The sequence below is a fragment of the Actinopolymorpha pittospori genome, from assembly GCF_014873875.1.
GTDB lineage: Bacteria > Actinomycetota > Actinomycetes > Propionibacteriales > Actinopolymorphaceae > Actinopolymorpha > Actinopolymorpha pittospori.
Map to the genome: position 1 here is coordinate 9,379,063 of NZ_JADBEM010000001.1, position 56,109 is coordinate 9,435,171.

A 56,109-nucleotide genomic window follows, 5' to 3' on the forward strand; every position below is an offset into this window, starting at 1 on the left:
AGCCTGGCGCCATGGAGGTGCCGGGCCCGTAGAACGCGCCGTAGCGCAGCACGATCCCTTCGGTCCAGGCGGCGCCCAGCACGGCCTTCTCCAAGTGCTCGATCGCGGCGATCATCAGGGCCATCTGGCCGACCGGTGAGCGATCCAGGGGGTCTTGTTCGTTCTTGACCGGCCCGCCGGTCCGCGTGTAGGTGAACGCGCCGTTGCTCTGGGCGACGAACCGTCGTACTCCTGTGGCGCGTGCGGCCGTGAGCAGGTTGTCGGTGCCCTCGATCCGCAGCCGGTTGGTGGCGGCGAAGCTGCGTTCGAAATGGCGGGTGTCGATGTGCCCGATGGCGGTCAGCTGGTTAACGATCACCTCCGGGGCCGCTTGGCGCACGGCCGCCTCGACCTGGGCGTGATCCAGCGCATCGGCGATGACCGGTACCGCGCCCAGCTGTGATGCCCTGGCCTTGTTAGATTCGCTGCGGATCATCGCGAACACCTCGTGTCCCGCATCGACCAGACGCGGCACCAGTTCCTTGCCCATCGCTCCGGTCGCTCCTGCCACCAGCACTCTCATCGTCGGCTCCCTTGCTGTCCGGTTCGGAGTTGTCACTTGAACCGGATGGCCTGCCGATTCCTGACAGGAGCCAATGGTGATACACGTCACATCATGAGCAGGGGCTCCCCATGGTTGGCCGCCGCCCATTGCTCGGTCGCGCGTTCGAGCTTGTCGGGGTTTGCCTGGGTACGGCAGGCAGTGATGCCCTCGGCGGTGACCTCCAGGCACATGATGGCGACGACCCGGCCTTCCACGACGGCCACAACGGCGGGTTCGCCATTGGCGGCCCAGGCGTATATCTCGGGCGAGCCGCCGACGATGGCGCGCTTGGCCTCGGCGGGCTTGAACATGGCCCACACGAACTTCGCGACCGCGACGGCTCCCTCGAACGCCTTGGTGCGTGCCGGAACCTTCCCTCCGCCGTCGCCGATGGAGATGGCGTCCTTGGTGAGCAGTCGTACGAGCTCATCGGTCTGGCCACTGGTGGCGGCCGCGAGGAACTCCTCGACGATCCGCTGGGCGGCGGCCTGGTCGATTTCGCTGCGGGCTTTGCCGTACGCGACATGCTTCTTGGCACGGTGAAAGATCTGCTGGCTGGCGGCCTCGGTGATGTCGAGGATCTCGGCGATCTCCCGGTGCGGGTAGTCGAAGGCCTCCCGCAGCACGTACACGGCCCGTTCGTTGGGGGACAGGCGCTCCATGAGCGTGAGGACCGCGTACGAGACCGATTCGCGCTGCTCAGCGGTGCCGGCCGGGCCGAGCATCGGGTCCCCCGCGAGCAGCGGCTCAGGGAGCCATCGGCCCACGTAGGTCTCGCGGCGTGCCCGCGCGGAGGTGAGCTGGTTGAGGCACAGGTTGGTGAGTACCTTCGTCAGCCAAGCCTCGGGGACCTCGACGCGGTCGACGTCGGCGGCCTGCCAGCGCAAGAACGTCTCCTGCACGACGTCCTCTGCCTCGTCCGCGGAGCCGAGGAAACGGTAGGCGATGGCCTCCAGACGAGGCCTCGATAGCTCGAATCGGTCGACGTCATCCACCGTCAAAGGCATGATCTGATCATATTCCCGCCGTGTGCCCGTGGAGTTCCTGAGCGACGACCAAGGTCGCGACGTACGGTCGGCCTCGGCGACCGCGTGGGCGTGCGCGCCCCATATTTGGCGGGACTGTCATCGTTCGCCGGTCCGCCGGCCGCGTGGCCGCGTGGGTTGTTCGGGCTGCCCTGCCTCGACATGGGCCTGTGCCTCATGTAACTCCTCGCGTGCGGCGGCGAGGTCGGCGAGGACCTGCTGACGCTCGGCTCGGGCTGCGGCGATGTCCTGGCGCTGTTCCTCGACGCGGGCCCGTAGGTCGGCTCGGCCTTCCTCGAGTCCGCTGATTCTGGCGTCGTAGGACTCTCGCAAGAGGTCGCGTTCGCGTTGGGCATCCTCACGTACCCGCTGCAGGTCGGCCCGAATGTCGGTCACCTCCTGGTGGGCGCGGCTTACCTCTCTGTCGGCTGAAGCCTTCGCCGCCGTGGCTTCACGGAGGGCCTCGTCTCTTTTCAGCCAGAGCGGCGGCCATGCGCTGCTGCGCCTCCTCAGTCTCGACCCGGGCTGCGGCGACCTGCGCCGCGGCGTCGGTGCGGAGCCGGGAGATCTGCTGCTCGGCGTCGGCGAGCGAGGCGGCGCTACGCTGCTCGGCCTGCTCCACCTGCGCGGCGGCTTCCTACCCCCACCCGTGCGATCTCGGCGTCGGCATCGGTGCGGACCTGGCTGACCTGCCGTTCGGCCTCGGCCCGGGCAACGCTGATCCTCTCGTCCCGATCTCGCTGCGCAGCGGACTTGGCCAGCTCCGCGCTCTCGGCGCGTTCGTCGGCGGCCGCCGCGTGCTGCTCAGCTTCTTCCTGGGTGCGTCGGGCCGCTTCGGCGGCTTCCCACGCCGCTTCGCTCTCCTCGATCGCCTCCCTCGCCGCGGCCTCGGCGGTGGCCGCGCGGGCCTCGGCCCGGCGCTGGGCAGCCTCGGCGTCAGCGAGCCGGGCGCGCACCCGTTCCGGGTCAACCTGAGCCAGATCGCCGCGGACCCGGCGGATCAACGCGGGCAACCGCCGGCCGACATCCTCCAGCGAGGCAAGCGGGTCGTCGTCCTGCCCAGCCGCGGCTTCGGCGGCCGCAGTCTCCATGCTCCGCCCCTCCGGCCCGGTCCAGTACCCGAAGAACGCCCGCTTGTCGAAGGCGAAGTGCATCGCGTCGCGCGACGCGAACACCTCACCCAGAAGCTGGCCGAACGCGACGCGCTGCTCGCCACCGAACTGGAGGGTTTCGACCTGCCCCGGGTCACCATGCTGGAGACGGAGTACCTCCGCGCGGTCACCCAGGCCGAACTCGACTGGATCGACCAGGTCCTCGCCGGCTTACACGAGGGCAGCATCACCTGGAGCCGAGAGGAACTCCAGGCCGCCGCTGCCCAACTGAGCGAACACAGCGGGTCGGAATAGGCAGCCGCGTCCAGGCGGCTCCAGGCAGCCCCGGGCGGTAGGGCGCCGTATTCGCCGGCTCACAACCGGCGTACCAGAAAGTCCTTGAAAGAAATCCGGGAGGCGGTGTCGGATCGGGGGCAGTGGTGTTCGTTGCAGGGGTGAGCGGCCGCCCACGAGGGACGTCGCCACACCGACCTACCGCACTCGAGGAGAACGACATGACCGCGACCTACACCTTCGACGTCTTTTCCAGCCTCGACGGCTACGGCGCCGCCAGCGCCAACTGGACCGGCTACTGGGGTAAGCAGGGCCCCGAGTTGCTCGACCACCGCCTTGCCTTGTACGGCGCGGAGCAGCGGATGGTCTTCGGCGGCAACACCTATCGGGCGTTCGCGCGGATGCTGGCCTCGAGCACCGAGGAGTCCGAAGCGCGTGACCCATGGGTCACGCGGATGAGGAGCCTTCCTACAACGGTGGTGTCGACGACACTCGAAGGCCCCCTCGACTGGCCGGACGCGACCCTCGAGAGCGGTGACGCCGTCGAGGTCGTCGCTCGGCTCAAGAAGGAGTCGGAGGTGCCGTTGCGCTCGCACGGCAGCCTGTCGCTGAACCGGGCGCTGATGGCCGCCGGCCTGGTCGACCTCGTGCAGGTGACGCTCTTCCCTGCCATCACCGGCCAGACCGGCGTGAACCCGATCTTCCACGGGGCGGCCGACTTCGACCTGGAACTGGTGGAGCACCGGACGCTGGACGGTCACATCCAGGAGCTCACCTACCGACCCACCCTCCACTGACCCGTACGGATTCGAGGAGGATCCGTCCTGCCTCCATCCGTCCAGGCGCTGTCCCGCTAGGGCTGGGGCGTCCGCTCTCGTGATCTGACCCAGGCGGCGAAGCCCTCGATCGCGTCGACGACCGCCTCGAAGCGGAACGAGTGGTAGAGGTCGAAGGCGTGGTTGCCGCCGCGCAACTCTGCGTAGACAACCGGGTTGGCCGAGGTACGGCGTAGCTGGTCGGCGAAGTGCCGGGCGTCCGCCACGGGCACCAGCGGGTCCAGGTCGCCGTGCGCCACGAGGAACGGCGGTCCGCGGTGATGTGGGCCAGCGGCGAGGACTCGGGCCCCTGGCCGAAGTACGGGCCGTACCAGCCGTTCAGGTAGATGGCACCGGTCACGGAGGTGTCGGCGTTCTCGAAGCCCGGCTGGAAGGCGGGGTCGTTCTGGGTGAGCGCGGCCAGCCCCGCCATGTGCCCGCCCGCCGAACTGCCCGCGACCCACAGCGTCGTCGGATCGGCGCCGTACTCGTGGGCGTGCTCGCGCACCCAGGCGATGACCTTCTTGAGGTCGATCAGGTGGTCTGGATGCTGGGCCCCGGGCCGTAGCCGGTAGTTGGCGCTGATGCACACCCAGCCCTGACTGGCCAGCCGGTAGAGCAGCGGCAACGACTGGCTGTTCTTGTGGCCCCCGGAGTAGTGGCCGCCATGCAGGTGGATCATGACGGGCGCGCCTTGCGGACGCGAGCGGTAATGGTAAAGGTCGAGCAGGTTGCGGCGGCCCGCGTCACCGTAGGCGAGGTTGGCAACGCGCCGGACATCTGGGCGGCGCTTGAGGATGGGCAGGAACAGGATGCGGGCCAGCGGGAGGCGGCGCCCCAGTCGTTCAGCGAGGTCGGCGTCGATGGCGGCCCGCCACCCGGCGCCCAGCCCTTCGGCCATCGCATGCTCGATCCTCGCCCGGTCCCCCAGCGCGCGGTGGGCGATGACAGCGAGCCCGGGCGTGGTCACGGCGGCCAGTCCGACGATCGCCCAAGCGCCCACCGAGTCGATGTCGCCTTCGGTGAACGCCAGTGCCGTCGGGAGCAGCAGCAGCCAGAAGAAGGCCGCGAAGGGCAGTTCGTTGGCGGCCAGGCCGAAGTAGTAGCTCGGGCGGCCGAGCGGACGTGAGAACGGCACCGGCCGCAGCGCGAACAGCACGCCGATCGCGGCCAATCCCACGCTGATCAGATAGCCGACGGGCACGAAACCTCCAAGGACGAACAAGGTCCGACCGAAGATCGCAACCACGTGCGTGCCGACGACAGGCCCTCCCCGCAGAACTGCGGGGAGGGCCCCCAACCCTAAGGTAAACGACACGTGTCGTGTACATGCTCGTGTCCAGGGGCATGGCACCGAACGCAGCGCGCCGCAGCGAGAGCAGCCGAAAGGCGATTCTCGCCGCCACCGCGGAACTCTGCGGCGAGAACGGTTACGCGCGGCTGACCATCGAGGCCATCGCCGCCCGTGCCGGGGTGAGCAAGAAGACCATCTACCGGTGGTGGCCGTCCAAGGGCGCGGTCGTCCTGGAGCTCCTCGACCAGACCGCGACCATCGCCATCGAACCGCCCGACAGCGGGGATCTGGCCACCGACCTGCGCACCCTGTTGACCGAGGTCATCGGCATGCTCACCCCGCCGGAGACCTCGCCCGGCATCGGACTGATCGCCGAGGCACTGCATGACCCCGACCTCGCCCGTGAGCTGCGTGAACGCCTCATCCGACCGCGCATCGCCACGTTCAAGCAACGGCTCCGCCGAGCCCAGGACGCCGGCCAGCTATCCCCGGACGCCGACCTCGACGTCGCGCTCGACCTGTTGTACGGCCCGCTCTATCACCGCATGGTCTTTCATCTCGGCATGCCCGACCCCAGCTACCTCGACTCCCTCATCGCCCACACCCTGCGCGCACTCACCCCACCGCGTCACTGACAGCCGGCGCCGCACAGGCCTGGGCAGTTGAGCACACGAGCACCTCGCCTGCGTTGCGTTGGTGTCGTCGGTTGCTACCTTCGTCATGGCTGCAGCAGTCACGGTCATCTGGCAGACCAGACAGCTGGCTCTGACGCTCAGGAGACTGGTCCCTTCAGTAATTCTGACCACGGGCTCGGATGGGCAGTTGAGACGAATCTCAGAATCTCGAAAAATCTCGCCTGCCTCGGAGCAGACCAATGCCGCTTCTCGGATGTGGATGGCTTACCGCGCAACTTGGCGAGCGCCCAGAACAGCTGATACCAGAGCGCGCGGGCTTCCAAGGACCTACCTTCACTGCATATATCGCTGGTGGAACCCCGGGATTGGGTAGCCGAACGATATCCGGAGAGGAGGCCGGGAAGCGCTCGCACCGGGAGATAGAGGAAGTCTCGGACCGGATCTCCCCAGCCGGCTTTTCCCCAGTCGATAATCGCTGCAACCTGACCTTTACCATCAACAATCAGGTTCGACGGGCTAACGTCGCCGTGCAGCAATACGGATTCCGCGATGGAGGCGCCCTGGGTCTCCAAGAAGGCAAACCAGTCCGTCAGCCATCGTGCTTGAATTCTACCCAACTCGCCAGCTTTGACTAAGCTCTCAACCAATCGCTCGGCCGCAAATTCGGATGGTTCAGAGACGCCAGCGATCGAGCCGATGTCGTTTCTGCGGAGCTCATGGAGCACGGCCAGAATCTCGGCCAGCGACGCATGCGTTCGGACGCTTGCCCCAGGCTCGTACCCGAACTCTCCCAAGGTCGGTCCGTGAACTCGCTCGAGGATCATGTAGGGGACGTCGACTGTTTTGCGGCTCGCGTCGTAACTGACGAGAGTTGCCGTGGGCACTCCCGCACTCTGTGCGAGAGGGATCACGGCCGCCTCCTTCGCCAGGAGGCCCTCGTGGACCGGCTTACGGGGGATGCGAAGAACGAGATCCTGCCCCAGGAACACGGTCAGATTGACCTGTCCCTGCTGTGGCACGGGGGTTACGTCCGCAGCCGATACTCCATAGTGGGCAGCGATGACGTTGACATCGTCGGCCAACGAGTTCGAAGCGTCGGCACCGTCAGGCATACGTGCCCCCTCGGTCGCAGTCGTCGCGCCATCTGCGCGTGTGAATGCAATCACAAGGTATCCTCGCCTCCAAGTTCCTGGCCGGCTGCGGCCAACCTCGCGAGCGACGCCGGCGAGTGCTGGACGTACCGCCAGGCGGCGCTTCGTGGAGGTGACTCGGCTCGTCTACCTCGTCCGCCGTCACGGCATCCCTGACGCTCAGAGGGGTGCGGGGACGTCCTCACCGCCTCTAAGCCCGGATTCACCGAGCCGCTCTCCGCACTGCAGGGGGCCGCCTGCTCATCCTGTTGCGTCAGGCTGGCCGGCTGCCGCCATGGTCGGTCCTGGCGCCCACGCAGCATCACTCCTCGCTGCGGCAATCGGCCTGACTACGAGACCGATCTAGCCGAGGACGCCTCCCTCCAGGCCGAGCGCGCAGGAATCTGAGCCCGCGATCTCCCGGGATTCCGTCGGAACCAAACCGAATGCGGTCATCGCGGATTCTCGGATTCTCTTCCCAATCGTTGTGCGATGTTTCTGGGGGGAAGAAGTGTCTTGTGCCATTACGTCCGCGTCGCCGATATGCTGCCGCCAGGCGCGAGGCCAGCAGGCGTCGTTCGATCTAGAGCCAGGACCGGCCTGCTCAACCAGTGGGGCCGGCGAGCCGCCGCCGTCGCCGCCCTTGCGGTCATGCTCGACTGGCACCGCTATTCCGAATTCACCGCCGCGACCGCCGTGTTCGCGTTAACGAGCGGGTTTTTCCTGTTCATTCTGTTTACCGCGAGCAGACAGCTGAGCTGGGACGACCGGCCTATCCCGAAGGGCCGTATCGTCGCCGCGGTGCCCGCGTACAACGAGGACCCGTTCACGCTCCACGCTTGCATCCGAAGCTTGCTGAACCAGACCTGCCCCATCGATGCGATCTACGTCGTCGACGACGGCAGCGAGACACCCGCCCCGGTGCTACGGGACCCGCGGGTGCACTGGAAGCGGACCGAGAACGGCGGGAAGCGTCACGCCCAGGCCATCGGGCTGATCGCCGAGAAAAGTCGCGCCGACTTCATCGTCACCGTCGACAGCGACTCGATTGTCGCCCTGGACGGCGTGGAGCGGCTCCTGCGCACCTTCTCCGACCCGCGTGTCCAGGCCGCGGCAGGGCTGCCGGTGTTGCGAAACCGGACGAAGAACCTTCTCACCCGGCTTGCCGACATGGAGATCGTCTTCGGCTGCCTCACGGTCCGCCGAGCTCGGTCCGCGCTAGGCGCCGTGTTGCCCACCTCTGGCGCGTTCGCGGCGTACCGGGCCGAAGTCTTTTTCGACAACATCACCGACTACCTGTCGTCGGGCACCTACGGCGACGACCGCCGGCTCACCCACTATGCGCTGCAGCGTGGCCGGGTGGTCAGCGTCGACGAGGCGGTCGTCGAGACGAACATGCCCACCACACTGCGGACGGTGTTCAAGCAACGGGTCCGCTGGTACAAGGGGTCGTTCCGGTATCTACCGTGGGAGCTCCGCAACCTGAAGTTCTCTCCGGTCGTGTTCCGTCTGTGGAACCTGTCGTTGTTCCTGGCGTACCCGATCTTCGTCTTCCACGGTCTCGCCATCCTGCCGCTCACCGGCGGGACGGCTAACTGGACGCCGCCGCTGTACTGGCTGACTCTGCTGTACGTTCAAGGGCTCGCTTATGTCATCGGCCGCAAGGGCGTCCCCCCGGTCGAGCGGCTTGCGTTGTGGTTGTTCCTGACGCCGCTGGTGTCGTTGTTCCAGATGTTGCTGCTCCGGCCGGCGATGTACTGGGCGACAACGCAGGTCCGCTCCGAATCATGGGCGACCCGCGGATCTCCTGCCGTTGTCGCCTCGCCCATGGCGGCCGTCGTACCGGCCAGGCCGACGAACGCAGCCGTGTAGATCGGCCCATTGAACAGCAGGATTTACAAACGGTGATCCGCCGGCGCGGCTGGCCCCTAAGGCACGTTCATTCGGACCCTGGCGTCTATCGGGCTGCGCTGGGGTGAGGCAACGGCTCTCCGGGTCCGAGATGTCGATCTGGACCGCGGCCGACTGGACGTACGGCGCGCATTCGACGACATCGACGGTCTGGCCGGACAGACTGACGGTTCACGGACTACGGGCACACGGCGGCTTCGCTCTACATCTCGGCGTGCACTCCGCCGAAGGCAGTCCAGCGGATCCTGGGCCATGCCTTCGTGGTCATGACCACGGACCTGTACGGCCACCTCTACCCGGACGAGATGGACACCTGGGCCGCGCGTCTGAACGAGGTCGCGAGCCGATCCGGAGTATGGCCAAGGCGGCCCTGGTGGCGGACTCGGAGCGGAGGTTGATCGATGATCATGGCGCTGACGTGCTGTTTTGCTGGTGCCCCCGGCAGGATTCGAACCTGCGACCCACGGTTTAGGAACTTGCTAGGACGTGTTTCGTCCCTCGCCTGGATGAGGGCTGACCTGCGGAAACGCCCTTCGATGGGATTGATCGTTTGGCGTCTTCTGACGGCGATGTGTGGCCAAATTGCGGCCAGTCCGCTGCCTGTTAGTCGACGCCTGGTGGTAGCACGTCCCATCCGCCCCGGTACCACATCCACCGGTTGGCGTACCGGTCCAGGAACGGCACATAGAACCAGATACGCACCCACAGGGGCATTCGATGCAGATGGAGTCGGGCACCGGTTGGCGGCGTCCAGTCCCAGGGCGGGATCGTTCCCTCGGGTGCCGTCCATCCTCCTGGCGATGCAACCGCGTGATCCCGCCAGAGTGCGGTCAGTCGCTCATGCTCGCGCCTGCTCCATTCTGGCGATGGAAACCCCTCCACAACGCCATCATCCCTGGTCGGGGCGGCTTCGCCGGCGGACCTGGCAGCTCGGAGGGTTCGCGGGTTTGGCCGGTGGCCTGGCTTGGTCCGGGAGAGTGGGGGCCCGTAGCCTGTCCCGGCTCGGCGGGCGGCGTGCCGCCTGCCCGCAATCACCCGCCGTGGGCCCCCGCTCTTCGGGACCCGGACCAAGCGAGGTGGCTAAAGCCGCGGGCCCGCCCCGGCCACCGCCTGGTCCTTGAGGACCCGGTGCCGACGCTGTGAGGGTCGTCAGAGTCTTGGCGGCCCTCTTTTCGCGCCCAGCCGCGACGGCCGACCGGGCGCCGAAGGCGCGGAGGGAGGGACCGGCGCCATCGGGCGGGCGCGGCGGCCCGGTTGGGGCCGCCCTTGAAGACGTGAGGAAAGTCCTCACCGGTTGAAAGTCGAGTCCGTTGTGTTCCGTCGGCTGATGTGCGACAGCCGTCCGCCAGGTGACCTGCGACGGTTGCGCAGCGGGTTGCGGCATGCCGTGGGTGTTCGTCTTAGCCATGCAGATCAAGTACGCGCCGTGCTTATCACGGGTTCCATGGCGCGCGACAGACGAGCCGATCTTTGCGTTGGCGATTCCGGCTATCTGGTATCAGGGCGCGCCTACAGCGCGCCCTCCCCCGGCGCTCGGCCTTGCAGGCAGGCTTGAGGCCCGTCCTCGGCCGGGCCTGGGACGCAGCAGACGGGTGTCCTTGCGAAGCAACGTGACAGTGGTCTCGTACAGTTCGACGGTGCCGTCCTCTGCCTGCTGATTCCAGGATGCGGCCTCAGAGCCGTAGACCACGTAGCCCAGCCGCTCGTAGAGCGCCTGGGCGCGCGGGTTGTTCTGCTCTGCGCCGAGCTCCGCCCAGGGCAGTCCTCGCGCCCGAATGCGCTCCTCGGACGCACGGATCAGGACAGTTCCGATGCCGAGAGACCGCAGCTCGGCGCGGACAGAGAGCCACCAGATCTCCCCGTACCCCGGCTTCTTCTCGTAGCTCACCGCGCCCTTCGCCACCGGCATACCCGAGCGCGTGCACACCACCAGATGGTCGACGGCACCGCTGCGCGCCTGTTCAAGGTGTTCGGGCATATTGTCCAGGTAGATCGGGGGATAGAAGCAGGCGAGGTCCGGCAGGTCGGCCTCTTCCATGTCCCGGACTGTCAGGTGCAGGTCCACCACGTCCGTGTAGACAGGCCCCACGATCGCTCACCCCTCGCTCATTAAAAGGCGGTTGCTACGACGTGCTCAGGGGGCATCGTCCTGCAACATCTGCGAATCCGGAACCGAATTTTCATTCGCGATCGGTACGGCGATGACGCACGGAACCTCGTACGGGTGTGCTTGCCGTGCTCGTTCGGTGATGGCGGGAACGAGGTCGGCACGGGTATGGAGTGCGATGCGGGTCTCGCTCTGGTCGTGGGCCTGGCTGGCCCATCGGTAGATGGAACGGATCGGGTGTTGAGGTGACCGCAGGCGCACAGTCGCTCGTCGACGAGCGGGGTGGGTGAGTGAGGTTGGCGAGCCAGTCGGCGTCTGTGACGGTTACCTCGCTGACGTCATCCTTGGTTGGGCTCGTTGGCTTTGGGCTGGTCGATGATGCCGCGGGCGTCGTCTTCGGACTTTGCGAGTCCGACCCGGCCGGTCATGATCTGCCTGTCGTCGCTCAGCCCGACCCAGCGCCCCAGGGCGCTGTCGCCGTGGGCGTGCAGGACGATGTAGACGGTTCCCTTCGAGCGCACCGATCCGTCGGCGGCGGTGTACCAGCCCGTCAGGATCTCGTTGTCCCACAGTCGTAGCTCGCCACTCCACATGTGGCCATCTTCGGCGGAGGTGCCGCGGGTCGTGGTGACGGCGTGGATGAGTTCGACCTGCTGGTCGATCCTGATCTCCTGGGCGGTGATGACCTGCTGGTGGTCCTTCGACGTCTGCCAGGACGCCCACCAGTCACCGGTGAGGTTGATGCGATGGGTGGGCATGCCGGCGAGCTCTGCGAGTGAGATGTCCAGTGCCTTTGCGATGGCTACTGCAACGGGAAACAACGGCTGTTGTTCGCCCGCTTCGTATCTCCTGATCTGCCGCATGTGTACGCCGGTTGCCTGTGCCAGCTGTGTTTGTGACAAGCCCAGTTCACGGCGGCGGCCTCGGAGCACCTGCGACATGTCCATGGCTACATCTTCCAAGGACGCGTCCTTCCTTGACAACGGGACTCATCGGTCCCACGATGGTCGGGCTGTCCGCTGAGCGGACTTGCTGGCCCTCTTTGTGGGCAACTTCGTTGCGCGCGGCTCGCCGTCAGATCGGCTGACCCTCTGAGAGTCGGGTGCGTAGCTGGCGCCACACGGTGGCGTGTGGTGAGGCGTGGTGCCTCCTCTTCTGTTGATTCCAGGTAAGGGACCTCGGTGTCCTGCGGTTTCGCCTGCAGTCCATGGCGAACGAATGTGCGGCGACATCTACCACGCTCACCGGACGGAGAAGGAAGGTCGGCCATGGTTGTGCGTTCGTATCAGGTGTGGGGTGCGGCGTGTGACTCCTGCGATGCGGAGTTCGAGACCGGCCACAACGAGATGCCCTGCGAGCGGGAGGACCTGGCGGACTTCGGCTGGGCTGTCGACGGTGACAACGCCTTGTGCCCCGCCTGCGCGGCCAGGGAGGGCGCCCGACCTGAGGACCGCAAGGTCACCCGCCTCGCCGACAGGCGGAATAGCGCTGGGCGGCGTGTGTGAGCGACTCGACGGTGACCATTACCCCCCGACACCACTCCCGAGGTGGCGGGGGCGGTGGCCCCTGGTGAGATGATCCGGATTGTCGACGAGAACGGTGCGGTTTGGCTGCGCACCATGCCCAAACCGACGCCGGACGGTATGGATCTGACGGACCTGCGCGGTGCGGATCGGTTCTCTGCCTCGACGACGGCGATGGCCCGCGGTGCCTCAGCCGGCTATGGGCGCTGGCTCTCGCACGTGCATTCGGCGGCCGGTTGTTCTCAGCCGGTGCGGCTGGCGGGCATGGTCTGCACCACGAGCGTCAACACCAGAACGGGTGAGGTCACCGAGTCCAGGACGGTGACCGAGGACATGCCCGACGGGGTGATTTACAAGGCCTGCGGCAACCGTCGGGCGTCGGTGTGTCCGTCGTGTGCGGAGATCTACCGGGCTGATGCCTACCAGTTGGTGCTCGCGGGAATGCGCGGCGGCAAAGGCGTCCCCGAAACAGTCAGTGGCCATCCCGCGGTGTTCGCCACGGCCACCGCGCCTGGGTTCGGTGTTGTGCACACGACCCGTTCGAACAAGAAGAGCGGCAAGCCCGAGCCTTGCAGAGCCCGCAGGACGCCGGAGCTCTGCCCGCACGGGGTGGACATGCGGTGCATGACCAGACATGGCGAGGGGGACGAGCGGCTCGGCAGGCCGTTGTGCGCGGACTGCTACGACTACGACCACCACGCTGTGTGGAACACCTATGCCGGTGAACTGTGGCGGTACACCACGATGAAAGCCAACCGGCAACTACGGAAGTGGGCGCGCCGCCACGGCTACGCCGAACGGGTCGAGAACCCCGACACTGGCAAGGTCGAGCGCAAGGTGCCGGTGCGGATCTCGTTCGGGAAGGTCGCGGAGTTCCAGCGCCGCGGCCTGGTCCACTTCCACATCCTCGCCCGCTTCGACGGCGTCCACCCCCTCGACCCCAACCTGGTGGTGCCACCACCGGAGTGGGCGAACATGTTCCTGCTGTCCTGGATCCTCGAACAGTCCGTCGCCGAGACGACGTACCGGACACCGCCACACGTGGTTCACGACCACGACGGTCACACGCTCGTCGACCAGCCCAACGGATGGCTGCTGCAGTGGGGATCGCAGGTCGATGTCCGCCCCGTCCGGCTACGCGGAGACGACAAGCTCAACGGCGAACGCGTCGCCAACGAGCTCGACAACACCGACCAGGCCAACCAGACCGATCGGCAAGGGCGCCGGCGGCTGCTGTCCGGCCCAGCGGTGGCCGGCTATCTGGCCAAGTACGCGACCAAGGCGACCGAGGCGGCCGGGCACACCTCGCGCAAGATCACCGAGGAGAGCGTCGACTTCTACGCCAACGACACCCACCCCGGCCGGTTGATCGAGGCGTGCTGGCGGCTGGGCCAGCAAGGTCGACAGTCAACCGAGGAGTGGTGGGAGAGCAAGTACTACGCCCTACGGCGGTGGGCGCACATGCTCGGCTACGGCGGCCACTTCTTCTCCAAGTCCCGCCGCTACTCCACCACCTTCAAACGCCTCCGCCAAGCCCGCATCGACTACCGCCGCGCCCACCACGAATCGGCCGAGCACCTCGAGGAGAACGAGGTCCTGGAGGTCATCGGCCAACTCGTCTACGCCGGTTCGGGCTGGCACACCACCGGCGACGCCATGCTCGCCAACACCGCCGCCGCCATGGCCCGCGAACGGCGACAGACCGGACGGCTGGAGGTCGCAACGTCAGGTTGAAAGGCATCGACTGCATTGCAGGGAAGGGATCTGGATGGTGAGTCACGAGCGACTGTGGACGCCGACGCAGGTGTGTGAGTACCTGGGCGTGCCGATCGACACGCTGTATCGGTGGCGCTACATCGGCACCGGCCCGAAGGCCGCACGCATCGGGAAGCACCTGCGCTACGACCCGGCCGACGTGTACGCCTGGGTGGAGGAACAGAAGGCGACAGCGGCATGAGCGTCGAGAAACGAGGCGACCGGTGGCGGGCCAGATACCGCGGACCCGACGGCCGCGAGCGCAACAAAAGCTTCCGCCGCAAGCTCGACGCCCAACGCTGGCTTGCGGACCAGAAGGTTCGGATGTCTCGCGGGGAGTGGGTCGATCCGGCGGCCTTACGAGTGCAGTTCGGCGTGGTCGCGCGAGAGTGGTTCGACGGCACGTTGCACCTGAAGCCGCGAACGCGTTCCTCGTATCGCCGACTTCTGGATCTGCGGCTGCTGCCGAGATGGGAGCACGTCCCCATGGGCAAGGTTGCCGGTCATCTTCCCGAGTGGATCAGCGAGCTTGCTGGTACCGGTTTGTCCGCCTCTCAGGTTCGGCAGGCGGTCTACGTGTTCTCGTCGGTGTGCCAGCATGCGATCCGGACCGGGCGGTTGTTGGCCAACCCAGTCGTCGGGATCAAGCTGCCGAAGCTCGTGCCGTCAGGAGAACGGAGGTTCCTGAGTCACGCCGAGGTCGCCAGGCTCGCCGGCGCGGCTGGCGCGTACGGCACGTTCATCCGGACCCTGGCGTACACCGGGCTGCGCTGGGGTGAGGCAACGGCTCTCCGGGTACGGGATGTCGACCTGGACCGCGGCCGACTGGACGTTCGGCGGGCATTCGCCGACATCGACGGCCAGCTCGTCGAGGGGAAGCCCAAGACGCACCAGTCGCGAACGGTCCCCCTCCTCCCGGCTCTCCGGGACGAGCTCCGCGCCCTGGTCGTGGAGCGCAACCGCGACGCCTTGGTGTTCACCGCACCTGAGGGTGGGCCACTTCGCGTCGGCAACTTCCGTCAGCGGGTGTGGTCGCCCGCGGTGAGAGGGGCGGGCCTGGACGGACTGACCATTCACGGGCTGCGACACACGGCGGCGTCGCTCTACATCTCGGCATGCACCCCGCCGAAGGTGGTCCAGCGGATCCTCGGCCACGCCTCCGTCGTCATGACCATGGACCTCTACGGCCACCTCTACCCGGACGAGATGGACGTCTGGGCGGCACGTCTGAACGAGGTCGCCAGCCGATCCGGGGTGTGGCCAGAGCGTGGCCAAAACGGCTCTGTCGGCGACGTCGAAACGGAGAATGATCAGTGATCATGGCTCTGACGTGCGGTTTTGCTGGTGCCCCCGGCAGGATTCGAACCTGCGACACACGGTTTAGGAAACCGTTGCTCTATCCCCTGAGCTACGAGGGCGACGGCTGAGAGGCTACCGCCCGACCTCTACCAGGCCACATCAGGGCATACCTCAGCGGGATCGGCGGCCAACGGCGAGCCCTCCGAGAGGGTGCCAGTCACGGGCAAGACCGGGCATCTCCGGCGCGGTGAGGCCCAAGGTCGCGGCCGACGAACCGGTCCCCGACCACAGGTCACCGCCGGCTCCCCGCTACCCGACGCCGGGGTCCCGGCGGTCCGGCGACGGCCTGGTCCAGTAGACGGCCGTGACGTACGGCAGGACGACCTGCGAACGTTCGGCCAGCCCGTGACGCCGGAGCAGCGCCCACGCCTCGTCCCTGACGTCCTCCTGCCCTGCCGCCGGGAGGTTCGCGACGGCACTGGAGGACATCAGCCGGTCGACCAGCCGCTCGGGTGTCGTCGTCTGTGGGTTCGGGAGACGCGCCTCCCGCAGCGGCGACCAACCCGTCAGGCCGTCGAAGAAGCCGCGCCACGCGCCGTCGCGGGCGCTGGGCGAACCCGCGGGGCGCCGGCGATAGGTGATGTCGGCGAACTCGGCCACCCACTCCACGGACTCGTCGTAGAGATTCCACAGCAGCCCCAGCCCACCGGAGCCGGGCCGGAGCAGCCGCCGTACCTCCTGGATCGCGCGGGCGGCGTCGAACCAGTGCCACGCCGTGGCCGCGACCACCGCGTCGGCACATCCCTCGCGCAGGCCGGTGGCCTCAGCCTCACCCGCGTGCGGGGTCACCCGACCTGGGCCGGCGAGCTCGGAGCCAGAGACATCGGAGCCGGAGTCCGCGCCGGAGTCCGGGCCGGAGACGTCCGAGCCGGTGATGTGCGCCCGCATCGCCGCCGATGGTTCGACGGCAGTGACCTCGAATCCGTGGTTGGCCAACAGCCGACTGAAGGCGCCGGTCCCAGCGCCGAGGTCGACCACGTGCCCGCCCGATGCCAACCCGAGACCGCTCACGAGAGCGTCGACGGCAGCGTCGGGATAGGCGGGCCGGGAACGACGGTAGGCGTCCGCCACACCGTCGAATCCCCGGCCGGCGGATTGGGTGGCCACCCGCCCAACGTTACTGAAGAGGTTCCGCCGGGTCCTTCGACCCGGCGGAACCTTGGCGCTCTTCGGTCAGTCGTCAGGAACTCGACTCGTCGAACCACCGCGCCCGGTAGATCTGCGCTCCGGGCAGCACCTTCTCCGTGGTCTTGCTGTCCCCGATGAAGAGGTCGACCTGGTCGGTGCACCAGGTGCACGGGTTGCCGACCTTCGGCGTCGTCTGCAACACCGTTCCGCTGGCGAGATCCGTGCCGACGCTCTTGATGTTGATGCCGTACAGCTCCCGCTGCCGGGGGAAGGAGTTGTTCCACGTACCGGTCGACTTCACGAACTGGTGGACGCCGTACACCGTGGTCACCCACAACTGGTTGGCGTCACCGGACACGGGACCGAGGTCGTGGCCCCAGTTGGTCGGCAGGCCGTACGACGCGAGCTGGGTGAGCGTCGGCGCGGCGGCCGTCCCACCGACCTCGTACTTCACCAGCAGGTGGTCCCCGACCGCCCACAGGACCTTGGCCGCGGCGTCCCACCACACCTCGTGGGCTCCCGGGAGCGCCGTCTCGACGTAGGTGTCGGAGTGTCGACCCTGGCTGGCGGTGTAGACGCGGACCCAGCTGCCGTTGCTCGCGGCGACCGCGATGTTCCCGTCGGGGAGGAGTTCGATGCCGTGCGGGTTCGGGGTGCGGCCGATGTCGACCGACCAGGCCACCGGACCCTTCTGCGGGTACGGCACCGAGGCGAGCAGACCGTAGGAGTCGGTGACCAGGACGTACCGCTGGCCGCTCGCGTCACGGCGCAGGCGCGCGTCGTCGGGCAGGCCCCACGACTGCGAGGTGTCCCCCGCGTCGCTGTCCGGCCCGGGCTGCCACGCCCAGATCTGGGCCCGGTCCTTCGACCAGTCCCGGCTCGGGTCGAGCACGACCACCTGGTCGGTGGCCTGCTCGGTGACGATGATGGGTGTCCGCGGTTCGCGCGGCTGTGCGACGGCAGGGGTGCTGAGCATGCCGGCGAGCACGCATGCCGCCACTCCGGCGACAGCGAGTCGAGATCGGCGCATCTGGCTTTCCTTCCGGTGAGGATCAGCCCTGTCGGCTGCGGTTGGAGGTCTTGCCGGTCTGGTAGCGGGCGGTCGCGGCGCCGGCGAGGTTGAGCAGCCGCTGGGTCTCCTCCGTACGGCGCTGCGCCACCCGCACGTAGAGCGCGTCGGTGACGAAAAGCTGCGCGTGCCGGCCGGCGGTGCCGCGATACCGGAAGCCCGAGCCACGCGCGGTGGTCGCGAGGGTGAGCTCGGCGGCGGTGGCGAGCGGGGTCGCCGCGCTGCTGGTGATGGCGGCCGTGGTGGCACCACGGTCCCGGGCGACGTCGAGGAGTTCCACGGCGTGACGCGCGCGGCCCGAGTGGCTGATCGCGATCGCGACGTCGGAGGGGGTGAGCGTGACGGCGAACGCGGCGGCGTTGTGCACGTCGGACGTGGTGGGGGTGGGGATCCCAATGCCGGTGAGCTGGGTGGCGAGGTAGTGGGCGACGTCCGCGCTGCCACCGAACGCGAAGACCTGTACCTGTCCGGCCGCGCTGACGGCCTCCGCCAGCCGGTCGAGGACGACGGTGTCGAGGAGCGCGGCGGTCCGCCTGACGGCGTTGATGCTGGACGCGGCGAGCAGGGCGACGGTGGCCCCGACGTCGGCGTCGGCCGCGATGTCGCCCGTCGGATCGGCGTCCGGGTCGGCCGCCTGGTCGCGGGCGACCTCCTCGGCGAGGGTGAGCCGGAGTTCGGTGTAGCCGGGTATGCCGAGCGCCCGACAGAACCGGTTGACGCTGCCCACCGAGGTGCCGGCCCGCTCGGCCATCTCGACGATCCCGAGCCGGGCGACGAGCGCGGGCTCCTCCAGAACGATGTCGGCGACCCTCGTCCCAGCGGGCGTCAGCAGGTAGCGATGCTCGGCGATTCGGTCGAGCAACCTGCTGGGGGTCACCTCGGCCATGCGAAGAAGATTTCCACGGCTAGAGTAATCGCGTCAATGATTTCCAATTGAATGCGGACTGAACATGCCCTTACGTCAGACGCGTGGCGCCCTCCTGGTCGACGTTGGCGGCGTCCTGCTGCTCCCCAACGCCGAACTCCTCACCCCGGTTATCGCACGGCACGGCGGGGTCGACACCGAGGCCGACTTCCTGCGCGCCCACTACGCGGCGCACAACGCCGCGTGGCCGGCGAACGGCGAACCCTGCGACTACTACGACCTGCTGCCGGGGTTCGCGGGCGTACGCGAGGACCGGCGGGGTGCGGCCGCGGACGACTACCGCGCCGTGTCTGCCGAGCGGAACATGTGGCACGCGCCCGACCCGGCGTCCAAGGAGGCACTTGCCGCGTTCGTCGCCGACGGCGTTCGGATCGCGATCGTCTCGCAGGCCGACGGCACGATCGCGCAGATGCTCACCGAGGCGCGGATGTGCCAGGAGGGCGACGGTCCGGGCGTGCGGGTGGACGCGGTACTCGACAGTGCGATCGTGGGCTACGACAAGCCCGATCCGCGCTTCTTCCTGCACGCGCTCGAGGCGGTCGGCGCCGAACCGACGCAGGCGGTCCACGTCGGAGACACGGTGCCGGCGGACGTTCGCGGCGCGCAGGCGGCCGGCATTCTCGCCGTGCACTACGACCCGTACGGCGACTGCGACGACCCCACCGACCACGAGCACGTGAAGACCCTCGCCGACATCTGCGCGTACCTTCCGGAGTCAACTTAACCCGGCCCTTGAAGGACCGGGTTTGGAGGTAGCGCCCAACTGGCTGCTGGGTTGGCTCCTCCGTCCAGACACTCCTTATGGGGTGGCAGGGACGCGTGACTCACGCCCCGCAGTCCACACAGCCTCGCCCTTGCGGGCGATGTTGTGGGAAGCGTTCCGGTCGGCGTGGGCAACGACCCCGCAGTTCCGGCAGATGAAAAGCCCCTGGTCGACACGGTTGCGTTTGTCGACGTGGCCGCACTCAGAGCACTGCTGGGAGGTGTAGGCGGGATCGACGAAGACCACGGGCACGCCGGCCCTGCGGGCTTTGTAGACGATGAAGTCGCCGAGTTGGGCGAAGGTCCAAGAGTGGAGTGCGACCCGTTGGGGCTTGCGGAGCCGTACCCTCTGCCGGATTCCCTTGAGTTCTTCCAGGGAGATCCCGGCTGAGGTGCGTTCAGCCTCGATCACGATCGTCTTGGAGATGATGTGGTTGGTGTTGGCGACGTGGCGCTGTTCGCGCCGGTTGCGCTTCTTGAGGAGGCGCTTGGCGGACTTGGTGCCCTTGCGCTGCAGCTTGCGGCGCAGGTCGAGCTGCCGCTTGCGGTGCCGGTTCAGGCCGCGCCCGGCAGCCTTGTAGCCGGTGGAGGTGGTGGCGATGTTGACGACGCCGAGATCCACGCCGATGAAGCCGTTGGGCTCGTACTGCTCGGCCTCGGGAACCTTGCAGGTGGCGTACAGGTAGAAGACGCCGTCCCCTTCGATCAGGTCGGACTCGCCCTGCCGGTGCTCCCGCAGTGTCTTGAGCGCGCCCGCAGAACACGCGAACCGCACGTTCTTCAACCGGCCTGCGGTAGTCCAGATGGACACCGTCTGCGTGTCGTACTGCCAGGAAAGGCAGCGGTCGTCGTATGGCTGGGCCGCCTCGGGGCGGAACACGATCGGCTTCGTCTCGGCCTTTCGACCTCGCTTCGATCCGGGCTTACCGAGGTGCCCGGCCTTGACGTTGGCGTTGAGCGCCGTGTAGGCGTCACGGACCTTCTTGATCACGTGCTGGGCGACTTGGGCACCCAGCCCCCACGACCTCAGCTGCGCATAGGTGTGCTTGCGCAGTTCGTACTCACGCGGAACACCACACTCCAACGCCACCGAAGACACCCAGTTCGCGGCCTCGTTGACCGTGTGCACAGTCCCCGACAACGCGGCGGCCTGGTCGGCCTCCGGTATCAGCTTCACCTGCACGACGATCTCCACGGACCTGATCCTATCGTTGGTCTATGTCACCACGATGGGAGCCAAACCCCGATATTCGCAGGGGTCGCACGGTCGTCTACACCCTCCATGCACACTTGGTCTTCACTCCGAAGTACCGGCGCGGACCGTTCACCGACGACATCCTTCGACGCTGCGAGGAAGTCATGCGGGACGTGTGCACCGACTTCGGAGCGGAGTTGCGGGAGTTCAACGGCGCCACCGACCACGTCCACCTGCTCCTCCACTATCCGCCCAAAGTCGCCCTGTCCCGGCTCGTCGGCAGCCTCAAAGGCGTCTCCGCCCGCAGGCTCCGGCAGGAGTTCCCCGGACACATCCGCAAGTACCTGTGGGGTGAACACTTCTGGTCCCCGTCCTACTTCGCCGCATCCTGCGCAGGCGCCCCGCTCACCGTGGTGAAGGAGTACATCCAGAACCAGAAACGTCCCGGCTGAGACAGACAGCGCAGATCCGAGCGTCCGTGCAGATCACCCCGGTCTTAAGAAGCGATTCCTCCCCAGCCTGAAGGCCCGGGGTTCCTCGCTAGATCCTGCTGAACCAGGCGTTCGGCACCAGGCGTACGGCGTAGGACGTCAGGCGTACGGCGCCAGGAGGGACTCCAGCGCCTGCCGGTCCACCGACCCGTTCCAGGGTCGTACCGGTGAGATCGGCGCGTTGGCGGCGGAGTCGGGGTCCTCGGCGAGCCGCCGAAGAACCCGGTCCGCGACCGCGGGCGAGGCGATCACCCGGTCGTCGTCCAGCAGGTACAACGCCCGTAGGAAGAGCCGGAACAGGTCCGGGTCCGACGCCGAGGCCTGCTCGATCTGGGCCGAGGTGACCGGATGCCCGTCGGGAAGCTTGACGGCGGGCGCGTTCGCCGGTGCGGCGTCGCCGAGGATGTTGGCCCGCAGCTTGCGACCGACCGTCTGGTCGCTGGTGGAGGCTTCCTGGTAGTAGACGGCGAGGACGTCCCGCTGCCACGCGGCGTACTCCGTGGCCAGGGCCACGTCGTCGCGTCCGTCCGCGGTGGCGAGGTCGTGCAGCCGTCCCACCGCGCACAGGCCCATCGCCACCCCGCGGCCGCGGGTCGGGTTCGTCATCGCGAGGGAGTCACCCGCCTGGTGCAGCCCGAGCACGAGGGGCTTGCCGTCGGCCACCAGGCCGCGCATCCGGTTGTTCAGCGCGCCGAGCACGAACGTCGGAGTGGCGGGTTCGAGAAGGTCCAGCCACGGGCGGAACGCCTCGTTGGCCGCGAGGACCGCGTGATAGGCATCCTCGTGGCGAACGCGTTTCAGCAGCGGATCGCCGCTCTCCGCGCAGATCGCGATCATCGCCGTGTCGTTGTCGCCGAGGAACATGAACTGCAGGTGGCACGGAAACTCGTGGATGTCGGCGAACCCGGAGTTCAGCCGTGGCCGCTCCCCCGCCCGGATCCGGAAGTGCCGGCCGTAGTAGCTGACGTTGCAGGTGTCGACGATCTCCGGCTGCGGTAGCCCCGCGGCGGCGAGCCACCCGCTCACCGGCGACCGGCGTCCACCGGCGTCGATGACCAGATCCGCCCGCACGACGTCACCGGTCGCCAGCCCCAGCCCGGTGACCCGCGGCGGCGAGCCGTCCTCGATCTCCAGCCCGGTGGCCTTCGCCCGCACGGTGCGCACACCCGGCTCGCGCCGAACGATGTCCGCGAGTACGGCGTCCAGGGTGACCCGGCGACTCTGCAGCATCGCCAACTCGTCGTCGCCCGGACGCCCTCCGTCGTGCAGGTGTGGCGGCGCCATCTTGGCGAACGGGAGTTCGGTCACACCGGCGGCGGCGAGCGCGTCGACGACGTCCGGAAGCCGGGTCGCGAGTTCGACCTTGGCCCGCGCCATGAACCCGTGCGCCTGGACCGCGTGAGGCGCGCCCGGCCGGGCCTCCACCGTGCCGTCCGGATCGCTGATCCGGTCGAACTCGGCGTCGACCACACTCACCTGCCACCCACTCCGAGCGAACTGCAAGGCCGCGGCAGCGCCGACGACCGACCCGCCAAGAATCGCGACGGTCCCCATACGTGCACGCTAATCGCGTGCCGGGGGCGGGGCAATCGTCACGAGGACCGCGCTGTGGCGTATTTCCCGGAAGCCGCGACCCGACGAACAGATCGGTCTGCTCCGACTCCGCGGTGTTCTGCTCCCGATGCCCCATCCGTCCAGGCTGTTCCGGGTGTTCCGGCCTCTTCCGGTGGGCGATCGTCCGACCAAGGTCCCTGTGCCGGCACGAAGGACGGCGTGACTCTGGTGGTTCGGGCTCTGGCGGTCTGGGCTCTCATGGTCGGGCTCTGATGACGGGCTCGGATGGTCGGCACTGCCGCGCCCACGCTGGGAGGTGCGCTGTGAGGACGTTGGGCGGTGGTCGGCGCACGATCGCGGTCGCGGTGCTGCTGGCGGTGGCCCTGAGCCTGGTCGTCCTCGGTCTGGCCGGCGTTCGCGACGCCCGATCCGCGTCCGGCACAGTCGGCGCTGGCACGAACGGCGCGGTCGGAGCGGCCGCCCCCGCGTGCGCCGCGAAGCCGACCATCGTCCTGGTGCACGGCGCCTGGGCGAACACCTCCAGTTGGAACGGCGAGGTGACCCGACTCCAGCGTGACGGATACGTCGCCCGGGCGGTCTCGAACCCCCTGCGCGACCTGACGAGCGACGCAGCCTCCGTCGCGGCGTTCCTGGACACGATCCCCGGTCCGATCGTGCTGGTCGGCCACTCCTACGGCGGTGCGGTCATCACCAACGCCGCCGCCGGCAACCCCAACGTCAAGGCGCTCGTGTACGTCGACGCCGCCGCACCCGCGGTGGGCGAGTCCACCGGTGAGCTCAGCGGCAAGACCTCGGCGCTGTCCGCGAAACCGAGCACGCTCTACGACACGGTCCCGCGTACCACCACACCCACCGGTGACACCGACCTGTACCTGAAGGAGACGCCCTTCCTGCGGTCGTTCGGACCCGACCTGCCGAGGCGGACCGCGCAGGCGCTCTGGGCGAGCCAGAACCCGGCCGCGATGAATGCCTTCACCACCCCGTCGACAGCCGCGGCCTGGAAGACGATCCCGTCCTGGTACGTCTTCGGTACGGCCGACCGGATCATCACGCCGCAGTCGCTCACCTTCATGGCGCACCGCGCCCACGCGCGCATCAAGACGGTTCCAGGCGGCTCGCACCTGACACTCATCTCCCATCCGCAGCCGGTCACCGACCAGATCCTCGCCGCCGCGCGGGCGACGTGCCCGAAGCGCCGCTGACGGTCGCGAGCAGCTAGTTAGCGTTACCTCGACCTCCACAGACTCCACGTACCGCGCCACCGTGCCCTTCCAGCCGTCATGCAAGGGAATTCTGGCGACCTCCGGCCGTGTCCCTTGTCCGCACGCTGCGGATAGCGTTACCTTCCCCCGAGGTTCGGCGCACCAGCGCCCAGGTCACCCCGGAGGAACGCACGTGCCCACTGAACAGGCGTACGGAGACACCAAGGCAAGCCCACCTACGAGACGGCAGCGGCGCCTTCGCCGATACGCCGCAGCACTTCTGGCCGGCGTCCTGCCGGCGGTGACCCTGGCGCTCGCCGATCCCGCGGCTGCCGCGTCCCGGCACGACTCGCCATGGGCCGATCGGGCGGTGGCCAGCTACGAGGCGATGCAGGACAACCTGTATCTCGGCAGCCCCGGTCACGGCCTCTATCGGGAGGCGCTTCCCGCCCGGACCGGCGACAATCCGTACTCCTTCCTCTGGGAGTTCCGCGAGGCCACGCAGGCGACGATCGACATGCGGGGGCTACCCAAAGGCGGCAACAGGTACCGAGGCGACGTGGCGGACCGGTTCAGGGCGCTCGAGCAGTACGCGACCGACGACCCGACCCACCCGGGGTACGAGTCCTACCTGACGCCTCCGTTGGGCGCGGGCGGTGACCTGTACTACGACGACAACGCCGTGGTCGGACTGTCCTACGTCGCGCAGTACCGTGCGAGTCACGACCGCACGATGCTCGCCGGTGCCCGGTCGGCGTTCGCGACCGTCGCTCGGGCCTGGGACACTGACACGTCGAAGTCCTGCCCGGGCGGCATGCACTGGGTGGAGGCCGACTGGAACACCATCCGCGCCGCCAACGTCACCGGGCTGGCCGCCCAGCTCGCCGCCGACCTGTACGACCTCACCCGCGACCGTTCCTACCTCACCTGGGCGACCAGGGCCTACGACTGGAACCGCGGCTGCCTCCGCCAGTCGGCCGGCCTGTACGCCAACGACATCGCCGACGACGGCACCGTGAACCCGACGCTGTGGACCTACAACTCCGGCGCCATGATCGCCGCCGCGACCCTGCTCTACCGGAGCACCGGGGACAGCACCTACCTGCACAACGCCGTCGAGGATGCCAACGGCGCCCTGGCCTACTGGACCTCACAGGACCGCCTCTACAACCAGCCGGCCATCTTCAACGCGTTCTTCTTCGAGGACCTGCTGCTGCTGGACTCGGTGCGCCACTCCCCGACCTACGTCGCGACCCTGCGCGGCTACACCCAGCGCCTCTGGAACGAGAACCGCGACCCGGCGACAGGGCTGTTCCGCTTCCAGGCGAGCAACGGCGGTGCGCCCGACCCTGCTCAGTCGTTCATGACGCTGAACCAGGCCGCGGTCGTACGGCTCTTCGCGATGGCAGCCTGGGACTCCCGCCAGTACGACCGCCTCGGCTGAGCGCCTACCGATCGAGCAGGAACCAGTAGTTCACTGTCGGACCCTGTACCGCCGGGCCCCCGCCCATCGACTCCTAGAGCGAACGGGCGGGGGCATTGTCCGCTCCGGTGAACAGGAACATCTTGGTGGCGCCGAGCTTCGTCCCCTCGGCGATGAAGGCCCGCAGGAGATCCCGTCCGATTCCCTGACGACGATGGGCCGCCTCGACGTCCAGTTCGTGGAGGCAGAGCATGGACGACGCGTCCGGGCGAGGAAGGTGGTAGCCCCAGCACCATCCCTGGATCTCCTCGCCGGCGACGGCCACGAACGCGGGAGCGCCAGGCGTTTGTGCGAAGCCCCGGCCGGCCTCGACGCCTTTGAAGTGACGGACCGCGCGTTCGAGAAGTCCGGTCGACACCAAGCTCGTTCGTCCCCCACGCGAGTTCTGGGTCATGCCGCGTGTCGAGGACTATTGCCCGCTGTCACCCGCACTGTCACGCGATCGCGTCGATGTGCTGTGCGACGGCGGTCCCGACCGGTGAACGGCGGACAAGTACGAAGCTCACACTCGCCCAGGGAAAGGTCCGGCGCTGGCCGGCCTCGAGTGTCACCGGATCCACCTCGACCCGCTGGACTGTGTCGAAGGGCTCCGCGTGACTGAGAAGTCGTACGAACGCGAGGTCGGACGACGGTCCCGAGCCGCATCCGATCCAACTCAGTGCCGAGTAGCTGTCCAGGTCGAAGTCGTAACGCGGTAGGGGAAACTGGTCCCGGTTCGCGAGCGATACGCGGTCCAGACGCACCGAGCCGCGGACGAACACGTCGAAGATGCTTTCAGCCAGCTGCTCCCAGTCGTCGTGTGGGTTGACGTCCCGCGAGTTGAGCATCGCCCGGTCTGCGATCGGAAGCATCGCGATCAGCCCGGAGCGGAAGTTCTCGACGAGCTCATGGACCGTCGCCGTGTAGACCTCGTCGATCACGAAGGGTGCCTTTCCTGTGTGGCCGCACCTGCGCAAAGTCGCGGCAGGTCCGGCATGGGTGTCCCTGGGTAGGGTAGGCGAGCATGTCGCTCCCACCGCAGGTGCACGACGTCGCCCAGACCTACCTCCGCCTCGTCGAGTCGCGGGACCCGATAGGTGTCCGGACGTGCCGGGCAGCCGTGAGGCGTCGTTCAACCCGACGGCGAGGTTCATGCTGTGCCCGGTGACGTGGCACGAGCTGCACGAGCACGGTGTCGTCGTGCGCGGGCCGGCGCTCGCCGACCTCGACCTGTGGATCGACAAGGCGGCGTTGCTCGACTTCACGCGCACCAACCTGCAAACCTACTGGCGGGGCTGGGTCGGCAGCCTCGATCGGGTCGCCACGTCGGAACCCGACAAGGCGGTCGATCCATGGCTCGTCGAGTGGTGTGTTCTCGGTGTCGTACGCCTGCACGCGCTCCTCGCCACCGGAGCGCTGCACTCCAAGGGCGGCGCCGGCCGGTGGGCGGTGGAGGCGGTCGACCCGCGGTGGCGCCCGATCCTCACCGAGGCGTTGCGGATCGGGGCTGGCGACCCGGGCCCATCGCCGTACGCCGACCTGTGGGAACGGCTGCCTGAGACCCGCGAGTTCCTCGCCATGATCGTCGAGACCGACGCCACGTGACCAAGCCCAAGCCCTCAACGATCCGACCCAGCTCAGGGACAGGAGAACTCCTTGGTGGTTCCGGTACTCAGCGTGCAACTTGGGCTCTGGGCGCGTCCGGCGCTGTTGTGGAAGGTCAGGCGCCACGGGTTGCCGGGGTCAGCACGCAGCACCGCGTAACCGTGAATGTCGTGCGATATCGACTGGGTGACCGGTTCACCGTCGACGACTTTACCTTCGACCTTCGTATCGTCCGGTGCGGTCTCGAGTTTGGTTCCGGAGGAGCCCACGGTCAGCTGGGGCGGACGGGTGCTGTTGAAATCGAGCATCTGGTACAGATGCTCGTGGCCGGACAGTACGAGCCGAATGTTGGGCGCCAGCGCCTTGGCCGTGGTCTGTTCGACGGCCTTGGCAAGGGTCGGACCGGTCCAGGTCACAGCGGTGGACGACGCGGCCTTGACCATCCACAAGGGCTTGTGGGTGATGAGGAAGTACTCCTGCATGGGATGTCTGTTCGCCAGCGCGTTCACCTGGTTGAACCACTTGATGTACTGGGTCGCGACAGCCTGGTTCAGGACGAAGTCGTCCGCATCCGGGATGGCGGATGAGTCGAACAGGATGAAATGGAGGGTGCCCGCGTCGATCACGACGGGCTCTGCCTCAGCGGGGTGGTTGCTGGAGATCGAGAAACACTCGTCGTTCCCGAAGATCTGGGTAGCGAGATAGCGCCACCATTCCACTCCCCTACCGACCACGGGCGGTTGACACGCTTCGTGGTTACCCCGCGCGAACAGGAACGGCGCCTTCGCGAGCAGAGCCTCTGCGGGTTCGAAGAAGTCCTTGACGAGACATCCCCAGCCGCCTCTTTCACTCATCACATTGCAGCCCAGACTCTTGTCGCTCGCCAGCTGTGGTTCCTCCCGGTAAACGTAGTCGCCGACGTGGACGACCAGGTCGGGGCTGGACGTAGTCGCCGCGTTGACGGAGAGACCGTGGAAGTGCCAGTCCTTGAGGCAGTTCTGGTTGAGCGCCGCGTTGGCGGTCGTCTCGCATCCGGTGTCTCCGATCACCGCGATGCTGGCGGGACGCGGGCGGGTGGGTACGCCCCACCGTGGCAGTGGGACGTTATAGGCAGGGCGTACGTGCAAGGCCTGTGTACTGCCCGAGTCGATCATCGCCTGCCGCGCGTCCACCGGAACCGGCAACCTGCAGACGGTCGTCGGAAACAGCGGTAACTGCGGCGTACTGACAGGGATCATGGCATTCGAGGTTCGCGTGCCCTGGCTGTCGACGAAAGTCACCGACGGGCATCCTCCGGGGAGCTCGGTGGTCACGAACCGGATCACCGTCCCCCGCGGGGTCAACTGGGACCACACCCAGGCCTCCCCGTTCTTTCCGCCGACTGGTTGGCCCGGCGGGGACGAGGGTTCACCCGAACCGGATCCGTCCATCGAGGTGTAGCTCGACGCGACGGTGCCTGCCTGTTGCGGTGCTTCCGTTGGGGTCATTGTGGTGCCCGCGGCCACCAGACCGACGACAACCAGAACGACGGCCAAAATGCGTGACATCGACATCGCAGGTCATCCCCCGACAACGCAATTCGACACAGGGGAAGAAGATCGTCCCCATCAAATGCGTTCCTGCCCCGTGCGTCACCCGTGAAACGGGACAACGACTTTCAGACCATCCGCCCTACAGAACACGCATTTCGAAAACGCGGTAGTGGGAGCTGGCAGCGAGGACCAGGACACGACTTAGGCGGCGTGGGTGGGGGTGTGAGCCGCGGGGTCGATCAGGTTGCCGAGGTCGGTGACGGCGCCCTGGAGTCGGCAGCAGTACGGCCGGCGGCTCCAGGGCATCAGCTCACCCTGGTCGACGTCGCCGACCACGCAGGTGACGTTGTCCCGCCCACCCGCTTCCAGCGCGGCGCCGACGAGACCGTGCACTGCCCCTTCGCGGGACGGGTCGGCCAGGAGCGACGCGATCTCCTCCTCCGACACGAAGTCCGTGAGTCCGTCGCTGCACAGGAGCAGCCGGTCACCCGCCCGCAGGTCGAGGTACGTCAGATCCGGTTCGGGGCGCTCGGTGGCACAGACGTAGCCCGTCACGACCGATCGGTAGGGGTGGACCTTCGCCTGCGCGGGACTGATGTGACCCTGGTCGACGAGGTCCTGGACCAGGGTCTGGTCCCTGGTCAGCTGCGCGAGCCGCCCCTCGCGCAGGAGGTAGGCCCGGGAGTCGCCGACGTGTGCCAGGGCGAACCGGTGACCATCGGTCATGATCGCGGTGAGTGTGGTCGCCATGCCCTCGCGCTTCGGTTCGGCCGCGACGCCGGCGACGAGGTGGCGGTAGGCGAAGTCGAGCGACTCTCGCAGGACACCCACCAGGTCGGTCGGGTCGGCCCGCAGGGACCCTCGCGGTGTCAACGAGATGGCACCCATCACGAACGCGACGCTCGCCGAGGCGATCTCACCCGCCGCCTGACCGCCGACACCGTCCGCGACGAGAACCAGGTGCGGAGCGCTGAACGCCGAGTCCTCGTTGTTGCCACGCACATGGCCGACGTGGCTTTCGGCCCAGCAGGCGAATCGCATGGGCGCCCTCCGATCGTCAAACTACGCCACCGGCAGCATCCCCGACGAAACCAGCGGACAGCAACCCCTGGCCTGCGCGAGAGAGCGGACGCGGAGTCACCTCGACGGCCGTGGCCTGGGGTAGCACGCGCTGGCGCCCCACCTGTGTCCGTGCCCGCCAGTACTCTTCCGGCTCAGTGGGTCCTGGCACGACAGTGGCAGTCGCCGCGCTACCCGAGACCAAGGAAGGCATCATGAAGCTTCTCCTCACCTCCGCTGGCGTCAAGAACGCGAGCATCCAGGATGCGCTGGTCGGCCTCCTGGGCAAACCGATCGCCGAGTCCAGCGCCCTCTGCATCCCCACCGCGCAGTACGGGCATCCCAACCTCGGCCCAGGAGAGGGGGCATGGCGTTTCATCAGCGGACGATCCCCCCTGCCCATGTGCGATCTGGGGTGGAAGTCCGTGGGAGTGCTGGAGCTCACCGCGCTGCCCAGCATCCCCGAGGAACTCTGGGTCCCCAAGGTCCGCGAGACCGACGTCCTGCTGGTGTCGGGCGGCGATGCCCTGTACCTGTGCCACTGGATGCGTGAGTCCGGGCTGGCGGACCTCCTGCCGTCGCTGCGCGAGACCGTCTGGGTGGGGTTGAGCGCCGGGAGCATGGTGATGACCCCCCGGATCGGGCAGGACTTCGTCGGGTGGAAGCCGCCCGCCGGTGGTGACGACACCACGCTGGGCCTCGTCGACTTCTCGATCTGTCCGCACGTGAACGGCGAGGGCAGGCCAGGCAACTCGATGGCCGAGGCAGAGAGCTGGGCTGCCGGCATCGCGGGTCCGGCGTACGCGATCGACGACGAGACCGCCATCAAGGTGGTCGACGGCAATGTCGAGGTCGTCTCCGAGGGGCACTGGAAGCTGCTCACCCCCTGATACCGGGCGTCCCTCTCGTGCGCCCGCACAGGCCGTAAGTCCCGCGCCTGGCGGGCCCATCGTGTCGTGCCCTCTTTCGGTCGCGGTGCCTACGGTGCGGCTGAGACCAGCCGATGGTGCCCGTACGACGTGTCAATGGCGTCACGACGCCGGCGAGGCGGAGGTTGCCCGCGCGATCAACGAGGAGAGGGAGTCCCATGAAGGCAGTCGTGTTCCATGGAGTTGGCGACGCCCGCGTCGACGACGTTCCCGAGCCGAAGTTGGAGGAGCAGAACGACGCCATCGTGCGTATCACCACGGCGGCCATCTGCGGAACCGACCTGCACTTCGTGCGAGGCACGGTGCCGAACATGAAGCCGGGGACCATTCTTGGCCACGAGGCGGTCGGCGTCGTCGAGGAGGTCGGTCGCGGAGTTCGCAACTTCACACCGGGTGATCGGGTGCTGCTGTCCGCCGTCCTCGGCTGCGGCTCCTGCACGAACTGCCGCAGGGGCCACTTCGCGCAGTGCAACGTCATCAACCCGCGCGGGCCCAGGGCCACCACGGCCTTCTACGGCGCCCCGGCCGAGACCGGCCCGTTCGACGGTTTGCAGGCCGAGTACGCCCGGGTGCCGTACGCGCAGACCAACCTCTTCCACCTGCCGGACTCGATGTCGGATGACAAGGCGATCCCGCTGTCGGACATCTACCCCACCGGATACTTCGGGGCCGTCATCGCCGAGGTGTCGGACAGTGACGTGGTCGCGGTCTTCGGCTGCGGACCGGTCGGGCAGTTCGCCATCCTGTCCGCGTTCCAGCGTGGCGCGGGACGCGTGCTCGCGGTCGACGGACACCCCTACCGGCTCGAACGCGCCCAGGCGCTGGGCGCCGAGGCGATCAACTTCAACGAGGAGGACCCGGTCGAAGCGCTCCTGGACCTGACCCGCGGTGTCGGTCCCGATCGGGTCATCGACGCCGTGGGGGTCGACGCGGAGAGTCCGAAGGCCGGCCCGGCCGCGGCGAAGGCACGCCGGGAGGACGACCTCTATCGCGACGAGCTGCACGAGATCGCCCCCGAGACCAACCAGCAGGACGAACGATGGAAGCCTGGTCACGCGCCTACTCTCGCGCACTCCTGGGCGGTGGACAGCATCGCCAAGGCGGGCACGCTGGGCGTCATCGGCGTGTATCCACCCACGGACAGGTTCTTTCCGATCGGGACCGCGATGAACAAGAACCTGCGCATCAACATGGGCAACGGCGATCACCCCCGCTACATCCCGAAGCTGCTGGACATGGTGAAGTCCGGGGTGGTGGACCCGGAGGAGGTACTCACCCAGCACGAGCCGCTGCGCGACATCCTCGCGGCCTACAAGGAGTTCGACCTGCGCAGCCCCGGCTGGCTCAAGGTGGCGGTGAACCCCCGCAGTTGAGCGCTCGGGGCGTTCAGACCAGCGCCTCGGCGAACATGCGGTAGGCGTCGGCTCGAGCCTCGGCCGGGAACGCGTGCGCGCCGTCGAAGATCCACGGCCGAAGCGACCTCTCCGCCCCGTACAGCCCGTACACCCGCCGTACCTGGTCGAGCCAGCGCGCCTCGCCCACGTTCGGGAAGATCAGGTCCTGCATGCCCGCCACCACCATCAGCGGTCTCGGTGCGACCAGCGCCAGCCAGTGGTGGAAGTCCAGCGGCGTCTGCTCGATCGCCGCCTCGTAGTAGCCGAGGCGCGGGATCAGCGCGGTCCTCGACCACCAACGGTCAGGGGACGGGTCCGCGCGCAGCAGGTTCAGTCCGCAGCTGAGCACGCCTGCCCTGATCCGGGGCTCGGCGAGCATCGCGAACAGCGTCCCGTAGGCGCCGTGGGAGTGGCCGATGCAGCCGATGCGGCGCGGGTCCACCTGTGGCAGCGTTTCCAGCAGGTCGACCGCCCGCGACACGTCGAAGGCCATCTTCGCCATCACCGAGCCGGCCGGGTGAGCTTCGAAGAACTCCTCCGCGTAACGGTAGTGCGCGTTCGGATGGCCCGCCTGTCGCTCACCGAAGGCGATCGCGTCCGGTGCGAACACGACGAACCCACGCTCCGCGAGTTCGGCGGCGTACTGCATGTAGCTCCCGCTCGCCCGTACCTCCAGACCGACCACCTCGGCCTTGCCGGACGGGCTGGTCTGATGCAGCGCGATGATGCTCGGGCGTGGCTCGGTGGCACCCCGCGGAGTGAGCAACCACGCGTAGCCCCATTCGGCGTCGGTGAGGGTGTAGCGCAGGCGGCGCATCGCGTAGGGAGCCGGGGTGTTCGAGACGACGAACTCCGGCCCGAGGTACTCCCAGCGCATGGTGCTCGGTGGCAGGTCCGACACGGTGCCGAGGAGTTCCTCGGAGACGCGCTGCCAGTGGAGGCGTTCCCTCTTCCACCGCTCGAGGTCCTCGGAACCGGACCCGGACTCGCTCACCAGCGGGAGCGGGTCGGCCACGCCCGACTGCTCGCTTCGGACCGGCTCCCACGGGTGCTTCGCCTTCCATGCCGCGAAGTCCCAACCGCCGTCCGGCCAGTACCACAGGTACGACATGGGGCACCCTAGTGTTCGTCGGGGTTTCGGTAGGCCAACTGCTCCATCCAGCTCGTCGCGCTGAAGTGGAGTCGATAGCTCAGCACGGCCTCGTCCAGCAGGTTGACCAGATCGGCGCTCGCCACGACGGGTGCGAACGGCGCCGTCACGGTACCGATCATCCAGACGTTCTCGTCGTGCGCGCGAAGAATCTGGTGGCCGAGCTCGAGCCTGGCCTGGTCGTCGATCTCGGAGGCCATCCGGTCGTAGAGGTCCTGCAGCTTCCGGAACTGTTCCGGCGGCTCCATCCCCTGCTTCCCACCGGTTTCGTACCACTCGCCATAGCCGGATGCCCAGTACGTGGACCTGGATGTGGGCACGTACCACAACGGGTCCACGTCCCACAGGATCCCGCCCACGGTGTAGCCGGGGATGTCGAGGAGGTTGCTGGTCGCGCGTTCGGACCACAGGGTGTCCGCGACGTTCTGGACGGTGGCCCGCACACCCACCTTCTGCCAGTGCTGCCGGACGATCTCGTAGGCGTCGACCGACGGCACCGTGCCGCCGTACTCGTAGGTGAAGGTGGTGATGAGCAGCGACAGTGGGCGACCGTCGGGACGAAGCCGCATGCCCTCCGCGTCGCGCCGGTCGAGGCCCGCCCTGTCGAGCAGTTCGTTGGCCTTGGCGACGTCGTACTCGGTGAACCGCTCCCCGGAACCTTCCAGGTAGTAGTCGTCCTGTGGTACCGCGCACGGCTGCCGGATCCCGCCCGCGTTCGAGTAGAGCAGCTTGTTCAGCTCGCCGCGGTTCAGCGCGTGGGAGAGTCCGGCGCGGACGTCGATGTTCTGCATCAGCGCACGGAGTACCGGGTCCTTGTCGCTCTGGTTCATGTACATCGCGATCCACGGTGCGTCGCTGGCCCAGCGAAGGACCCGGATACCGTTCTTGTCGGCCGAGTCCGCGAGAACGGGCAGGTCGCGGAGGCTGACGGTCTCGAACTGCAGGTCGAGGTTGCCGTTGATCGCGCGCAGGGTGATGACCTCGGGGTCCAGCCGCTCCTGGACGAGACGGTCGACGTAGGGCAACTGCCGGCCCTGCGTGTCGACCTTCCAGTAGTAGGGATTGCGTTCCGCGATCGCGCGGGTGTCACCGCCGGTCATCGCCTTGGTCAGCCGCCACGCCGCCATCACCGGGCGCTCCGGGTTCTCCGCCGGAGTGCTCCTGGACAGGAAGAAGTCCATCCACTCCTTGTAGCCCGAGTCCTTCACCTGCTGGTCGAGCTTCGCCTTGGACGTGAAGTCGGGATGGAACTGGCTCAGGTAGTGCTTCGGCCACAGGAGCGCGCCGTGCAGAGCGCCTCGGAAGGCCAGGTAGCGGAGCAGAAGTCCGTGCGGCGCCTCGAAGCTGAACGTCACCGTGTGGTCGTCGACCTTGGCGATCCGGACCGGTTTGCCACCGATCGTGAGCCAGGTCGGGAACACCGGTGTGAGCACCGTGTTGGACAGGATCGCTTCGTAGTAGAAGACGAGATCATCGGCGGTGAAGGGATGTCCGTCGGACCACCTCGCGCCTTCGCGGAGGTGGAAGGTGTAGACGCGGCCGTCCTCGGTGATGTCCCAGGATTCGGCGAGCCCGGGAACGACCTCGGTCTTGCCCGGAGCCCACTCGACCAGACCTTCGCGGGCCACGATCAGCAGCTGCGAGGCGGACTGGGACGTCGTGGCCGATCGGATCGTCCCGCCGTACTGTCCGACCTGCTTCACCGGAGTGACCACCACCGGAGACTTCGGCAGTCGCTGCGCCAGTGGCGGCAGTTTCCCCTGTTTGACGAGGGCCGCGAGTGCGGGCGCCTCCTTGGCGTCGGGGTTGGAACCCCCGCCGCTTTCCTTCTTCTTGTCGCTGGGATCGGTGGACAGGAGCTCGCATCCAGACAGCAGACTCGCCCCCAGGATCGTGCTGCCGCTCCACCTCAACAGGTCCCGACGTTCCATGCCTGATGATCGCGCCGCGCTCATGTCCCACGACTCCTTCGCCCATCGCTTCGTCCGCGGTCCTCTCCCTATCGACGCATCGGCGTCGAGGACCCAGAACGTCTGGCTACTGTCGTGCTGGGAAAGCGCTCACCAGTCTGGTTCCGTCGTACATATCGGTCAAGACCACAAGTAGGCGCGTCCCGGACGGTGTCGACCAACCGGCGTCGGCCAACCGGCGGCGCCCGACCCGGCGGGCGCCGGCGGTCTCACTGGTAGGCCTTGGCCTGGATGCCGAAGAGTTCGGCGTAGGTGCCGGCTGCCGCCATCAACTGCTCGTGCGATCCGACCTCGACGAGTCGGGAGCCCTGGAGGACGAGGATCAGGTCGGCTATCCGCACGGTCGAGAACCGGTGCGAGACGAGGACCGTGATCCGTCCGCCGGTGGCGCCGCTGCGCGCCTGCCGGGCGAAGCTCTCGAACAGTTGGTGCTCGGTCTCCGCGTCCAGCGCGGCCGTCGGCTCGTCGAGGATCTGCAGCAGCGTTCCGTCGCGCATGAACCCGCGAGCCAGCGCCACCTTCTGCCACTGTCCGAAGGAGAGGTCGACGCCACCGTCCCAGGTCGGTCCGAGCTGGGTGTCCAGGCCAGACCGGAGTCGGGCGACGACGTCGTCGGCACCGGCCCGGCGTACGGCGTCCCGGACGGCCGGGCGCTGGTCCACGCGCGGCAGATCGCCGACCCCGATCGACTGGCTGGCCGGTAACTCGAAGGTGAAGAAGTCCTGGTAGGCACCGGCCATCCGGGCCCGCCAGTCCGCGGCCGGCAGCCGGCGAAGGTCGACACCGTCGACCACGATCCGGCCACTGGTCGGTTCGTAGAACCGGGACAGCAGCTTCATCAGCGTCGACTTGCCCGCGCCGTTGTCCCCGACGACCGCGACCACCGAGCCGGCGGGCAAGGTGACGTTGACATCCTCCAGCGCCCACCGGTCCGTGCCCGGATAGCGGAAGGACACCTGCTCCAGGGTGATGCCGTCGCGGAGGCGCTCGGGTATAACGCCGTCGGCGGTGTCGCGATGCTCGCTCGCGTAGGACTCGAGCCAGACGAGCCGCTGCGACGCGTCCAGCCACATCCGGACGAAGTCGGCGTTGCCGGCCGTCATCGCGACGTACTGCGAGAGCCGGCTCCCGGCGGTGACCACCAGGAGCACCTCACCCGCGGTCCCGGACAGGACGGTCGCGGTCACCACCACGGCGGCGACGTAGGCGGCGGCGAAGAGGGACCAGGCGGCGGCCTGCCACCAGGCCGTCCGCCACCGGGAACGGGCGAGCGGCGCGTACCACGCCTCCCACGCCTCCCGGCGACGGCGTACCAGGTCGGCACCGATCCGGGAGATGCGGACCTCCTTGGCCGGGGCCTGGGTCGTTCCCACCATGAACAGGTGCCGGTGCCGCCGCTCGTGCGGTGCCACCGCCTCGGTGACGCGCTGGGTCACCGCTGAACGCCGAGCCGACACCCACACCGTCGGCAGCGCGAAGACCAGCAGTAACGCCATCGCCGGGTGCACGGACATCACCAGCGCCAGCGTGACGACCAGCCGCACCCCCGAGCCGAGCAGGCTGAACAGCGCGAGGTACATGTGGTCGAGCTGGAACGTCTGTTCCTTGAGCACCGAGAGCCGGTCGAGGTAGTCGGGTCGCTCCTGGTGCTCGATCGTGGGCACCCGCGCCTGCAACCGCGCGACATGCCCCTCCAGCGCCGCGCCCACCCGCATCCGGAACGTGCGCTGGACGCGGCCCGCGAGCGTCTGCAGCAGCCAGGATCCGACTCCTGATCCGGCCAGGCCGAGGCAGCCGGCCAGGATCTTGGCGTTGTCCCCCTCCGCGATCCCGTTGGCGAGCAGTAACAGCCACAACGCGAAGAGGCTGTCGGGGACGGCCTCCAGGAGCGCCATGCCGAGGGAGAGCACGATCAGCTTGGGCTCGGCCTCGTAGGCGAGCCGCATCGAACGGCGCAGCGTCGGCAGGAACCTCGGCAGCTGCTCGGTGGTAGCGCTCACGCGTCCCCCCTGACCGTCTCGGCGGTGCCGTCGGCGGGGTCCGTGGGGTCGGCCGGGTCGCCGCGGTCAGCCCCTGCGCCCCCTTCGGTGAAGCGCGCCGCCTGCAGGTCGAACATCGTCCGGTAGCGCCCGCCGGCCGTCATCAGCTCGTCGTGCGTCCCGAGTTCGACGACGCGGCCGCCCTCCAGGACACAGATCCGGTCGGCGTGGCGGACGGTCGAGAACCGGTGCGAGACGAGGATCGTCGTCAGACCGCGGGTGGCGCGCAGGATCCGGTCGAAGACCTCCGCCTCACCTCGTACGTCGAGTTGCGCGGTCGGTTCGTCCAGGATGACCACCCTGGCGCCCTGGGCGACGGCGGCCAGGGCGCGGGCGAGCGCGACGCGCTGCCACTGCCCGCCGGAGAGGTCGGTGCCTCCGACGTACTGCTTCGACAGCACGGTGTCGAGTTCGGCGAGGCCGGACGCGCCCGCCTGCTCCAGCGCCGTACGTACGACATCGTCGGGTGCCCCGGAGGGCGCGACGTTCTCGCGCAGCGGGAGTTGGTAGCGGACGAAGTCCTGGAAGGCGGCGGCGATCTGCCCTCGCCAGGAGTCTGGCGCGAGCCCACGCAGGTCAACGCCGTCGGCGCGGATCGTCCCTGCGGTCGGGTCGTACAGCCGTGCGAGCAGCTTCACCAGGGTGGTCTTGCCGGCGCCGTTCTGCCCGACGATCGCGAGTGAGGTGCCGGCCTCGATCACCAGGTCGAGGCCGTCGAGGATGGGTCGGGAGTCCGCGCGGTAGGAGAACGACACGTTCTCGAACCGGATCTCGCGGGCCGGCAACCCGCCGGCGGACGCCGTGCCCGCGGGCAGGTCGCCGACGCCGCGCATCGCCGGCTCCAGGCCGGCGACCACCGGCACCGGCCGCGAGCCGTCGGCGAGCCACCAGTCGAACTCCATGGTGGCCAACGCGCTGACACCCACCGCCGCACCGGCGTAGGCAACCAGGAGGCTCAGCCCGAGCTCGCCGGTCATGGCCGCCCGCGCGAGTGACCAGTAGACGAGGCCGTTGCCGAGGACAAGGACGAGGAGGGTCACTGCGACGGACCGCTCCTTCAGACGCATGGCCTCCAGGGAGATGGCGAGGAGCGCCTTGCGCCGCTCGGTGAAGCGGGTCGCCGTCCACTCGGCCAGCCCGAACAGCCGGATCTCCTTGGCGGCCGGGGAGTCCACCGCCATCCGGTAGGCGTAGTCGGCGTGCCGCTGGTGCTCCTTGACCTCATCGGAACGCCAGTCGTTCCACGCGATGCTGTCGCGGAGGAGGAAGCGCGGCGAGACCCAGGCGAGCAGCAGGGCCAGGCCGGCCCACCAGTGGAAACCGCAGACGACGATCGCGGAGACGATGCCGGCGCCGAAGCTCACGAACCCCGAGCCGATGTAGCTCATGCAGACGCGCAGCTGCGGTGAGGTGATGCCGAGGTCGAAGTCGCGAGCCAGGCTGAAGTCGCTCGCGAGCTCGGGGTCTTCCAGGTGGGCGATGCCGACCGGGCCGACCGCCGCAGTGGCGAGTCGGTCCTGGAGGGAGGCGGCGGTCCGGTCACCCAGGTTGGTCCCGAGTTCGCTGTGCAGCGGACCGAGCGTCTGCAGCAGCGCGAAGAGGACACCCACCGCCGTGAGCGGCGCCAGCACCGAACTCTCCTCCGCGATCGCCCCGACCAGCCAGCCGGTCACCACCGCGAGCGCCGGAGGAAGCGCCGACCGCACCACGATCAACGTCCACCAGGCGGCGGCCAGCCGGCGGTCGGCGCGCCACGTGGCGTGGAACAGAAGCTGCCACTCCGCCGAGCCACGCAGCCGGGTGAGCCATGCGCCCGGACCGGCACCGGTTGGGCGGACCGCTATCGCCATCTCCGCCTCATTCCACCCGTCCCCGATCGCTATGCGTCGGCCGTGAGTGGTCCGGAGATCCACACCTCGTGGCCGTCCGGGTCGAGTACCGCGGCGTCGCGGACACCGTAGGGCTGGTCGGTCGGCTCGCGCCGCACGCCTCGCCCAGCACCGCGAAGCTTCTGCACGACCGCGTCGACGTCGTCCACGCTCAGACTGATCACGACGCCGTACGACCCGGCAGGTGTGCCCGGCGTCGACTCGTCGAGTTGGTCCAGCATGACGGTGATCCGGCTGGGCGGCGGCGGGTCCGCCTGCGCCGGCCAACCACCGGTGGGAGCGAAGAGTTCCAGCATCGTCCCGAGGTCCTGGCCGCGCTCGAAGCCGAGCAGTTCCTCATAGAAACGCGCCGACGCCTTCAGGTCGCGGCAGCGGATCGTCACGCCGTCGATGTGAATGCTCATGAAGCTCACCTCAGCAGTCGGGTTCGTGATCATGCGCATTGCGCAGTGCGCATACTAGTGACGTGACGTCCCTGATACCAGTGCTCGCCGAGGCTCGACCCGCCCCCGTCCTGCGGGTCGCGGAGCCCACCCTCGCCGCGGCCATGCCGACCGCGATGCTGCTGGTCGACTACGCGTTGGCGTGGAAGTCCATGCCCACGCCGGAGTTGCAGGCACTGGCCGGGCAACTGCCGGACTCGCTGGTCGAGGAGAGCTGGCCCGTCCGCGCGGCAATGGCACACGGCTCGGTCCTGCGCGGCGTGCTGTTGCACCAGCTCCCCGCGGACCATCCGGGCCACACCGACTGGCTCGCGCTCCGTCGCTGGCTCGCGGCGCTGTCCGACGACTTCGTCCGCGGGCTCGTCGACTTCGGCATCGACTCGGTCATGCGCTACGGCCAACCCGCGCGCGATCCAGAGCCCACAGCGGCCCTGATCACCCCACTGACCGAACCGTCGCCGGCGATGCGCCGCGACGCCGCGGAGGTGCTCCGGCACTGGAACGTCCCGGACCCGCAGGAGCGGGCCGGTGAACTGCTCGACCCGGGAACGTTCCGGTCGGCTCTGCTGAACCTGCTCGACGCGATCTGGGCCGGCTGGCTCGACCGCGCCTGGCACGACTCGCTGCCGGCGATGCGCGCCGCGGTCGCGGCCACGCTTTCACCACCGCCCGGCTGCGGTGCGGCGCAGTGGATCAGTCTCACGACCGGACTGCGGCCGGACGACCAGTACGCCGCCGCGGCCGAGGCCGCGACCGAACTCGTCGTGATGCCCTCCCCCGGTCTCGGTCGCAGCCTGTCCCTCTTCGCCGACCAGTCCACCTGGGTGCTCTTCACACCGAACGGATCAGCGGCGCGGGCCAGGGGCGCGGCGGCCGGCGCGTCCACTGGCACCGCACAGCGCAGCGGCATCTCGGTGGGCCGGCTCGCGCAACTGGCGCCGGCCATGCATGCACTCGGTGACCGCACCCGGCTGGCCATCGCCCTGCACCTGCTGGAGAACGGCCCCCTCACGATGCAGCAACTCGCCGATGCGCTGGAGGTGCACCAGAGCACGATCTCCCGGCAGGTCACCATGCTGCGGCGGGCGGGGATGGTCTCCCTGCGCGACGACCGGCGCGTCGAGGTCCAGCGGGACACCATCCGCCAGACCTGCCAGACCCTGCTGGCCGCCCTGGACTGACCGCCCTGGACTGGGCGCCCTGAGTTGGGCGCCCTGAGTTGGGCGCCGGCCGATCACGTACGCCTGAGCGCGGCGTCCAGGTCGTCCAGGTGCCGCGCGACCGGACCGAGGGTGACCAGCCCGCTGCCGGCTCCGGCCAGCTCCGCCGCCGCGGGAGCGAGTGCGGCGTGGGCGCGTTCCATCCTCGAACGGTCGCCGACGGCGATCGCCGCCCGCGCGGTCAGGCACCACAGCGCTTCGAAGAGCAGGTCGCGGGGAGGTTCGGGTACCTCCCGCAGTGCGGCGGCGGCCTCGCGGTGCTGGTCTCGGGCGAGGAGCAGCAGCGGTCGGGCCCAGGGTTCGTAGGGTCCCCAGTCGGTGTCGCGGTCGACCGCGTCGTCGTTCGGCGCGTCTCCGTCGGCCTCGTCGTCGGGTGCGGGCAGTCCGTGCCGGATCCGCAGGCACAGCAGCGCGAGGGGCAGCAGTCCCCGCTCCAGCCCCGGCATGCCGGCGCCGTCCAACGAGGTGGCGGCGCCACGGTAGGCGGACTCCACCTCGGGCAGGGACGCGTCGCCGGACTCCGCGAGTCGCAGCGCGGCGTACCAACCGGTGAAGACGCCCACCAGCGGCAGCTCGTTGCGTTCGGCGAGGTGGTCCGCGGCGGCCGCGTGCCGGTCGGCCCCGGTGAAGTCGGCCAGCGCGGCGCGGGCCTGGAGACGGACGAGGTGTCCGAGCACCTCGTAGGTCACCAGGCCGTGCCGGGCGGACAGGGCGACCAGTTCGGCGCCGATCTCGTCCCTGCGCGGGGCCAGACCCGCGCGCCCGAACGTCTGCATGAACACACCGTTGAGAACGAACGCGAGCAACGCGGGATCGTCCAGCCGACGGGCGATCCGCTCCGCCTGCTCGGCGGCCTGGGGCGCCCGCGCGGAGTGGGTACCACGCGACTCCAGCGCGACGGTGGCGAGCAACCGCGCCCGAGCGACGTCGTTCTCACCTGGTGCGAGCGCGGTCAGCGTCCGTTCGGCCGCCGCGACCACCTGTGCCGCCTGCTCCGGGTCGTCGACGCGGGTCCAGATCGCGGGGACGTCGTACGATCCGATCACGCGGGCGGTCAGGTCCGCGTCGCCCAACTCCTCCGCAGCGGCGACGGCCGCCACGCGGTGTTCGCGAGCCGCCTGGAGTCCGCCGCCACCCGTCACCGCGAGACCGCGCAGCAGGCCGATGGTCGACTCTAGGCGCGCTCGAGCGCCGAAGGCGACGGTCCGGTCGTACGCGGCGGTGGCGCGGGCCCACACCTGGTCGGCCGTTCCACCCACACCTGCGGATCCGCCCACTCCCCCGGATCCGCCCACTCCCCCGGTGAGGTGGTCGGCCTGGCGGAGGATGTCCGCCTCGAGCCGACGCAGGTCTGGGCCCGGATCCACGCCCAACTGCTCGACCAGCAGCGTGCGCGCCCGGCGCAGCACCGTGAGGGCGTCGCCCTGCCGGCCGGCGCGGTAGAGCGCGAGCGCCAGCAACCCCCAGGCGTTCTCGCGCCAGGGGTGCTCGGCGACGTGGGCGTCCAGTTCCGCCGCCGCCTCGGCCGGACGACCGAGGGTCAGGCGAGCCTCGGCCAACCGCTCGACCGCGTTCAGCCGCAGGTCTGCGAGGCGGGTGCGTTCGGCGCGGGCCCAGGCCTCCTCGGCGAAGTCGGCGTACGCGGGTCCACGCCACCAGCCGAGGGCGTCCTCCAGCAGCGACGGCACCGCCGCGGGCCGCTCCCGATCGGCGGCGGCCGCGGCCTGCTCGAAACGCCAGGCGTCGACGGTGTCGGCATCGGCGCGCAGCGCGTATCCCGGCCCTTCGGTGACCAGGAGCCGCGGTGCGGTGCGCGGCGGGCGATCGGGTTCCAGCACGCGGCGGAGCGCGGCGACGAAGGTGCGGACGGCGCCGACCGCGTCCGTGGGCGGGTCCGTCCACAGATCCTCGACCAGCCGGGTGACCGGAACGACGCGGCGGCGGGCGATGATCAGCCGGGCGAGTACGGCGCGATGCCGAGGCCCCTTCAGGGCGATCGGCTCCCCGGCGTCGTTCCAGGCCGTGACCGGTCCAAGGACCCCGAACCGGACCCGCACCGCCGACCACCTCTCCGGGGCTTTCCGGGCGTCGCCCTCCGGCCACGCTAGCGCGGCGCTCATCGGTTGCTCATCCACGCCCGGGAGGCTGAGGACACGGCCGCGCCGATCACCACCGGCCGGTACGGATCAGCACTGGCCTCCGCCGAACTCCACCGGACTCCACCGAACTCACCGAACTCACCGAACTCACCGAAAGGAACGGAACCATGGCGCCTGCCATCGCCCACTTCGACTACCAGCGCGTTCCCGTCGCGGAGGGCGTCTCCCTCACCGCGGCCGTCGGCGGCACCGGGCCCGCGATCGTACTGCTGCACGGATTCCCCCAGACCCACCTGATGTGGAGGCACGTCGCCGCCGACCTCGCGACCGACCACACCGTGATCTGCCCCGACCTGCGCGGTTACGGGGCCAGCGACAAGCCCACCGAAACCGACGCCACCACCTACTCCAAGCGCACCATGGGCGCCGACGTCGTCGCTCTGGCCCGCGCGCTCGGCCATGACCGGTTCGCCCTGGCCGGACACGACCGCGGTGCGCTGGTCGCGTTCCGCGCGGCGCTCGACCATCCCACGACGATCAGCCACCTGGCCTGCCTCGACGTACTCCCGACCCTGGACATGTGGGACGCCATGCACGGCACGTCGGCCGCGGTCGGTTTCCACCTCTACCTGATGGCGCAGCCACCGGGCCTGCCCGAACAGCTGATCGCCGCCGGCGCGGACGCGTTCTTCGGCCACTTCCTCGACGTCTGGACCAGGAACCCGGACGCGATTCCCGCCGACGTCCGCGCCGCCTACCTGGACGCGTCCCGCGCCGCGGTGCCCTCGATCGTGGCCGACTACCGCGCCTCGGCGGGCGTGGACGTCGAGCACGACCAAGCCGACCGCGCGGCCGGCAGGACGCTGGCGATGCCGGTCGCCGTTCTCCAGCAGGACTGGGGCGTCGCCCTCGGGTACGACGCCACGGCCCTGTGGGGCGCCTGGGCCTCGGATCTTCGGCACACCACGGTCACCTGCGGCCACTTCATGGCCGAGGAAGCGCCCACCGAGGTCAGCAAGGCGCTTCGTGACTTGCTGGCCCGCTGACCCTGCTGGCCCGTTGACCCCTTGCCCGCTGACCTATCGCGTCGGCGCGAACGTCGCGGCACCGATGATGCCGGCGTCGTTGTGCAACTGCGCGGGTACGACGGTGGTGCGCAGCTTCATCCGGGGAAGGAACTTCTCCGACTTCTTGCTGACGCCGCCGCCGATGATGATGAGGTCGGGCCACAGCAGTCGCTCCACCAGTTCGAGGTAGGCCTGCAGCCGTTGGGCGAACTTCTTCCAGGAGAGTTCGTCGTGTTCTCGGACCGACTCGGCCGCCCACGCCTCGGCGTCCCCGTGGTGCAGGTGCAGGTGGCCGAGTTCGCTGTTCGGGACGAGCGTCCCGTCGGAGAACAGCGCGCTACCGATCCCGGTGCCGAGGGTGACCATCAACACGACGCCGTCCCGGCCTCGCCCCGCGCCGAACCGCATCTCCGCGAGGCCCGCCGCGTCGGCGTCGTTCACCACCGCGACCGGCCGGCCGGTGGCCCGTCCGAACAGCTCGAACGCGTTGGTCCCGACCCACGCCGGGTCGATGTTCGCCGCGGTCTCCACCACGCCGTCGCGGATCACGGACGGCAGGGTCAGCCCGACCGACCCCTCCACGTCGAGCTGGCTCAGCACCTTGCCGACCACGTCCGCGACCGCGTCGGGGGTGGCCGGTGACGGTGTGGGCAACCGGACCCGGTCGGAGGTGAACTGGCCGGCCTCGAGATCGACCGGCGCGCCTTTGATCCCGGTACCTCCGATATCGACACCGACGACGGATCCGCGCTTGGTCATGACACTGCTCATGGGTTCCCCGTCCCGCAGGTTCCAGATTCTGGCCCCAGCGCCTCGAACTCGGACGGAACGCCCGCGCTCGGGCGGAGAGACCTTGGGTTTGTCCGTACCTCCCACTCTGCCGCGGCCTGGCCAACGTCGCCCAGCCGAACGACCGGCTCGACCGACTTCGACCGGACGGGTCCCGTTGTCCGGCGGCGGCCGGCTCGAAACCATCGGCTAGGTTTCGTGTCGGTCTACTGCTGTGACACATGAAGCGAGAGGAATGGGCCCGGTGGGCGAGCGGGACGTGTTGACCGATCGGTTCGAGCGGGAACGTCCGCGTCTGGGCGCGGTGGCCTACCGGATGCTCGGCTCGTCCGGTGAGGCCGAGGATGCCGTACAGGAAACCTGGATCCGCCTCAACCGCACCGACGTCAGCGGCGTGGACAACCTCAGCGGATGGCTGACCACCGTGATCGCACGGGTCTGCCTGAACACGCTCCGCACCCGCGAACACCGCCGCGAGGACCCCCTTGAGGTGGACGACGGCCCCGAGCCGGTCCTCGGCCACCGGGACGCCATCGACGACCCCGAACAGCACGCGCTGCTGGCCGACTCGGTCGGCGTCGCCCTCCTCGTGGTGCTCGACACCCTCGCGCCGGCCGAGCGGCTCGCCTTCGTCCTCCACGACATGTTCAGCGTGCCGTTCGAAGAGATCGCCACGATGCTGGAACGCACCCCGGCCTCGGTCAGGCAACTCGCCAGCCGCGCCCGCCGCCGCGTTCGTGGGGAGGCAGTAGCCCCCCACCCCGACCTCCCACGCCAACGCCAGGTCGTCGACGCCTTCCTGACCGCCTCCCGCAGCGGCAACTTCGACGCGCTCGTCGCCCTGCTCGACCCTGACGTCGTGCTCCGAGCCGACCGAGCAGCCGGACCCACCCCCGAACCCATCGTGATCCACGGTGCCCGCTTCGTGGCCAAGGGCGCGGGCGCCGCCGCGGAACGGGCCCGGCTCAGCGAGCCCGCGCTGGTGAACGGAGGGGTCGGACTCGTCATGGCCCGCGACGGCCGGCTGTTCCTGGTACTCAACTTCACCGTCACCGAAGGCAGGATCACCGAGATCGACGTCATCGCGGACCCGGAGCGCCTCCGCCAGCTCGATCTGGCCGTTCTCGATCAGTGACGCGGGACGCACGGCGGGCGGACGACGGATGGTGTGAGGAGTACGCGTGACTGACCAACGGGCGCGGGCCCGGGACCTCGGCATCACCCCAGGCCACCTGACCCCGGGGCCACGCAACGCCATCGTCGACGTGGCCGGCGTGCGCGTCGGACACACCTCGATCGTGCGGGGCAAGGACCTTCGGACCGGCGTGACCGCGATCGTCCCCGACGCGGTCGACCGGGCGGGTGGTCGGCTGCCGGCCAGCCTGTACGTCGGGAACGGCTACGGCAAGCTCGTCGGCGCGACCCAGTTGGTGGAACTCGGCGCCCTCGAGACCCCGATCCTGCTGACCGGCACCCTGTCGGCGTTCCGGGTGGCCGACGCGTTGGTCAGCTACCTGCTCGACCTTCCCGGCAACGAGGAGTTGACGTCGGTCAACCCGGTGGTCGGCGAGACCAACGACGGCTTCCTGTCCGACATCCGCCGACGGCCGATCACGCGGGAGCACGTCCTCGACGCGCTGACCTCCGCCGACGCCCACACGGTGGCCGAGGGCTGCGTCGGAGCGGGTACCGGCACGGCCGCGCTGGGGTTCAAGGGCGGCATCGGTACGTCGTCGCGCGTGGTGGAGGTGGCCGACGTCGGCGCGGTCACGGTCGGCGTCCTCGTCCAGTCCAACTTCGGCGGGACGTTGACGGTGTGCGGTGTGCCGATCCCCCGGGACGCCGCACTGGGATTCGTGGACGCCCAGCCGCCGGAGCGGGGCAACTCCTGCATGATCGTGGTCGCGCTCGACGCCGGTCTGGACTCCCGGCAACTCGGCCGGGTGGCGCGCCGGGCGGTGTTCGGGATGGGCCGCACCGGTTCGGACTTCGCCGGTGGCAGCGGGGACTACGCGATCGCCGTGTCGGTCGCCGAACCCGCCACGGTCACCGACCATGCGCTGAACCCGATCTTCTCTGCGGTGCTGGAGGCCGTCGAGGAGGCGGTGTTGAACTCGCTGTTCACGGCCACCACGACGGTGGGCTACCGCGGCCACACCAGGTACGCCGTCCCACTGGACCACGTCGTCGAGCGGTGCCGCCTCGCCGGAGTGCTCCCGGCCGGCAGGTAGGGCGTCAGCCCGCTGACGCGCGTGGAGCGCCCGGTCCCGGGAGGAACCGCCCGCCGCGCGCGTCACCGGGCTTGCCCTCGGCGGCGACCACCTCGCCGCGAAGGTAGCTGTGGACGACGCGGCCGGTGATCTCACGCCCGTCGTAGGGCGTCCATCCGGCCTTGGAGATCACCGCCTCGTTCCGGAGCGTGGAGCGGGCCCCTGGATCGACCAGCACGAGATCAGCGTCGGCTCCCACGCCGATCCTGCCCTTGCGCGGCCACAAACCGTAGGTACGCGCCGGCACCTCGGCGTAGACCCGGGTGACGTCCTCGTAGGCCAGGTGGCCGCGCGCCACCGCGTCGAGCAGCAGCGGCATGGTGCTGTCGAGTCCGGGCAGCCCGAACTGCGCCTCCCAGATGTCGCCCGCCGCCTTCTGCGCGAGGGTGGAAGGGGCGTGGTCGGTCGACATGTGGGTGAGCACACCGTCGCGGAGGAGCCGCCACATCCGCGCCTCGTCCTCGCCGGTGCGTGCCCGCGCGGGTGGGGTGAACTTGCGGAGCGTCCCCCACTCCTCCACGTCGTCCTCGCGGAGCAGGAAGTACTGCGGGCAGGACTCCGCGGCGATCAGGGCGCCGGCGGCACGCTCGCGGGCCACGTACGACGCGACCTCGGGGTTGCTCACGTGCGCCACGGTGGCGCGGGCACGGGTGCGCCGGACCAGCAGGGCGGCGACCGCGACGGCGACGAGTTCGGCGTCCCGGCTGCGCCACTCCGGTACCACCGCCCCGTCGACCCGTCCCTCGCCGCGCAGCAGATCCGCGGCGGACTCGGTGAGCGACTCGTCCTCGCAGTGCATCAACGTGACGGCGTCGACCAGGGACGTCGCCCGCAGGTGCTCGCGCAAGGCGGCCGCGTCGTGACCGGGCACCCCGTGCGTCGTGCACGTGAACACCTTGAAGAACGACACACCGGCCGCCCACAACGGCTCGACCTCCGCGTGCCGGCCCGGCCAGGCGTGCGCGGCGAGCCCGTAGTCGACGTTGGAGCGGCCCTCGAGGTAGGCCCGCTTGTCCCTCAGGTCGTCGGTGGTACGGACGGGATGGCCGTGGCTGTGTTCGATGATCGTCGTCACTCCGGCCGTGGCCGCGGCGGCGGTGCCGGTGGGAAAGTCCTCGCGTTCAGGGCTGCCGGGATCCATCAGGTGGACGTGGGTGTCCACCCCGCCGGGCAGCACGAGCAGCCCGGACGCGTCGACGACCTCGCGGGCGTCAGGTCGTTCGGTGCCGACGTAGCCGATCCGGCCGTCCCGGACCGCGATGTTGGCGCGCCGTCGTCCCGCGGGCGTGACGACGGTGCCGCCGGCGACGAGCAGGTCCGCGTCTGGCATGCGGGCGCACCTTTCCGGAATGCTCCGTTCGGCGTGAGGCCGATCGGAGGACGTGGTCTCGATTCGGGAGGGAGCCGCTCACGAGTAGCGGACCTCCTCGGTCGTGGCGAACCAGTCGAACCGCTCCCGGCTGGTGTTGACGACGATGCTCTGCGGACGGGTGTAGCCGCGGAAGGCGTCCCAGCCGTTCTCGGTGCCGAGCCCGCTGTCCTTCGTCCCGCCCCACGGAGACGCGGGGTCGATGCGGTGATGGTCGTTGACCCAGACGATGCCGATGTCCAGGGCCGAGGCAACCCGCCACGACCTGCCCACGTCGGAGGTCCAGACGGACGCCGCCAGGCCGAAGTCGGCGTCGTTCGCCTTCGCCACCGCGTCGTCCTCGTCGTCGAAGGGAACGACCACCGTGACCGGGCCGAAGACCTCCTGCCGCCACAGGTCGTGGTCGGGCTTCACGTCGGCCACCAGTGTCGGCAGGTAGAACCAGCCGGAGGCCAGGGCGGGGTCATCGGGGATCTGCCCACCGGTCAGCACCTTCGCCCCCTGCGCGCGGGCTCGGTCGACGGCCTCGACGACCTTGTCCCGCTGCGCCCGCGACACGAGCGGACCGATCTGGGTGCGCGGGTCGAGCGGGTCGCCGAGCCGCAACTCAGCGGTCCGGGCGACCAGCCGCTCCACGACCTTGTCGTAGGCCGACCGCTGGACCAGCAGCCGGGAGCCCTGCACACAGGTCTGTCCGGTCGCGATGAAGGACGCGAACAGCGCGCCGGCGACGGCGTCCTCGACCGGTGTGTCGTCGAAGACGATGACGGGTGCCTTGCCCCCGAGTTCGGCGGTGACCGGAACGAGGTTGCGGCCGGCGTTCGCGGCGACGACGCGACCGGTCTCGGTGCCTCCGGTGATGTCCAGCTTGTCCACGCCGTGGTGTTCGGACAAGGCCCGCCCGGTCGTGGCGCCGAGGCCCGTCACGACGTTGACGACACCGCTCGGTACCCCGGCCTCCTCCAGCAGGGAGGCGAGGGCGAGCGGGACCGCCGGACCGAGTTCGGAGGGCTTGACGACCAGGGAGTTCCCGGCCGCGAGGGCGGCGGCGACCTTCTTCATGGTGATGAGCAGCGGGTGGTTCCACGGCGTGATGAGACCGGCCACACCGAGGGGAACCCGGCGGACGACGTTGACGTGCTCCGGTCCGAAGTCCGGCATGGTGCCCTCGGCGCTCTGGGCGAGCGCACCGAAGTACTCGAGCCACTCCGGGAGTCGGCGCAACTGGGAGCGCATCTCCCGTATCGGCCGACCGATCTGGAGCGTCTCCAGGCGGGCGAGCTCGTCGATCCGGTCGGCCAGCAGGCCCGCGGCGCGGTCGAGCACCCGGGCCCGGTCCCGCGGCCGCTGGGCGCTCCACCGCCGGTCCTGGAACGCCTGTCGCGCCAGTCCAACCGCGTGGTCGACGTCGCTCGGCGTGGCGTGCGCCACCTCGAAAAGGACCTCGCCCGACGTCGGGCTCGCGACCTGGAAGGTCGCTCCGTCGGCGGCGGGGACGTCCTCGCCGCCAAGGTGCAGCAGCAGCTTGTCAACCATGGGAAATGGCTCCTGTCGATATGAAGAGACGATCAGCGTTGCGGTGGGCAACGCATACGGACACGTCGTCGTCGAACCGGTAGCCGCCAAGCTGTTCGGCGAGCGGCCCCCCACCCATGTCGAACGGCACGTCGGTGCCGTACACGACACGGTCGGCGCCGACGAGCTCCAGCAGGAACCGCAGCGCTCGCGGGTCGTGGGTGAGGCTGTCGTAGTGGAACCGGCGCAGGTACGACGACGGCAGGTCCCGACACCCCTGCGCCTCCGACCGCACCTCGTGGCCGCGGTCCAGCCGGCCGTGCTGGTAGGGCAGGTGGCCGCCGCCGTGGACCAGGACGAGGTCCAGGGACGGGAACCTGTCGAGGGTCCCGGACAGGATGAGCCGGGCCGCGCACACGGCCGTCTGCCAGGGGTTGCCGAGCAGGTTGGTGAGGTAGAAGTCGGCGAGCTCCGGTTCGGCGCCGACGTAGTAGGGGTGCAGGAGGAGCGGCGCCCGAAGCTCCTGCGCGGCCGCGAGCACCGGACGAAGCGCGACGTGGTCGAGTTGGACGCCCTCGACGTGCGGCCCGATCTCCGCGCCGCGCAGGCCGAGTTCACCGACGGCACGCCGCAGCTCGGCGACCGCCGCGTCGGGATCCCGCATCGGCAGGGTCGCGAGGGCCGAGAGCCGGCCACCGCTGTCGCGGGCCATCCGGGCGAGCTCGTCGTTGACCAACCGGGCCGCGTCGACACCCTCCGAGGCGTCCGCCCAGTACAGGAACATCGGCGGTGCGATCGACACGACCGCTTCGCTGATCCCCATCGTGTCCATGTGGGCGAGCCGCGCGGTGAGGTCGTGGAAGTGCGCGGGCAGCGGATAGCGGTAGCCCTGCCGATGCACCACCCACGGTGTACCGTCGACGTTGTCCAGGGCGATCCCGTCCGGCGCGTCGCCCACGCGCATGGCTGCCACCACCCCCGGCGGGATGACATGCGCGTGTGTGTCGATGATCCTCACAGTCGCGCGAGCACCTCCTGCGTGGTCAGCACCCAGCCGAAGGCACGGCCGATGAGCGCCAGGGCCGCCTCGTGCAGGTCCGGATCCATCGAGTCGACGCAGTCCCGCACGGCGACCACCGCGTAGTCGCGGACGTTGCCGGAGACCGCGGTGGCGAGGACGCAGCTGTTGGTGTTGACGCCCGTCAACAGGAGCGTGTCGGCGCGCAGCGCCCGCAGCGCGTGGTCCAGGTCCGTCGCGGCGAAGCAGTCGTAGCGCTTCTTGGTGGAGACCACCAGGTCGGTCCGTTCGTCGTACACCTCGGGCATGAGTTCCAGCCCGGGGCTGCCGGGCAGCTGGTGCCGCAGCACGTTGGCGCGGGTCGCGTCGGTGTCCGCGACCGCCGACCACCACGGGTTCGTGGCGATCTCCGCGCTGCCGCGGTAGGAGGTGACGACGTGGATGACCGGCACACCCCGCCGCCGCAGGTCCGCCAGGAACGCCGCGTTCGCCTTCACCACCCGCTCGGCGACGTCGGCCGGCAGCGGCATGGTCGCCACCGACGGGTCGAGGTGCCCACGGTGTAGGTCGATCGTGACGGCTGCCGGACGCCGGTGGGTGAGGTCGAGTGTGGGCACCCTCATGTCGTCTCCTTGGGGTGCGGGCGGCGGTCGATCAGGCCGCTCGCCAGGACGTAGTCCACGTAGTCGCTCGCCGGGACGCCGTGCACCCGGTCCAGCAGCCAGTCGGCGCTGTAGGTGAGCCAGCTCGGTCCGAGCGCGACGGACGGCGTCTGCACGGACAACGCGTGCCGACCCTGTTCGTAGACGAGCATCGGTGCCGGCGCAGGGCAGCGGGCCGCGAGCGCGTAGCTGTGCTCGATCGGCGACAGCTCGTCCGCGTCGCCGGCCACCACCAGCCACGGCATCCGCAGGTCGTCGATGAGCGGCCAGAGGTCGATCCGCTTCGCCATCTCGTCGAAGGCTTCTTCGTCGTCCGCGAGACCCGACATCCACATGTAGCGCGCCTTGAACGACGGGGAGGCCTCCCCGAAGAGCGTGCGGGCGCCAGGCTCGTGACAGACGAGGCCGACCACGGCAGCGCGCAGCCGCGGCTGGGTCGCGGCGATCTGGGTCATCCAGTACGAGCCGAACGAGAGCCCGAAACCCACGATCCGCTCGGGGTCGACCTCCTCGCGCGCCAGCAGCCAGTCCATCAGGACCTCGCCGGCGTCGATCCAGGCGGTCGGGGTGAACGTCACGCCGCGCACCGGCGCCTCACCCTGGCCCGGGCCGTCGAAGGTCAGGACGGCGAACCCGCGCTGCAGCAGCTTGTCGCCGTACAGGCTGACGTTCAGCTCCTTGGCGGCGTCCATGCCGCCGCAGGACAGCACCGTCGGTACCCGCCCACCGCTGTAGCCGGGCGGCAGGTGGAACCAGGCCGGGAGGTAGCCGTCGCCGAAGGGAATCTCGACCCGCTCGACGTGGTGGTCGGCCAGCCGGCCGTACGACGCGTAGCAGGAGTTCTTACGGTCGTCGAGGCGGACCAGCTCCGGTGTCGTCTCCCAGATCGGCCACTCCGCGCTCGCGTACAGCAGGGCGGCGTGGAAGTAGTGCTCCCGCGCGGAGACCTTGCGATCGTCCTTCTCCGCCTCGTCGGCGAGGCTCTCCCGGCGTTCGGCGAGCTCCCGGAACACCGGCGTGATGTCGGCGAACTTCGTGATGCGGGACTCCGCCAGCCGCATGTCGGGCGCGGCGTCGAGTCCCATCGGGCGCAGGGTGTAGGCGATCCGGGGCTGGTCCCACTCCAGGCCGTCCGTACGCAACACCGAGTCGATGAGCCAGCGCTGCTCGTGCCAGCGGCGAGGTCCGCTGCTGCTCGTCATCCTCCTCATCGAGGTCCCCTCCTCTCCTACCCAGGCTCAACGGGGACGGCTGATCGCGCGGGAGTGGCGTTGTTGAAGCGGCGCGGGTCGACGAAGAGCAGCGCCACGACGGCGACCACCGGCAGCACAGTCAACTGCCACAGGGCGGCACCGCCCCAGCCCACCCAGCCGACCAGTTCGGAGAACAGATATCCGGCGACCGCGGCCGGAACGTAGAAGCTGGCGACGTACAGGCCCGACGCCCGCCCGATCATGTGCGGCCGGGCGGCTCGCTGCATCGCCGAGTAGATGTTGACGAAGAGGAACCCGCTCGCCACGGCACCCTCCGCGAAGGACAGCAGGTCCTGCAGGCCCACCGACGTGGGGCCGTTGAACAACAGCCAGCCGACCACGCAACCGACGAGCAGCGACCCGATCATGACGTTGCGCTGGTTGAACCGGTCCCCGATCCAGCCCGCCGGTATGCCGAACAGCGCCCCGAGCCCGAACATGCTGGCGGCGAACCCGGCCTGGCCGGTCGAGAAGCCGAGTTGCTCGCGCAGGAACGTCGGGTACAGGCCGATGTAGCCGTACATCGCGACACCGACGACCACCGCGGCCACGCCGAGCAGGAGCATGTTGCGGTTGAACAGGTTCGCCGGCACATGGTCGAAGTCACGGCTGCCCGCCGCACTGACCGGGACGTCCACCTGCTCGGTGAACTTCCGCTTCACCACCACCGCGATGAGGACGACGAAGACGAGTCCGATCGCACCGAAGAGGTAGAACGGCGCCTGCCAGGCGCCGGTTGATGTCGCAAGGTGGGAACCCAGGAGGGGGCCGATGAAGCCGCCGAGCCCGTAGGCGAAATTGAGGGAGCCGACCGCCAACGCCCGGTTGGCGAAGAAGTAGGCACCGACCGCAGAGAAGAGGGCGGCGTTCTGCATCGCCTCCCCGACTCCGGACAATGCTCGATAGCCGAACATGTCGGCGAAACCGAACGCATGCGCGGTAAGAATCGTGAATGCGGAGTAGAGCAATATTCCGATCAGCATCACCGTTTTACGGGATATTCGGTCCAGAAGATATCCAGACGGAACTCCGGCAACACCGATACCCAACGTGAAGATCGTCGCGAGCAGGCCGCCCTGCGCCAACGAGAAGCCCAGATCCGAACGGATGTTGGGCAAAACGACCGGGAAGACCTGCCGGTCCATGGCATTGACCACATATGAGGCGGCCACCACGACCAACATCACAATCGCGGCGACCGGCCCTACTCTTCCGGTTGGCGCATGACTGGGCGATGACGCCTTCGCTGTTTGACTCACAGGCCTCGCCACCGATCGGAAAACCCAGTTCTTGTCGCTAGCCTGCATTTTATAAAGTGCAAACAACAAACTGCCAACCACTAGATCGGAGGCGACGTTGCCGAAGCTGCCGACCGTGGTGGTGTTGTCCCTTGGCGGGACGATCGCCATGACTTCAGGTGATGCGGACGGACAAGGCGGCGTCCGTCCCGCGCTCGACGCCGCCGCCCTGGTCGCGGCCGTACCCGACATCGCCGCGCGCGCCGACGTCCGCGCCCACGCCGTCCGCTCGGTGCCCGGCGCCTCACTTGGGTTCGACGACCTGCTCGGCGTGCTCGCGGCCGCCCGCTCGGAGGTGGACGCGGGCGCCGCCGGGATCGTCGTCACCCAGGGCACCGACACCATCGAGGAGTCCGCGTACTTCCTCGACCTGGTCTGGGACCGGGCCGAGCCGCTGGTGGTGACCGGAGCCATGCGCCACCCGGAGCAGCCCGGCGCCGACGGTCCGGCGAACCTGCTCGCCTCCGTCGTCGTCGCCACGTCCGCTCCGGCGCGCGAGCGCGGCGTCCTCGTCGTCCTGAACGACGAGATCCACGCCGCCCGGCAGGTACGCAAGACCCACAGCAGCGCGCTCGGCGCGTTCACCTCCCCCGACGCAGGTCCCACCGGACGCGTCCGCGAAGGGGCGGCCCACTTCTTCGCGCCCGCAGACCGCCACGAGCGCCTTCCCGTCCCGGCCGGATCCCGTTGGCCGCGGGTCGCCGTGGTCGAGACGGTGCTGGACGAGGCTGGCGACCTGCTGCCGCTGATCTCCGAGCACACCCACGACGCCGTGGTGACCAGCGCCTTCGGGGTCGGGCACGTGTCGGAGACCATGGCCGAGCGGATCGGGAAGCTCACCGCCTCGATGCCTGTCACGTTCGCGTCCCGAACCGGCGCGGGCGGCACCTTCGAGCGGACGTACGGATTCCCGGGATCCGAGGCGGACCTGCTGGCCCGGGGCGCGATCCCGGCCGGCCGGCTCGACCCCCGAAAGGCGCGGATCCTGCTGACGCTTCTCCTGGCCGACGGCGCGACCCTGGACAAGATCCGGGCCGCGTTCGTCGTGCACGGCGGGGCGGGAAGAGGGCGGCCATGAGCCTTTCCGGCATCGTCGGCACCAACCGGACACCGACGGCACACGAGTTCGTCCGCGCGACGCTACGGAAGGCGATCCTGGACGGATCCCTCCCGGGCGGCACCCGGCTGGTGCAGACCGGCGTCGCCTCCGAACTCGGGGTCAGTACGACACCGGTCCGGGAAGCGCTGCGCGACCTCGCCACCGAGGGACTGGTCTTCTTCGATCCCCACCGCGGCGCCGTCGTCCGCACCCTCGACATCAACGAGGTGCGCGAGATCTACGAACTCCGCGCCACGCTGGAGCCGCTCATGGTCCGGCGGGTGATCGACCGGATCTCCCTCGCGACCCTGGAGCGGGCCGAGGCACTCATCGCCGCGATGGACGACGAGCGACGCCCCTCGGACTGGGTCGGGCTGAACAGCGAGTTCCACGGCCTGCTCACCGAGGTCGACGACGGCAGCCGGCTCGCGGACATCCTCGCGAAGCTACGCGACAGCGCGAGCGTCTACATCAGCCTCTCCCTCGACGCCCGTGAGCAACAGATGCCAGAAGCCAACGACGAACACCGGCAGCTGGTCAAGGCCTACCGTGCGGGCGACGTCGAGAAGGCCATCGACATCACCCTGACGCACTTCAACGCCACCCTCGCCGCGATCGAGGAGGCACACCGGTCCGGGGCGATCTGAGGCGCATCTCCGGCGGTTACAGCCGGCTGCTGTCGTGGGCCCAGCACGTCAGGGATCGACGCTACGTCGAGCCGAGCTCGAAGCGCCGGAGCACCCTGAACACCGTGTCCGTGGTCTCCGTGAAGAGCAGCTCGCTCACCTCGAACTCGCCATGGAGGCGTCGACCGGCCAACTCGGCGAGGCAGGCGGGTCCGTGCCGGGACGTACCCGGATGGACGACGGTGACGTGCGGCGGGAAGTCGAGGGACCGGAACGGCGGCGCCAGCAGGTCACGTCGTAGCCGCGCCCATCCCTGCTCGGCGTCCTCGACCGCGAAGAACACGCCGCCGCGGCCGTCGTCCTCGGCGAAGACCCCACCCATCCGCAGCCTGAACGCTCGGGTCAGCGCGACACACCGGGAGGCGCGTCGCAACAGCATCTCGTCGTCCCCGGTCTCCTCGGGGTAGGTGACCGTGACATGCG

At 69.1% G+C, this 56,109-nt stretch carries 55 protein-coding genes and 1 tRNA gene (2 of these 56 cut by a window edge); 22 read left to right on the forward strand and 34 right to left on the reverse strand.

Annotated features, from left to right (window positions below):
* From HEB94_RS43385 to HEB94_RS43405, 5 genes are all read right to left on the reverse strand, one after another.
* On the reverse strand, positions 1 to 562 hold the 5' portion of the coding sequence (locus HEB94_RS43385; protein ID WP_192755230.1) for an NAD-dependent epimerase/dehydratase family protein. It extends 374 nt beyond the left edge of the window; the window shows 562 of its 936 coding nt (coding positions 1–562); its start codon is at positions 560 to 562; the stop codon falls past the left edge of the window.
* A gap of 86 nt (positions 563 to 648) precedes the next feature.
* Positions 649 to 1,590, reverse strand: a complete 942-nt coding sequence (sigJ, locus tag HEB94_RS43390) for an RNA polymerase sigma factor SigJ (RefSeq protein WP_192755231.1) — start codon at positions 1,588 to 1,590, stop codon at positions 649 to 651.
* Between the two features lie 117 nt (positions 1,591 to 1,707).
* Positions 1,708 to 2,004: a hypothetical protein gene (locus tag HEB94_RS43395; RefSeq protein WP_192755232.1), complete on the reverse strand. Its 297-nt coding sequence runs from the start codon at positions 2,002 to 2,004 to the stop codon at positions 1,708 to 1,710.
* Positions 2,005 to 2,059: 55 nt separating this feature from the next.
* Positions 2,060 to 2,230, reverse strand: coding sequence for a hypothetical protein (locus HEB94_RS43400; protein ID WP_192755233.1), 171 nt, complete (start codon positions 2,228 to 2,230; stop codon positions 2,060 to 2,062).
* Entirely contained in the window at positions 2,208 to 2,762 is a 555-nt protein-coding gene (locus tag HEB94_RS43405) for a hypothetical protein (RefSeq protein ID WP_192755234.1), read from the reverse strand. Before HEB94_RS43405 ends, HEB94_RS43400 begins: the two co-directional genes overlap by 23 nt.
* On the opposite strand from HEB94_RS43405, the gene HEB94_RS43410 reads away from it, so the two are divergent.
* Positions 2,757 to 3,014, forward strand: a complete 258-nt coding sequence (locus HEB94_RS43410) for a hypothetical protein (RefSeq protein ID WP_192755235.1) — start codon at positions 2,757 to 2,759, stop codon at positions 3,012 to 3,014. The two genes, HEB94_RS43405 and HEB94_RS43410, sit on opposite strands and share 6 nt — an antisense overlap.
* A 200-nt stretch (positions 3,015 to 3,214) precedes the next feature.
* The gene (locus tag HEB94_RS43415) at positions 3,215 to 3,790 is read left to right on the forward strand and encodes a dihydrofolate reductase family protein (protein WP_192755236.1); all 576 of its coding nucleotides are present in this window, start codon (positions 3,215 to 3,217) and stop codon (positions 3,788 to 3,790) included.
* Here HEB94_RS43415 and HEB94_RS51790 read toward each other — a convergent pair.
* The gene (locus HEB94_RS51790) at positions 3,765 to 5,012 is read right to left on the reverse strand and encodes an alpha/beta hydrolase fold domain-containing protein (RefSeq protein WP_202896853.1); all 1,248 of its coding nucleotides are present in this window, start codon (positions 5,010 to 5,012) and stop codon (positions 3,765 to 3,767) included. The two genes, HEB94_RS43415 and HEB94_RS51790, sit on opposite strands and share 26 nt — an antisense overlap.
* A gap of 143 nt (positions 5,013 to 5,155) precedes the next feature.
* Between HEB94_RS51790 and HEB94_RS43425 the strand changes: the two genes are divergently transcribed.
* Positions 5,156 to 5,737, forward strand: coding sequence for a TetR/AcrR family transcriptional regulator (locus tag HEB94_RS43425; RefSeq protein WP_192755237.1), 582 nt, complete (start codon positions 5,156 to 5,158; stop codon positions 5,735 to 5,737).
* Between the two features lie 137 nt (positions 5,738 to 5,874).
* Here the strand turns inward: HEB94_RS43425 and HEB94_RS43430 are convergent, their stop codons facing one another.
* On the reverse strand, positions 5,875 to 6,849 hold the full coding sequence (locus HEB94_RS43430; RefSeq protein WP_192755238.1) for a phosphotransferase family protein: 975 nt from the start codon (positions 6,847 to 6,849) through the stop codon (positions 5,875 to 5,877).
* Between the two features lie 510 nt (positions 6,850 to 7,359).
* On the opposite strand from HEB94_RS43430, the gene HEB94_RS43435 reads away from it, so the two are divergent.
* A complete protein-coding gene (locus tag HEB94_RS43435; protein ID WP_192755239.1) occupies positions 7,360 to 8,739 on the forward strand; it encodes a glycosyltransferase family 2 protein in 1,380 nt (459 codons plus the stop codon).
* 1,537 nt (positions 8,740 to 10,276) lie between these two features.
* Here HEB94_RS43435 and HEB94_RS43440 read toward each other — a convergent pair.
* The 3 genes from HEB94_RS43440 to HEB94_RS43450 all read right to left on the reverse strand — a co-directional run bounded on the left by HEB94_RS43440 (position 10,277) and on the right by HEB94_RS43450 (position 11,832).
* Positions 10,277 to 10,816: a GNAT family N-acetyltransferase gene (locus HEB94_RS43440; protein ID WP_192755240.1), complete on the reverse strand. Its 540-nt coding sequence runs from the start codon at positions 10,814 to 10,816 to the stop codon at positions 10,277 to 10,279.
* A gap of 96 nt (positions 10,817 to 10,912) precedes the next feature.
* Positions 10,913 to 11,146 carry a divalent cation tolerance protein CutA gene (cutA, locus tag HEB94_RS54975; protein WP_202896854.1) on the reverse strand — a complete coding sequence of 78 codons (234 nt, stop codon included), beginning with the start codon at positions 11,144 to 11,146 and terminating at the stop codon, positions 10,913 to 10,915.
* 77 nt (positions 11,147 to 11,223) lie between these two features.
* The gene (locus HEB94_RS43450) at positions 11,224 to 11,832 is read right to left on the reverse strand and encodes a helix-turn-helix domain-containing protein (protein ID WP_202896855.1); all 609 of its coding nucleotides are present in this window, start codon (positions 11,830 to 11,832) and stop codon (positions 11,224 to 11,226) included.
* A 321-nt stretch (positions 11,833 to 12,153) separates the two neighbouring features.
* Between HEB94_RS43450 and HEB94_RS43455 the strand changes: the two genes are divergently transcribed.
* The 4 genes from HEB94_RS43455 to HEB94_RS43470 are packed head-to-tail and all read left to right on the forward strand — an operon-like array spanning position 12,154 to position 15,480.
* Positions 12,154 to 12,390, forward strand: a complete 237-nt coding sequence (locus tag HEB94_RS43455) for a hypothetical protein (protein WP_192755241.1) — start codon at positions 12,154 to 12,156, stop codon at positions 12,388 to 12,390.
* A gap of 54 nt (positions 12,391 to 12,444) precedes the next feature.
* Entirely contained in the window at positions 12,445 to 14,142 is a 1,698-nt protein-coding gene (locus tag HEB94_RS43460) for a replication initiator (RefSeq protein WP_192755242.1), read from the forward strand.
* A gap of 34 nt (positions 14,143 to 14,176) precedes the next feature.
* On the forward strand, positions 14,177 to 14,365 hold the full coding sequence (locus HEB94_RS43465; RefSeq protein WP_192755243.1) for a helix-turn-helix transcriptional regulator: 189 nt from the start codon (positions 14,177 to 14,179) through the stop codon (positions 14,363 to 14,365).
* Positions 14,362 to 15,480, forward strand: coding sequence for a tyrosine-type recombinase/integrase (locus HEB94_RS43470; RefSeq protein ID WP_192755244.1), 1,119 nt, complete (start codon positions 14,362 to 14,364; stop codon positions 15,478 to 15,480). Before HEB94_RS43465 ends, HEB94_RS43470 begins: the two co-directional genes overlap by 4 nt.
* A gap of 25 nt (positions 15,481 to 15,505) precedes the next feature.
* On the opposite strand, the gene HEB94_RS43475 is transcribed toward HEB94_RS43470, so the two are convergent.
* The 4 genes from HEB94_RS43475 to HEB94_RS43490 form a co-directional block, all read right to left on the reverse strand.
* Positions 15,506 to 15,581, reverse strand: a tRNA-Arg gene (locus HEB94_RS43475).
* A gap of 190 nt (positions 15,582 to 15,771) precedes the next feature.
* Positions 15,772 to 16,629 carry a methyltransferase domain-containing protein gene (locus tag HEB94_RS43480; protein ID WP_192755245.1) on the reverse strand — a complete coding sequence of 286 codons (858 nt, stop codon included), beginning with the start codon at positions 16,627 to 16,629 and terminating at the stop codon, positions 15,772 to 15,774.
* A 73-nt stretch (positions 16,630 to 16,702) separates the two neighbouring features.
* Positions 16,703 to 17,680, reverse strand: coding sequence for a DUF6528 family protein (locus HEB94_RS43485; RefSeq protein ID WP_192755246.1), 978 nt, complete (start codon positions 17,678 to 17,680; stop codon positions 16,703 to 16,705).
* A 22-nt stretch (positions 17,681 to 17,702) separates the two neighbouring features.
* Positions 17,703 to 18,605, reverse strand: coding sequence for a MurR/RpiR family transcriptional regulator (locus tag HEB94_RS43490; protein WP_192755247.1), 903 nt, complete (start codon positions 18,603 to 18,605; stop codon positions 17,703 to 17,705).
* Positions 18,606 to 18,669: 64 nt separating this feature from the next.
* On the opposite strand from HEB94_RS43490, the gene HEB94_RS43495 reads away from it, so the two are divergent.
* Entirely contained in the window at positions 18,670 to 19,368 is a 699-nt protein-coding gene (locus tag HEB94_RS43495; RefSeq protein ID WP_192755248.1) for an HAD family hydrolase, read from the forward strand.
* 75 nt (positions 19,369 to 19,443) lie between these two features.
* On the opposite strand, the gene HEB94_RS43500 is transcribed toward HEB94_RS43495, so the two are convergent.
* Positions 19,444 to 20,601 (reverse strand): RNA-guided endonuclease TnpB family protein, encoded by a 1,158-nt coding sequence (locus HEB94_RS43500; RefSeq protein ID WP_192755249.1) that lies wholly within the window; start codon positions 20,599 to 20,601, stop codon positions 19,444 to 19,446.
* A gap of 23 nt (positions 20,602 to 20,624) precedes the next feature.
* Here HEB94_RS43500 and tnpA point away from each other — a divergent pair, with 23 nt between their 5' ends.
* The gene (gene tnpA, locus HEB94_RS43505) at positions 20,625 to 21,053 is read left to right on the forward strand and encodes an IS200/IS605 family transposase (protein WP_192755250.1); all 429 of its coding nucleotides are present in this window, start codon (positions 20,625 to 20,627) and stop codon (positions 21,051 to 21,053) included.
* A gap of 138 nt (positions 21,054 to 21,191) precedes the next feature.
* Here tnpA and HEB94_RS43510 read toward each other — a convergent pair whose 3' ends face one another.
* A complete protein-coding gene (locus HEB94_RS43510; protein ID WP_192755251.1) occupies positions 21,192 to 22,646 on the reverse strand; it encodes an FAD-dependent oxidoreductase in 1,455 nt (484 codons plus the stop codon).
* Between the two features lie 323 nt (positions 22,647 to 22,969).
* Between HEB94_RS43510 and HEB94_RS43515 the strand changes: the two genes are divergently transcribed.
* Together HEB94_RS43515 and HEB94_RS43520 are read left to right on the forward strand one after the other, a co-directional pair.
* Positions 22,970 to 23,869, forward strand: coding sequence for an alpha/beta fold hydrolase (locus tag HEB94_RS43515; RefSeq protein WP_202896856.1), 900 nt, complete (start codon positions 22,970 to 22,972; stop codon positions 23,867 to 23,869).
* A gap of 193 nt (positions 23,870 to 24,062) precedes the next feature.
* Entirely contained in the window at positions 24,063 to 25,313 is a 1,251-nt protein-coding gene (locus HEB94_RS43520) for a glycoside hydrolase family 76 protein (RefSeq protein WP_192755253.1), read from the forward strand.
* Positions 25,314 to 25,386: 73 nt separating this feature from the next.
* Here the strand turns inward: HEB94_RS43520 and HEB94_RS43525 are convergent, their stop codons facing one another.
* Together HEB94_RS43525 and HEB94_RS43530 are read right to left on the reverse strand one after the other, a co-directional pair.
* Positions 25,387 to 25,710 carry a GNAT family N-acetyltransferase gene (locus HEB94_RS43525; protein WP_202896857.1) on the reverse strand — a complete coding sequence of 108 codons (324 nt, stop codon included), beginning with the start codon at positions 25,708 to 25,710 and terminating at the stop codon, positions 25,387 to 25,389.
* Positions 25,711 to 25,786: 76 nt separating this feature from the next.
* On the reverse strand, positions 25,787 to 26,272 hold the full coding sequence (locus tag HEB94_RS43530; RefSeq protein WP_192755254.1) for a hypothetical protein: 486 nt from the start codon (positions 26,270 to 26,272) through the stop codon (positions 25,787 to 25,789).
* 166 nt (positions 26,273 to 26,438) lie between these two features.
* Here HEB94_RS43530 and HEB94_RS43535 point away from each other — a divergent pair, with 166 nt between their 5' ends.
* The gene (locus HEB94_RS43535) at positions 26,439 to 26,936 is read left to right on the forward strand and encodes an aminoglycoside adenylyltransferase domain-containing protein (RefSeq protein ID WP_192755255.1); all 498 of its coding nucleotides are present in this window, start codon (positions 26,439 to 26,441) and stop codon (positions 26,934 to 26,936) included.
* Positions 26,937 to 26,968: 32 nt separating this feature from the next.
* Here HEB94_RS43535 and HEB94_RS43540 read toward each other — a convergent pair whose 3' ends face one another.
* Positions 26,969 to 28,120 (reverse strand): metallophosphoesterase family protein, encoded by a 1,152-nt coding sequence (locus tag HEB94_RS43540; protein WP_192755256.1) that lies wholly within the window; start codon positions 28,118 to 28,120, stop codon positions 26,969 to 26,971.
* Positions 28,121 to 28,172: 52 nt separating this feature from the next.
* Between HEB94_RS43540 and HEB94_RS43545 the strand changes: the two genes are divergently transcribed.
* A complete protein-coding gene (locus HEB94_RS43545; protein ID WP_192755257.1) occupies positions 28,173 to 28,376 on the forward strand; it encodes a hypothetical protein in 204 nt (67 codons plus the stop codon).
* Positions 28,377 to 28,669: 293 nt separating this feature from the next.
* Here HEB94_RS43545 and HEB94_RS43550 read toward each other — a convergent pair whose 3' ends face one another.
* On the reverse strand, positions 28,670 to 29,509 hold the full coding sequence (locus HEB94_RS43550; protein ID WP_192755258.1) for a PP2C family protein-serine/threonine phosphatase: 840 nt from the start codon (positions 29,507 to 29,509) through the stop codon (positions 28,670 to 28,672).
* A gap of 233 nt (positions 29,510 to 29,742) precedes the next feature.
* Between HEB94_RS43550 and HEB94_RS43555 the strand changes: the two genes are divergently transcribed.
* On the forward strand, positions 29,743 to 30,417 hold the full coding sequence (locus tag HEB94_RS43555; RefSeq protein ID WP_192755259.1) for a Type 1 glutamine amidotransferase-like domain-containing protein: 675 nt from the start codon (positions 29,743 to 29,745) through the stop codon (positions 30,415 to 30,417).
* A gap of 197 nt (positions 30,418 to 30,614) precedes the next feature.
* Positions 30,615 to 31,829, forward strand: a complete 1,215-nt coding sequence (locus HEB94_RS43560; RefSeq protein WP_192755260.1) for a zinc-dependent alcohol dehydrogenase — start codon at positions 30,615 to 30,617, stop codon at positions 31,827 to 31,829.
* Positions 31,830 to 31,842: 13 nt separating this feature from the next.
* Here the strand turns inward: HEB94_RS43560 and HEB94_RS43565 are convergent, their stop codons facing one another.
* From HEB94_RS43565 to HEB94_RS43585, 5 genes are all read right to left on the reverse strand, one after another.
* A complete protein-coding gene (locus HEB94_RS43565) occupies positions 31,843 to 32,961 on the reverse strand; it encodes an alpha/beta hydrolase family protein (protein ID WP_192755261.1) in 1,119 nt (372 codons plus the stop codon).
* Between the two features lie 8 nt (positions 32,962 to 32,969).
* A complete protein-coding gene (locus HEB94_RS43570) occupies positions 32,970 to 34,955 on the reverse strand; it encodes an ABC transporter substrate-binding protein (protein ID WP_192755262.1) in 1,986 nt (661 codons plus the stop codon).
* Between the two features lie 224 nt (positions 34,956 to 35,179).
* Positions 35,180 to 36,970 carry an ATP-binding cassette domain-containing protein gene (locus tag HEB94_RS43575; protein ID WP_192755263.1) on the reverse strand — a complete coding sequence of 597 codons (1,791 nt, stop codon included), beginning with the start codon at positions 36,968 to 36,970 and terminating at the stop codon, positions 35,180 to 35,182.
* Positions 36,967 to 38,859, reverse strand: coding sequence for an ABC transporter ATP-binding protein (locus HEB94_RS43580; RefSeq protein WP_192755264.1), 1,893 nt, complete (start codon positions 38,857 to 38,859; stop codon positions 36,967 to 36,969). The genes HEB94_RS43575 and HEB94_RS43580 overlap by 4 nt, the downstream gene beginning before the upstream one ends.
* A 29-nt stretch (positions 38,860 to 38,888) precedes the next feature.
* A complete protein-coding gene (locus HEB94_RS43585) occupies positions 38,889 to 39,302 on the reverse strand; it encodes a VOC family protein (RefSeq protein WP_192755265.1) in 414 nt (137 codons plus the stop codon).
* A 62-nt stretch (positions 39,303 to 39,364) separates the two neighbouring features.
* Between HEB94_RS43585 and HEB94_RS43590 the strand changes: the two genes are divergently transcribed.
* Positions 39,365 to 40,522, forward strand: coding sequence for a helix-turn-helix domain-containing protein (locus tag HEB94_RS43590; protein WP_192755266.1), 1,158 nt, complete (start codon positions 39,365 to 39,367; stop codon positions 40,520 to 40,522).
* Between the two features lie 53 nt (positions 40,523 to 40,575).
* Here HEB94_RS43590 and HEB94_RS43595 read toward each other — a convergent pair whose 3' ends face one another.
* Entirely contained in the window at positions 40,576 to 42,681 is a 2,106-nt protein-coding gene (locus HEB94_RS43595; RefSeq protein ID WP_202896858.1) for an AfsR/SARP family transcriptional regulator, read from the reverse strand.
* A gap of 146 nt (positions 42,682 to 42,827) precedes the next feature.
* Here HEB94_RS43595 and HEB94_RS43600 point away from each other — a divergent pair, with 146 nt between their 5' ends.
* Positions 42,828 to 43,706 (forward strand): alpha/beta fold hydrolase, encoded by an 879-nt coding sequence (locus HEB94_RS43600; protein ID WP_192755267.1) that lies wholly within the window; start codon positions 42,828 to 42,830, stop codon positions 43,704 to 43,706.
* 33 nt (positions 43,707 to 43,739) lie between these two features.
* Here HEB94_RS43600 and ppgK read toward each other — a convergent pair whose 3' ends face one another.
* A complete protein-coding gene (ppgK, locus tag HEB94_RS43605; RefSeq protein ID WP_273377313.1) occupies positions 43,740 to 44,498 on the reverse strand; it encodes a polyphosphate--glucose phosphotransferase in 759 nt (252 codons plus the stop codon).
* A gap of 262 nt (positions 44,499 to 44,760) precedes the next feature.
* Between ppgK and HEB94_RS43610 the strand changes: the two genes are divergently transcribed.
* A complete protein-coding gene (locus tag HEB94_RS43610; RefSeq protein WP_337918383.1) occupies positions 44,761 to 45,651 on the forward strand; it encodes a sigma-70 family RNA polymerase sigma factor in 891 nt (296 codons plus the stop codon).
* Positions 45,652 to 45,697: 46 nt separating this feature from the next.
* Complete coding sequence (locus HEB94_RS43615) at positions 45,698 to 46,747, forward strand: P1 family peptidase (protein WP_192755269.1); 1,050 nt, start codon at positions 45,698 to 45,700, stop codon at positions 46,745 to 46,747.
* A 4-nt stretch (positions 46,748 to 46,751) separates the two neighbouring features.
* On the opposite strand, the gene HEB94_RS43620 is transcribed toward HEB94_RS43615, so the two are convergent.
* The 6 genes from HEB94_RS43620 to HEB94_RS43645 all read right to left on the reverse strand — a co-directional run bounded on the left by HEB94_RS43620 (position 46,752) and on the right by HEB94_RS43645 (position 54,012).
* On the reverse strand, positions 46,752 to 48,116 hold the full coding sequence (locus HEB94_RS43620; RefSeq protein ID WP_192755270.1) for a dihydroorotase: 1,365 nt from the start codon (positions 48,114 to 48,116) through the stop codon (positions 46,752 to 46,754).
* Between the two features lie 78 nt (positions 48,117 to 48,194).
* Complete coding sequence (locus HEB94_RS43625) at positions 48,195 to 49,691, reverse strand: aldehyde dehydrogenase (RefSeq protein WP_192755271.1); 1,497 nt, start codon at positions 49,689 to 49,691, stop codon at positions 48,195 to 48,197.
* Positions 49,684 to 50,688, reverse strand: a complete 1,005-nt coding sequence (locus HEB94_RS43630) for an amidohydrolase family protein (RefSeq protein ID WP_192755272.1) — start codon at positions 50,686 to 50,688, stop codon at positions 49,684 to 49,686. Before HEB94_RS43630 ends, HEB94_RS43625 begins: the two co-directional genes overlap by 8 nt.
* Entirely contained in the window at positions 50,685 to 51,311 is a 627-nt protein-coding gene (locus HEB94_RS43635) for a cysteine hydrolase family protein (protein ID WP_192755273.1), read from the reverse strand. Before HEB94_RS43635 ends, HEB94_RS43630 begins: the two co-directional genes overlap by 4 nt.
* The gene (locus HEB94_RS43640) at positions 51,308 to 52,552 is read right to left on the reverse strand and encodes an alpha/beta hydrolase family protein (protein WP_192755274.1); all 1,245 of its coding nucleotides are present in this window, start codon (positions 52,550 to 52,552) and stop codon (positions 51,308 to 51,310) included. The genes HEB94_RS43635 and HEB94_RS43640 overlap by 4 nt, the downstream gene beginning before the upstream one ends.
* Positions 52,553 to 52,578: 26 nt before the next feature.
* Complete coding sequence (locus tag HEB94_RS43645) at positions 52,579 to 54,012, reverse strand: MFS transporter (protein ID WP_192755275.1); 1,434 nt, start codon at positions 54,010 to 54,012, stop codon at positions 52,579 to 52,581.
* Here HEB94_RS43645 and HEB94_RS43650 point away from each other — a divergent pair.
* Entirely contained in the window at positions 54,011 to 54,979 is a 969-nt protein-coding gene (locus HEB94_RS43650; RefSeq protein ID WP_192755276.1) for an asparaginase, read from the forward strand. The genes HEB94_RS43645 and HEB94_RS43650 overlap by 2 nt on opposite strands.
* A complete protein-coding gene (locus HEB94_RS43655; RefSeq protein WP_192755277.1) occupies positions 54,976 to 55,647 on the forward strand; it encodes a GntR family transcriptional regulator in 672 nt (223 codons plus the stop codon). The genes HEB94_RS43650 and HEB94_RS43655 overlap by 4 nt, the downstream gene beginning before the upstream one ends.
* A 61-nt stretch (positions 55,648 to 55,708) precedes the next feature.
* On the opposite strand, the gene HEB94_RS43660 is transcribed toward HEB94_RS43655, so the two are convergent.
* Positions 55,709 to 56,109, reverse strand: the 3' portion of a protein-coding gene (locus HEB94_RS43660; protein WP_192755278.1) for a 2'-5' RNA ligase family protein. The gene runs 34 nt beyond the window's last position; 401 of the gene's 435 nt are visible here — the last part of the coding sequence; the start codon falls outside the window, past its right edge — the gene reads right to left on this strand; the stop codon is at positions 55,709 to 55,711.

Bases quoted from the DNA above. Each gene is read 5' to 3' on its own strand.
- HEB94_RS43440 (WP_192755240.1), bottom strand. From the start codon at position 10,816: ATGGAAGAGGCCGACCTGCCGGACCTCGCCTGCTTCTATCCCCCGATC.
- HEB94_RS43465 (WP_192755243.1), top strand. From the start codon at position 14,177: ATGGTGAGTCACGAGCGACTGTGGACGCCGACGCAGGTGTGTGAGTAC.
- HEB94_RS43595 (WP_202896858.1), bottom strand. From the start codon at position 42,681: ATGAGCGCCGCGCTAGCGTGGCCGGAGGGCGACGCCCGGAAAGCCCCG.
- HEB94_RS43640 (WP_192755274.1), bottom strand. From the start codon at position 52,552: ATGACGAGCAGCAGCGGACCTCGCCGCTGGCACGAGCAGCGCTGGCTC.
- HEB94_RS43430 (WP_192755238.1), bottom strand. From the start codon at position 6,849: ATGCCTGACGGTGCCGACGCTTCGAACTCGTTGGCCGACGATGTCAAC.
- HEB94_RS43550 (WP_192755258.1), bottom strand. From the start codon at position 29,509: ATGCGATTCGCCTGCTGGGCCGAAAGCCACGTCGGCCATGTGCGTGGC.
- HEB94_RS43560 (WP_192755260.1), top strand. From the start codon at position 30,615: ATGAAGGCAGTCGTGTTCCATGGAGTTGGCGACGCCCGCGTCGACGAC.
- HEB94_RS43600 (WP_192755267.1), top strand. From the start codon at position 42,828: ATGGCGCCTGCCATCGCCCACTTCGACTACCAGCGCGTTCCCGTCGCG.
- ppgK (WP_273377313.1), bottom strand. From the start codon at position 44,498: ATGAGCAGTGTCATGACCAAGCGCGGATCCGTCGTCGGTGTCGATATC.
- HEB94_RS43545 (WP_192755257.1), top strand. From the start codon at position 28,173: ATGGCATTCGAGGTTCGCGTGCCCTGGCTGTCGACGAAAGTCACCGAC.
- HEB94_RS43425 (WP_192755237.1), top strand. From the start codon at position 5,156: ATGGCACCGAACGCAGCGCGCCGCAGCGAGAGCAGCCGAAAGGCGATT.
- HEB94_RS43585 (WP_192755265.1), bottom strand. From the start codon at position 39,302: ATGAGCATTCACATCGACGGCGTGACGATCCGCTGCCGCGACCTGAAG.
- tnpA (WP_192755250.1), top strand. From the start codon at position 20,625: ATGTCACCACGATGGGAGCCAAACCCCGATATTCGCAGGGGTCGCACG.
- HEB94_RS43620 (WP_192755270.1), bottom strand. From the start codon at position 48,116: ATGCCAGACGCGGACCTGCTCGTCGCCGGCGGCACCGTCGTCACGCCC.
- HEB94_RS43490 (WP_192755247.1), bottom strand. From the start codon at position 18,605: ATGGCCGAGGTGACCCCCAGCAGGTTGCTCGACCGAATCGCCGAGCAT.
- HEB94_RS43455 (WP_192755241.1), top strand. From the start codon at position 12,154: ATGGTTGTGCGTTCGTATCAGGTGTGGGGTGCGGCGTGTGACTCCTGC.
- HEB94_RS43555 (WP_192755259.1), top strand. From the start codon at position 29,743: ATGAAGCTTCTCCTCACCTCCGCTGGCGTCAAGAACGCGAGCATCCAG.
- HEB94_RS43635 (WP_192755273.1), bottom strand. From the start codon at position 51,311: ATGAGGGTGCCCACACTCGACCTCACCCACCGGCGTCCGGCAGCCGTC.
- HEB94_RS43510 (WP_192755251.1), bottom strand. From the start codon at position 22,646: ATGGGGACCGTCGCGATTCTTGGCGGGTCGGTCGTCGGCGCTGCCGCG.
- HEB94_RS43625 (WP_192755271.1), bottom strand. From the start codon at position 49,691: ATGGTTGACAAGCTGCTGCTGCACCTTGGCGGCGAGGACGTCCCCGCC.
- HEB94_RS43645 (WP_192755275.1), bottom strand. From the start codon at position 54,012: ATGGCGATCGTCCCGCCAAGGGACAACACCACCACGGTCGGCAGCTTC.
- HEB94_RS43655 (WP_192755277.1), top strand. From the start codon at position 54,976: ATGAGCCTTTCCGGCATCGTCGGCACCAACCGGACACCGACGGCACAC.
- HEB94_RS43485 (WP_192755246.1), bottom strand. From the start codon at position 17,680: ATGCGCCGATCTCGACTCGCTGTCGCCGGAGTGGCGGCATGCGTGCTC.
- HEB94_RS43450 (WP_202896855.1), bottom strand. From the start codon at position 11,832: ATGGACATGTCGCAGGTGCTCCGAGGCCGCCGCCGTGAACTGGGCTTG.
- HEB94_RS43650 (WP_192755276.1), top strand. From the start codon at position 54,011: ATGACTTCAGGTGATGCGGACGGACAAGGCGGCGTCCGTCCCGCGCTC.
- HEB94_RS43580 (WP_192755264.1), bottom strand. From the start codon at position 38,859: ATGGCGATAGCGGTCCGCCCAACCGGTGCCGGTCCGGGCGCATGGCTC.
- HEB94_RS43470 (WP_192755244.1), top strand. From the start codon at position 14,362: ATGAGCGTCGAGAAACGAGGCGACCGGTGGCGGGCCAGATACCGCGGA.
- HEB94_RS43405 (WP_192755234.1), bottom strand. From the start codon at position 2,762: ATGCACTTCGCCTTCGACAAGCGGGCGTTCTTCGGGTACTGGACCGGG.
- HEB94_RS43495 (WP_192755248.1), top strand. From the start codon at position 18,670: ATGCCCTTACGTCAGACGCGTGGCGCCCTCCTGGTCGACGTTGGCGGC.
- HEB94_RS43435 (WP_192755239.1), top strand. From the start codon at position 7,360: ATGTTTCTGGGGGGAAGAAGTGTCTTGTGCCATTACGTCCGCGTCGCC.
- sigJ (WP_192755231.1), bottom strand. From the start codon at position 1,590: ATGCCTTTGACGGTGGATGACGTCGACCGATTCGAGCTATCGAGGCCT.
- HEB94_RS43570 (WP_192755262.1), bottom strand. From the start codon at position 34,955: ATGAGCGCGGCGCGATCATCAGGCATGGAACGTCGGGACCTGTTGAGG.
- HEB94_RS43415 (WP_192755236.1), top strand. From the start codon at position 3,215: ATGACCGCGACCTACACCTTCGACGTCTTTTCCAGCCTCGACGGCTAC.
- HEB94_RS43565 (WP_192755261.1), bottom strand. From the start codon at position 32,961: ATGTCGTACCTGTGGTACTGGCCGGACGGCGGTTGGGACTTCGCGGCA.